Raw genomic sequence first — 57,023 nt, 5'->3', positions numbered from 1 at the left:
TGGTGCTGTTCTTCTTCATCCTGCTGCTGGAAGATTCCGGCTACCTGCCGCGCGCCGCCTTCCTGCTGGACCGGCTGATGGGCAGCGTCGGCCTGTCGGGGCGCGCCTTCATTCCGCTGCTGTCGAGTTTCGCCTGCGCCATTCCCGGCGTGATGGCCACGCGTACCATCCAGAATCCGCGCGACCGCCTCGCCACCATCATGATCGCGCCACTGATGACCTGCTCAGCGCGATTGCCGGTGTATGCGCTGATCATCGGTGCGTTCATTCCTGATCGCGCCGTCGGCATCTTCAACTTGCAGGGACTGGTGCTGTTCGGCCTGTACGTGCTCGGCATCGTCTCGGCGATGGCGGTGGCTTACGTGTTCAAGCGCGTGATCGCCAAAGGCCGGCTGCAGCCGCTGCTGCTGGAACTGCCCAACTATCACGTGCCGCATCTGCGCAACCTAGCGCTGGGGCTGTGGGAACGTGCGCGCATCTTCATCACGCGCGTGGGCACCATCATCCTGGCGCTGATGGTGATCCTGTGGTTCCTGTCGACGTTCCCGGGTGCGCCGGACGGCGCCACCGGGCCGGCGATCCAGTACAGCCTGGCGGGACGCATCGGCAGCTTCCTCGAGCCGCTGTTCGCGCCGATCGGCTTCAACTGGCAGATTGCCATCGCGCTGATCCCCGGCCTGGCCGCGCGCGAAGTCGCCGTCGGCGCGCTCGGCACCGTCTATGCGCTGTCGGCCAGCGGCGACCAGCTGGCGTCGGCGCTGGAGCCGATGCTGACGCAGACCTGGAGCCTGCCGACGGCGCTGTCGCTGCTGATCTGGTATGTGTTCGCGCCGCAGTGCATCTCGACGCTGTCGATCGTCAAGCGCGAAACCAATTCGTGGAAACCGGCGCTGGCGATGGCCGCCTACATGTTCGCGCTGGCCTATCTGGCCTCGCTGGCGACATTCCGGTTGGCCACGGCTTTCCTGTAGAAACGAGGACCGTCATGCAAAATCTCATCGTCGCCGCCATCGTGCTGTATGCCTGCGGGTACGTGCTGCGCCGCTATCTGCCGAAGCCGCTGAAGCACCGCATGGGCGCTGCCGTCGCTGCATGGTGCCGGCAGCGCGGCTGGCATGGCATGGCCGTGCGGATGCAAGCGGCCGAGCAAGTCCCCGCAACCGGCTGCGACAGTTGCAGCGCTTGCGCGGGGGTGGAAAAGAAGGGAAAAGACGGAGGGAGAAATCCAACCGTCCAGAAGATCTCAGTGGACAGCCTGAAGCGCAGTCTGCACCGTTAGACTCTTACAGCAGCACATAGGCAGCGACGGCAGCCGCAACAACATCAATCGCCACCATCGCAACGATGCCGACGCGATGCTGCATGAAAGCGCCCAGCGCCCAGAATGCCGCCAGCAAGGCGCAGCACAGCTCCACCAGGCGCGCGTAGGAAAGATCGTCCGCCACCCACATGCACGCTGCACTGGCCGCCAGCAAGACGCTGAATTGCAGCACCGCCGCGACACTGGCGCTGCGCGACAGCTTCGGATCGTAACGCCGGCGCGCCGCTTCCAGACTGAACGCCGGTCCGTCCGCCGCCACGCCGGCCGGCAGCCAGCCGGGCGGCTTGAACCACAGCTTGAGCTTGTCCTGCCAGCGCGGCAGACGCGCTGCGGTCTGCGCCAGTTGCCAGTAACCGCTGGTCACGGCCCACAGCGGATCCCAACTCTTGAGCGGCGTGCGCGTGCCGTAGACGCAGGCTTCTTTCTCTTCCGCGAAGGTGCCGAACATCCGGTCCCAGATCACCAGCATGCCGCCGTAGTTCTTGTCGAGGTACTGGTCGTTGACCGCGTGATGCACGCGATGATTCGACGGCGAGGAAAAAACCTTGTCGAACCAGCCGAGCTTGCCCACATGTTCGGTGTGGATCCAGAACTGATACACCAGCACGATCAGGCCGGCAATGGCGAACTGTTCAGGCGGCACTCCCAGCACCGCCATCGGCAGGTAGAACAGCCAGCCGATCAGGATAACGGTGCTTTCCTGGCGCAGCGCCGTTGACAGGTTGAAATCCTGGCTCTGGTGATGCACTGCGTGCGCGGCCCACATCACGGCGTTTTCGTGGCCCATGCGGTGCAGCCAGTAGTCGAAGAAATCGAACAGCAGGATCGCCGCAATCCATCCGGCCGCGCCGTGCCAGAAACGGGCATGCGGCACGATCGCGACGAAGCGATAGGCGAAGGTATAAAAACCGATCTGGAACAATTGCGTCACCAGCCCCACCAGTTGCCCGATCAGGCCCTGGCTCAGGCTGCTGATGGCGTCGTTGAGGCGATAGGTATTGCGGCCACGGAAATAGCCGTAGGCGAGCTCCGCGCAGATCAGCACGAGGAACAGCGGGATGATGTAGACGACAAGTTGTTCCATGGGATATTTCTGGTAATTTCAGGCTGCAGCGCCACATCGAATTGCATGTCTATGCGCGTGGGTGCTGGCGTTGAGCGCATCTTGCAGCGCACAACGAATTGTACGGCAGATAGCAAAAGCGCGTCGGAGATGCCTTGCGGAAACCAGAGGCAAGGACGGGAGGAAGAAGTGAAATCGGGCACGGCAACCTTGATTGCCATGCCCGCAATGCCGATGAAATTTCCGACGGGAAATTTTTTAATCAAGCCGGCTGCAGCGCGTCGCGATACGCGTACAGCGCCGGCGTGCCGCCGGTCATCACAAACAGGATATTGGCGCCCGACTGGTAGCGCCCTGCCCTGATCGCCGCCAACATGCCGGCAAAGGCCTTGCCCGAATACACCGGGTCGAGCAGGATGCCTTCGGTGCGCGCGAGAGCCAGCAAGGCTTCCCGCATTGCCTCGGTGGCGACGCCGTAAGCCGGCCCGCGCTGGCTGCCATCCATCAGGATGTCGGCGTCGGCCACCACGGCCTGGTCTCCCAGCAGCGCCAGCGTCTCGCGCACCAGCGTCAGCGTGGTCGCCTGCGCCGTCGCCGCCTCCGCCAGCGTGCTGTAGGCCTGCACCAGCGCCGCCGATTTGCCGGCGTGCACCAGCCCCGCGGCCAGACCGGCGTGCGTGGCCGAACTGCCGTTGGGAACCACGATGCCGTCGAACTGCACGCCCAGCGCTTCGCCCTGCAGCAGCAGTTCTTCCGCGCCGGCGACGTAGCCCAGGCTGCCCACCGCGGTCGAGCCGCCGGTCGGGATCAGGTAAGGCTTGCGTCCGGCCGCGATCAGCTCGGCGACACGTTCGCGCGCACGCACGATGGGCGCAGCGCCGTCAGGCGCGATCTCGACGCGTGCGCCGAAGATGTCATTGAGCAGGACGTTGCCGCCCAGCGCATATTCTTCGTTGGTGCGCGGCACCAGCCGGCCGAGGACGATCTCGCAATGCAGGCCAGCCTTCGCCGCCGCGGCTGCCGTCAGGCGGGCGTGATTCGATTGCAGGCCGCCGACGGTCACCAGCGTGTCGGCGCCTTCGGCCAGCGCGGCGCCGATCAGGAACTCCAGCTTGCGCAGCTTGTTGCCGCCGCCGCCGAGCGACATCAGGTCGTCGCGCTTGACGAAGATGTTGACCGCCGCCGTCTCCGGCAACAGGCGGTGCAGGTTCGCGAGTTTCTGCACCGGCGTGGCCTGGTCGAGCAGGCGGTAGCGCGAAAAGCGGTCGAGTGACGAAAAGCGATTCAGGGACATGGATTCCTCATTGGTCTGGTTCATTCTGTTCAGCACGATCGGCGTGGGCCGATGATACGACGCCCGCCATGTTCATGCTGCCGGCCTGCGGTGGCCGGACGGCAATTGGTTTACCATCCGGACTACGCCATCATAAAAATATCTCTACACAGGACACCGCATGAAAACCGGCACAAGGCGCCCCTTCGACGATCTCCAGGTCGGCAGCATCGAGTTGTTTTGCCTGGCTGCAGAACTGAGCAGCTTCAGCGCCGCCGCCGTGGCCGCCAGCGTGACGCCGGCAGCGGTCAGCCGCTCGGTATCGCGCCTGGAAGAACGCCTCGGCGTGCGGCTGTTTGTACGCACCACGCGCCAGATCCGCCTGACCGAAGAAGGCCAGCTGTACTTCGAGCAATGCCGCGAAGCGCTGTCCACGCTGATCGAAGCAGAACGCCGCGTCAGCGGGCTGCATGGAAAGCCGGCCGGCACGCTGCGCATCAGCCTGCCGACCCCGTATGCCCATTACCGCGTGCTGCCGATCCTGCCGGAATTTCGTGCGCGCTATCCCGAGGTTGCCGTCGAGACCCACATCAGCAACCGCAACGTCGACTTTGCCGATGACGCCTATGACCTGTCGGTGCGCGGCAAGGCGCCGGACGATTCGAGCCTGATCGCACGCACGCTGGAAGACGCCGAGCTGGTGATCGTCGCCAGCCCGGACTACCTGCGCCGGGCCGGCACGCCGCGCACCATCGACGAACTGCAGGCGCACGACTGCATCCAGTTCGACCTCCCCAGCAACGGCCGTCGCCTGCCGTGGACCTTGCGCCACGAAGGCGCCGACCTCGACGTGCCGACCAGCGGCAACTACGGCTGCGCCGAAGACGTGCTCGGCGGCGTCACGCTGGCGCGCGCCGGCGCCGGGCTGTTCCAGACCTATCGCTTCGTGGTCGCCGAAGACCTGCGCTCAGGCAGCCTGGTCGAAGTGCTGCCCGAACACGGCGGCGTCACCCGCCCCTTCGTGATGCTGTATCCGCATGCCCGCCACATGTCGTCGCGCGTACGCGCCTTCGTCGACTTCATGATGGAGAAGCTGCAGCGTTAGCATCCAGGCGTTAGCATCCAGGCATTACCAGCGACCGGAACTGGCGCCGCCGTCCACCGGCAAGATCGCGCCGGTGGTGAAGCTGGAATCGGTCAGGTATTGCACCGCGCCGACGATATCTTCCACTTGGCCGATCTGGCCGGTAGGCTGCAGGGCCTTGAGGAAATCATGGCTGCCGGGCGCATGCAGCGGCGTCTCGATGATGCCGGGGGCGACCGCGTTGACCTTGACGTTGTGCGCCGCCAGTTCCAGCGCGAGTGCGCGCGTGGCCTGGTTGAGTCCGCCCTTGATCAGCACCGGCAACAGCGCAGGGACGGTCGTCGTCGGCTGCATTGCGATGCTGGCGGTGATGTTGACGATATGGCCGCTGCGATGTTCGACCATGTGGCGCACCGCTTGCTGGGTGATGTAGAAGAAGCCCTTCAGGTTGGTGCTGACGATGCTGTCGACATCTTGCTCGGTATAGTCGGCGGTGGGCTTGGCGATGAAGATGCCGGCGTTGTTGATCAGCACGTCGACCTTGCCGAAACGATCCGCTGCTTCCGCGAAGATTTTTGCCGCAGTTGCAGGCAGCGCGATGTCGCCTGCGACGCCAAAGAAGTTGGCGGCATTTTCGAACCGGGCGGCTGCAGCCTGGAGGCGTTCTTCGGTGCGAGCATTGCCGATGACGTAGTCGCCGCGCTTCAGATAGGCTTGCGCCAGAGCAAAGCCGATGCCGCTGGAGGCGCCGGTGATGACGATGGTTTTTGGTTGATAAGACATGATGGTTTCCTTCAAGAGTGATTGACCGCGAGGCATGGTTTCGGCGTGCGGATCGGGGTGATCTCGCGTTGCCTTGGAATGCACTATAGGGATTCACGCTCTGGGGAAAAAGCGGCCGGGCCGCATTTGACTTGATACACGGTGGAACAGATCAACAGATCAACGGGTCAACGGGTCAACAGATCGGCGCTCGCCGGCCGCATTGCACGGCCGGCAAACCCGCAGCGCCGTTTTCCGGTCAGCGCGGCTGACGTGGAATCGTCACCGTGAAGACGGTCTTGTCGCCCGAACCGGATTGCACGTCGATCTCGCCCTGGTGCGCGTGCACGATCTGCTGGACGATGTACAGGCCGAGTCCGAGCCCCTCATTGTGGCCGTTGTACGGTGCGCCGCTGCGGAACGGATCGAAAATGCCGGGCAGCACCTCGGGCGCAATACTGCCGGCGTTCACCACCGAGAATGTCGCCTGCTCCGGCGCGTTGCCATCCAGCAGAACCAGCACCGTTTCGCCGGGCTTGCCATGCCGGATGGCGTTGCCCAGCAGATTGGCCGCCACCTGGCTGAGGCGATCGGGATCCCAGTGACCGGCCGGATTGCCGTCGATCTGCAACTCGATGCGGCTCTCCGGGAAGGCTGCTTGGTGCTCCTGCACCACACGCTGCATGACCTCATCCAGGCTGACCGGCTGGCGCGTCAACGGAATGCCGCCCGCCAGGCGCGCCCGCGCCAGGTCGAGCATGCCGTCGATCAGTCGTCCCATGCGCTTGCCGCTGTTGATGATCTGCATGCTGGCCTTCTGCGCGACGTCTTCCTTGTACGCGCGCTGGATCAGCGTGGCCGCCGTCAGTACCGCGCCGAGCGGATTGCGCAAGTCATGCCCCAGGATGGCGACGAACATTTCATTGAGGCGCAAGGTCTCGGTACGCTCGCGCAGCTCCAGCGCCAGCTGCTGTTTCTGGCGATACAGCTGGAAGAACACCTCGGCCTTGTTCTGCAGGATATGCGGCTCGATCGGCTTGTAGAGAAAGTCAACCGCACCGCTTTCATACCCCTTGAACATGCGGCGTTCATCGCGCGCGCCGGCGGTGACGAAGATCAGCGGCACATTGCGCGTGCGCTCGCTGCCGCGGATCAGTTCGGCCAGCTCGAAACCATCCATGTCCGGCATCTGCACATCGATGAAGGCCAGCGCAACGTCGTGCACCAGCAGGTATTCCAGCGCTTCAAAGCCGGACCGCGCCTGCAGCAGTTCGACGTCGTCGCGTTTGAGCAGCGCGGACAAGGCAAGCAGGTTTTCGTCGAGATCGTCGACGAGGAGAAACTTCACGCGGGGCAATATGGTTTTCTTGTTGTGATCGTTCATTTTTTTATCTTCCCTTGCAGCGTTCCCAGTAACGCGGCAATCTGTTCCAACGTCAATACGTAATCCACTTCGCCTTGCTGCAAGGCCAGTTCGGGCATGTAGCGCACATGGGCGGTTTCCGGCTCCTGCACCACGGTCATGCCGCCGGCCGCGCGGATCGCCTGCAGCCCGGCCGCGCCGTCCTGGTTGCCGCCGGTCAGCACGATGCCGAGCAGGCGTTCGCCGTATTCGTCGGCGGCGGACTCGAACAGCACGTCGATTGCCGGCCGCGAAAAATTGACCGGCTCGTCCGACGACAGCGCCAGCTGCGGACCTGCATCAATCAGCAGATGATAGTCGGGCGGAGCGAAGTATATCGTGCCGGCCTCGACCGGCTCCTTGTCGGATGCCTCGCGCACGGCCATGCGGCACTTGGGCGCGAAGATGTCGACCAGCAGGCTGGGCCGGTCGCGCGGCAGATGCAGCACCACGAACACCGCCGCCTTGCTGCTTCCCGGCAGGGCAGGCAGCAAGACCGACAAGGCGTCGACGCCGCCGGCCGAGGTGCCGATCACGACCGCATCGATACGGCCGTCAAGAGAGGCGATGGCGTTCATAGCGTGTTCTTTTTCTGGAAGATGCGATCCTCGCGCACCACGTCGTCGAAGGCCGCCGCATGCTCGGAAAAACGCAGCGACTCCTTCGAACCGAGTCCGAGGAAGCCCTTGCGGCACAGCGACTCGCGGAACAAGCCGAGCGCGCGCTCCTGCAGCTGGCGGTTGAAATAGATCAGCACGTTGCGGCACGATACCAGGTGCATCTCGGCGAACACGCTGTCGGTCGCCAGGCTATGGTCGGAAAACACGATGTACTGGCGCAGCGACTTGTCGAACACGGCGCGATCGTATGCCGCCGTGTAGTAGTCCGACAGCGAGGTGCGCGCACCCGACTTCTGGTGATTGCTGGTGAAGCCGGCAATCCGGTCGAGTTCGTAGACACCGGCTTCGGCCTTTTGCAGCGCGGTCTGATTGATGTCGGTGGCGTAGATCAGCGAACGTTCCAGCAAGCCCTCTTCGCGCAGCAGGATCGCCAGTGAATAAACTTCTTCGCCGGCGCTGCAGCCGGCCACCCAGATTTTCAGCGACGGATAGGTGCGCAGCAGCGGCACCACCTTTTCGCGCAGCGAACGGAAATAGCCCGGATCGCGGAACATCTCGCTGACCTGCACCGTCAGGTATTCCATCAGCGCCGGAAATACTTCCGGATCGTTCAGCACCTTGTCCTGCAACTGCGACAGGGTCGCGCAACGGAAGTGACCCATCGCCGTCACCAGGCGGCGCTTGATCGACGCTGCGGCGTAACCGCGAAAGTCGCAGTGATACTTGAGATAAATGGCGTCCAGCAGCAACTGCATCTCGATATCGAAGTGGCGTGTCGGTGTCGGCATCCTGTGCTCAGCAATCCATGTTCATGACGGTCCCAGGGGCGCTCATTTCGGCATCCAGACGCGCACCAGCGACAGCAGTTTTTCGACGTCGAGCGGCTTGGCGATGTAGTCGTTGGCGCCGGCGGCCAGGCATTTTTCCTGGTCGTCCTTCATGGCCTTGGCGGTCAGGGCGATGATCGGCAGTTTCTTCCATTCTGGCTGGCGGCGGATCTCGCGCATTGCGGTCATGCCGTCCATCTCCGGCATCATGATGTCCATCAGCACCAGGTCGATACGTTGCGCACCCGATGCCTGGCTGCGCTTGAGCGCTTCCAGCGCCTCGATGCCGTTGCGCGCGATCTCGACCTTCATGCCTTTGGGCTCGAGCACGCTGGACAGCGCGAAGATGTTGCGCACATCGTCTTCGACCACCAGTACGCGCCGCCCCTGGAACACCGCTTCACGGTCGCGCGCCACCTTCAGCAGGCGCTGGCTTTCGGCCGGCAATGTGGTTTCGACCTGATGCAGGAACAGCGTCACTTCGTCGAGCAGGCGCTCGGGCGAACGCGCGTCCTTGATGATGATGGAGCGCGAGAAACGGCGCAGGCCCTGCTCTTCTTCGCCGGTCAGCGAACGGCCGGTATAGACGATCACGGGCGGGAAAGCGACGTCCTCCTGTTGCGCCATCTTTTCCAGCAGCTCGTAGCCGCTCAGGTCGGGCAGGTTGAGGTCCATCACCATGCAGTCAAAGGTGGTGGTACGCAATTGTTCGAGCGCCTTCGCCGCCGTCTCGACGCCGACGATGTTCACGTCGTCGTTGCCCAGCAACTGGCGGATGCTGTCGCGCTGGCGCGCATCGTCCTCGACCACCAGCACGTGATGCAGGCTTTGCGAGAATTTGGCCTCCAGCTTGCGGAAGGCGTCGATCAGCTGTTCGCGCTGGACCGGTTTCAGGGCGTAGCCGACGGCGCCGCGCTCCATGGCTTCCTGGATGTAGTCGGCAACCGACACCACATGCACCGGAATATGGCGCGTGTGCGGATTGCGCTTGATCTGGTCGAGCACGCCGAGGCCGGAGAAGTCGGGCAGGTTCATGTCGAGCAGGATCGCGCTCGGATGATACAGATCGGCGGCAGCCACGCCTTCGTTGGCGGAGTGCGTGATGATGCATTGGAAGCCCATCTCATGCGCCAGGTCGCGCAGAATCAGCGCAAACGCGGTGTCATCCTCGATCACCAGGATCAGGCGGGAAGCCGGTTTGATGCGATTGCGATCGTCATCGATGGCGATCGGCTGCAGGCCAGTCGCCGTGCGGGAAGGTACGCTCACATCGGGTGCAGCGGTCGCGGCCAGCGAAGCGCGTGCGGCCGAAATCACCGATGACGCCGGCGCAGGCGGTGGCATCGCCGCGACGCCGGCGTCGCCGGTCATCGGCAGCGTCAGGTTGGAAGCTTCCGGCGAATATGCCAGCGGCAAGGTCAGCGTGAAGATACTGCCTTCGCCCAAGCGGCTCTGCACCTGGATGTCGCCGCCGAGGATGCGTGCGAGGTCGCGCGAGATCGACAGGCCGAGGCCGGTGCCGCCGTATTTGCGATGCGTGCTGCCGTCGGCCTGGCGGAATGCCTCGAAGATGAACTGCTGCTGATCGTCGGCGATGCCGATGCCGGTGTCGCGCACCGAGAATGCCACACGGCCTTCGGCGTTCGGATAAATCGTCAGCGTGACCTCGCCCTTGTCGGTGAACTTGACCGCGTTGGACAACAGGTTCTTGAGGATCTGGCCGAGGCGCTGGGCGTCGGTGACGATGTGCTCCGGCGTTCCGGCTTCGACGATGGTGCGCAGCGACAGGTTCTTTTGCTGCGCGGTCGGCTGGAAGGTCGCGGTCAGTTCGTCGGTCAGCTTCTGCATCCGCACCTGCTCGGCGACGATCTCGATCTTGCCGGCCTCCATCTTCGACAAGTCGAGGATGTCGTTGATCAGCGCCAGCAGGTCGTTGCCGGCCGAGGAAATGGTCTGGGCAAAACGCACCTGCTCGTCGGTCAGGTTGCCGCCCTTGTTGTCGGCCAGCAGCTTGGCCAGGATCAATGTCGAATTGAGCGGCGTGCGCAACTCGTGGCTCATGTTGGCGAGGAATTCGCTTTTATACTGATTGGACCGCTCCAGTTCGGACGCCTTCTCCACCAGGACGGTCTGCGCCTTGGACAGGTCATCCTTCTGCGCTTCCAGCTGCTGCGCCTGCTCTTCCAGCTGGGCGTTGGTTTCCTCCAGTTCGCTTTGCTGGGTTTCCAGGCGCGCCTGCGAGGCCTTGAGCGCCTGGCTTTGTTCTTCCAGCTCTTCGTTATTGACGCGCAGTTCTTCTTCCTGCGCCTGCAATTCCTCCGCCTGGCGCTGGGTTTCTTCCAGCAGTTCTTCCAGCCGCGTGCGGTCCTTGGCGGAACGCACGGAGACGGCGATCAGTTCCGCCGTACGTTCCAGCAACTCCACTTCGGCCGCATGCAGCGGACGGAAGAAGCCCAACTCGATCACCGCCTGCACCGCGCCGTCGACACTGGCCGGTGCAATCAGCAGCTCGCGCGACTTGCTGGCGCCGAGGCTGGAGGTGACCGGCAGGTAACCATCCGGCACCTCGCGTACATGTACCACACGATTGCTTTTTGCGGCTTGGCCCAGCAGGCCGTCGCCGGGCTGCAGCACAGCGTGGCCGGAGCCCGCGCCGATGGCGTAAGAACCGAAACGGCGGAACGCGTCGGCGTCGTTATGGATGTAGATCGCCCCGACCTGCGCGCCCAGATAGTCGGCCAGGAAAGCCAGCGCGTTGTCGCCCAGCACGTCAAGCCGCTGCTCGCCCTGCAGTCGTCTGGCCAGCCCGATCTGGCCGGCGCGGATCCACACCTGGCGCTCGCGCGCACGGTAGTCGCGCGACGTCATGACGGCGGCCGCCACGATCAATACCAGCAGCACGCCCGAGCCGATCCAGGTGACCATGGAAGCAAGCACCACCGCATCGCGCCACTCTTCCTGGCGATTGACGAGCAGGTTGCGCTCATGCAGCTCCATCTCGTCGGTGATGGCGCGCAGGCGGTCCATCGCCATCTTGCCGCGGTTGGTGCGCACCACTGCCAGCGCCGCTTCCGCGCCGAGCGTGCGCTGCAGCTCGATGCTCTCGGCCAGCTCGTCCATCTTGTCCTGCGCCATCAAGGCGGCGGAATCAAGACGCTGGACCTGTTCCGGATTGTCGCTGATGAGGCTGCGCAAACGCTTCAGCTGACCCGGCAACGCCGCCTTGGCATTGGTGTACGGCAGCAGGTAATTTTCGCTGCTGGTCAGCAGGAAGCCGCGCTGGCCGGTTTCCGCATCCTTGAGTATGGACACCAGCGACTGCAGCTGCTCACGCACTTCGATGGTGTGCGACACCAGTTCGGCGGTGCGGGCGCGCACTTCCTGCGCGCGATAGGAAAAAAAGGAGATCAGGATCACCGCGAGGATCGCGACACCGAAACCGATCAGCGGTCCCGGCGGCAGCGGCAGTCCGGAAATGGCGCCGGCGGCGCGTGTGGGTTTTGCATCGATGCGTTGTCCAGCTGGCAAGGGAAAACGTGGCACGTTGTGCTCCGTCGGTGATGTTGGGGGACAAGGAATAACAAGACGATGGTCGTGACCGGTCAGACCGGGTCACCGCGATACAGGTTCTTTTTCTTATAGAGAAATCGCGCGAAAATTATACTTGAATCCTCCTGTCCGGAGGAGGCGCCCGAGGGTCTGTGAAACCCTCTTTTCCATTGTCATTAATGCATCATCAAAAATGAATCAGCCTACCGCCTCAAGTACGAAGTCGATGAAGGCGCGCACTTTGGCGGGTGGCCTGTGCCGCGAAGGATGCAGCGCGTAAAGCGGAAAGCGTTCGTCCGGCCAGTCCGGGAAAATCTCCACCAGCTGCCCCTGCTTCAATACGTTCTGCGTACCCAGCGCCAGGATCTGGGCGATGCCGGCGCCGGAACTGCAGGCCAGCAGCATGGTGCCGGAGTCGTTGAGAATGAGCCGCCCCGGCGGAGCCACTTCGACCACCTTGCGTCCCTTCTGAAACACCCATTCGTACGGCCGACCCGTGATCGGATCGCGGAAATGGATGCACTGATGGTTGACCAGCTCGGACGGATGCGACGGCCTGCCGTGTTTGGCGAGGTAGGCCGGCGAGGCCACCGTGAGGATGCGCGTCTCCAGCAGCTTGCGCGCCACCGTGGTCGAGGTGGGCGGCTTGCCGAAGCGGATGGCGACGTCAATGCCGTCAGCCACCAGGTCGCCGAAATGCTCGCGCGTGGTCAGTTCCAGCGTCAGGTCGGGATATTTTTCGAGGAAAGCGCCGAGATGCGAAGCCAGCAGCAGACGCGAGAAGAACGGATCGAGATCGACGCGCAGGCGGCCGCGCACGGCGCTGGCCGAACCGGAGGCGTCGATGGCGGCTTCTTCGATGCCCGCCAGCAGCGGCGCCACTTGTTCGTAGAAACGCCGGCCTTCGTCGGTCAGGCTCATCGAACGCGTGGTGCGGTCCAGCAAGCGAACGCCGACGCGCGCCTCCAGCCGGGCGATAGCGCGGCTGACGCCGGAGTCCGACATGTTGAGCGCCTCGGCTGCGCGCGCAAAGGTGCCGCGCTCGATCACCGCCGCCAACACGCTGACGCCGGCCAGCAGGCGTCCGTCAAAGGACATGGTTCACTTCCTGAAGCATGCTGCGGCGATCTTCTTGCCGCGCTCAGCCGCGCGCCGGAATCGTCAGGCCCTTGATCACCGCCGGACGTGCGACGAAGGCATCGAGCGTGCGCCGGATGTTCTTGAAGTCCTGAAAACCGACCAGCTCACCCGCTTCGTAGAAGCCGACCAGGTTGCGCACCCACGGGAAGATCGCGATGTCGGCGATGCCGTACTCGCCCATCACCCATTCGCGATCCGTCAGGCGCTGGTCGAGCACGCCAAGCAGGCGGCGTGATTCGGCGACGTAGCGGTCGCGCGGACGCTTGTCTTCGTATTCCTTGCCGGCGAAGCGATGGAAGAAGCCGAGCTGGCCGAACATCGGACCGATGCCGCCCATCTGGAACATCACCCACTGGATGGCCTGGTAGCGCGCGGCCGGATCCTGCGGCAGGAACTTGCCGGTTTTCTCGGCCAGGTAGATCAGGATCGCGCCCGATTCGAACAGCGCGAGCGGCTTGCCGCCCGGACCGTCGGGATCGATGATCGCCGGGATCTTGTTGTTCGGATTGAGCGACAGGAATTCCGGCGAGAACTGGTCGTTGCTGTCGAAGCTGACCAGGTGCGGCTCGTAGGCCAGGCCGGTTTCTTCCAGCATGATCGAGACCTTGACGCCGTTGGGCGTCGGTAGCGAATACAACTGGATGCGTTCGGGATGCTGCGCCGCCCACTTGGCGTTGATGGGGAAATCGGCAATCTTGGAAGCAGCGGACATGTGGTTACTCCATATCGAGAATCGGATCGAAGGCCTGGACGAATTGCTCGAACCCGTCCAGCGGCAGCGGCCGGCAGAAGAAGTAGCCCTGGTAGGCGTGGCATCCTGCATCGGCCAGGAAATCGCGCTGCGCGTCGGTCTCGACACCCTCGGCGATGACACCCAGGCCGAGACTTTGCGCGAGTGCGACGATGGTCTTGGCGATGGAGGCATCGTTGGGGTCGATCAGGACATCGCGCACAAACGACTGGTCGATTTTAAGCTGATTCAGCGGCAAGCGTTTGAGATAGGACAAAGACGAATAGCCGATGCCGAAGTCATCGAGCGAGAACTCGACGCCCTTGGCCTTGAGCGCATACATCTTCTGGATGATGTCTTCGACGTTGTCGACCAGCAGGCTCTCGGTCAACTCGAGCTTGAGGCGTTTCGGATTGGCGCCGGTACGTTCGATGATGCCGCATACGGTCGCGACGAAATCGGCTTCGCGGAATTGCTGCGCACTGACGTTGACGGCGATGCTCAGGTGCGAGGTATCGGCGCGCTGGGCCCAGCGCGCCAGCTGCGTGCAGGCGGTTTCCATGACCCAGTTGCCGAGCGAAAGGATCAGGCCGGTCTCTTCGGCCAGCGGAATGAATTCCGACGGCGGCACCGTGCCGCGCTGCGGATGCTGCCAGCGCACCAGCACTTCGGCGCCGGTCACGCGGCCGCCGTCGACCACCTGCGCCTGGTAGTGCAACACCAGCTGGCCGCCGTCGATGGCCTTGCGCAGGCCGGCTTCGAGCGCGGCGCGTTCCAGCACCACGGTCTGCATCGCAGGATCGAAGAAGCTCATGGCGTTGCGGCCGGTTTCCTTGGACTTGTACATCGCCAGGTCGGCCTGCTTGAGCAGTTCGTCGATCGAGGCCTGGCGACCGCGGAATACTGTGGCGCCGACGCTGGCGGTAGTGCGGTATTCGACCTCGCCCAGTTCATAGGGAGAGTCGAGCACGCTGAGGATCTTCTCGCCGATGGACTTGGTCTGGCTGGCGGCTTCCTGCGGATTGCGATGCAGGCTTTCCAGCACCACCACGAACTCATCCCCACCAACGCGCGCCACCGTGTCGTTGGCGCGCACGCTCGCCGCCAGCCGCTGTGCGACCTGCTTGAGCAACAGGTCTCCCTTGTCATGGCCGAGCGTGTCGTTGAGCGTCTTGAAATGATCGAGATCGATGAACAGCAAGGCGCTGCTGGTCTTGTTGCGCGTGCTGGCCGCGATCGCCTGCTTGAGGCGGTCGAGCAGCAGTGTGCGATTGGGCAGGCGCGTGAGAGCGTCGAAGAAGGCCAGCTCCTTGATGCGCTCTTCGGCGATCTTGCGTTCGGTGATGTCGTGATGGGTGCCGACGTAATGTGTGACGACACCGTCGTCGCTCTTCACCGCCGAGATGGTCAGCCATTCGGGATAAACCTGGCCGTTCTTGCGGCGGTTCCATATTTCCCCCTGCCAGCCGCCGGAGTGGCGCACGCTTTCCCAGATGGCCCGATGGAAGGCCGGGCTGTGACGGTCCGAGCGCAGCAGGCGCGGCGTCTTGCCGATGACGTCCTCAACGTCGTAACCGGTAATCTTGGTGAAGGCCTGGTTCACGCGCAGGATCTTGCCGTCGGCGTCGGTGACCATCATGCCTTCGAGCGAATCAAAAGCCACCGCAGCGATGCGCAGTTCGGCTTCGGCTTGTTTGCGTTCGGTGATGTCGCGACCGCTGGTGCGGAAACCCGTGAAGACGCCATTGGCGTCGGTGATCGGCAGCCACGATACCGACAGCCAGAACAGTGAACCGTCCTTGCGAATGCAGCGGAATTCCAGATCGTCGCCGCGTTCGCCGAGCAAGCCCTTGTCGAGTTCGGGCGCCACACGCGGCAGGTCTTCCGGATAAATGAACTGCGTCCTGAAGTTCCGCATCGCCATGCACTCTTCAACCGTATAGCCGGTGTAATGGAACACCGACGGATTGATCCAGCGCGGCTTGCCGTCCAGGCCCCACCATACTTCCCAGTTGACGGTGCAGTCGGCGATGGCGCGGAACTGTTCTTCGCTGGCGCGCAGTTCGCTGGTCATCTTGTTGGCCAGGCGAAGTGCGCGGCGCCGGCTCGACATCAGCAGCCAGGCCAGCAATGCCAGCAACATGCTCAGGCCGACGCCGGTCAGGGCGGTCTGCACTTCGGCGTTGCGGCCGAAACGGGTGGTGAAGTCGTCGAGCGTGTTCATGGACAGCGTCCAGTTGTGGCCGGCCACCACGAGGTACTCGGTCGCGCTGATCAGTGTCGGTTTCTTGTTGTCGAGGCCGACTGCCGATTGATAGAGCAAGGCCTCGGTCGACGGTTCGACGCCATCATAGATCGCGAACGCGACACCCATCGGCTGCTCGCCGTACAGGCTGGCGACTACGTCGCTCATGCGGAACGAGGCGTGCACCCAGCCGATCAGGTTGGCGCGGCGCTCGGCGATGGTCGATTGCGGCATGCCGCGCGCGTAGATCGGCAAATACATGACAAAGCTCGGCTGACCCTGGCCGTCGGCGTCGAGATCCAGCTTGACCTTGCCGGAAATTGCCGCCATGCCTGAGTCGCGCGCTTTTTCCATGGCTAGGCGGCGATTGGCTTCGGCCCAGGGATCGAAGCCGAAGGCCACGCGATTGCGGCCGACGTAGGGTTCGCGCATCACGATCGGCGCATAGTCGGGACGCTCGCCAGCGGGACGGATGGCGTAGTCGGTGAAACCCAGTTCGTGCATGCGCGCAATGTGCGCGGTCTTGTCGGCGCTGGTAATCCACTCTTCCGCACCGATGGCCTGGATGCCGGAAAAATTGGCATCGAGGTTCAACGACGCGACATAGTCGTGCAGCGCCACCCGATCGAATTTCCCGCTGGCGGTGAACAGGCCTTGCACGCCGTGCAGCATCTGTTCATAGCTGGAGACGCGCTGCTCGACGCGGCTGACCGCCTCGCGCAGGGAAAAATCGAATTGCGCACGCAGCTCTTTCTGCGAGGCATCGCGCTCGTGGTCCCAGGCCAGCCAGGTCACGCACAGGCCGGCGACCAGGATCGTCAAGGGCAGCAGGATCTGCCGTATCCAGTTCACGGCTCCGCCTTGAAATCGACCATCGATGCCGCCAGCGCGGGCGGGAAATATTTTTCGAAAATGCGGCGGATGGTGCCGTCGGCGCGCATCTCGTCAACCAGTGTACGCCACTTGTCGCGCTCACCGGGAGGCAAGGCCTTGTTCGACATGATCAAGCCGTGCGGGACCGAAGGGTCGTTGAATTCGATGATCGCAGTAACGTCGCGAATGTGCTTCTCTTCCACCACCGGATAGTCGAACGGCTCCATGATCATGCCCTGGATACGATTGGCCATCAGCGCCTTGTACAGCGGATCGAGACCGCCGGCCTGGGTCACACGGTTGGCGGCCGTCAGCTTGTCGACCAGGCGATTAGCCGAGGCGCTATAGCGGAAACTGCGGATCACGCCGAGCCGGAAGGTCTCGCTGCGTTCGAACTCGACCAGTTGACGCATGCCGGCATCCTTGCGCACTAGCAAGTAATACTTGTTGCTGAAGTACCAGGCAAAAGAGGCGAAGCCGCGACGCTCCGAGCTGGCGATGCCGGACAGGCTGAAGTCGAGCGCGCCCGATTCGATCAGTTGCCAGATACGTGCGCGCGACATCAGGCTGACGCCGACTTTGCAGCCGCTGCGGCGGATCAGCTCATCGGCGAAGTCCTTGTCGATGCCGGTATCGGTATCGGCGGAGTACAACAGGCCGTGGTCGTGCAGAGCAAGCGTATAAGGGCGGGAGCAATCGGGACCGGCTGCCTGGGCCGTGTCTGTGGCGCATGTGATGAACAACATGCTGCATGCACAGACGATGCTGGCGAAGCGTCGGCGGATCACCGTTCCCCCGGCGGTAAGAATGACTGAAATACGGCCCCCTTCATGTGCACCGTGTACTGATTACGTATTCTTTTGTGCGGCTTGCGGGCGTTTATTTTTTATTGCCACAGACCAACAACGCGATGTCGTGCAAATGCGATGCCGCCGCCGGTTATTTCTTTGATTCTTCCGGCATGACGGACGAATGATGTTACCCGACGCCTATTGAAACTGCAACCAGGAACACAGCCCGGAAAGGGGCGCTGAAGCACGCTTGGAGCATGCTGGAAGTGGGCCGAATGCCGGCCCGATGTCAGCTCGATGTCAGTTTGATGTCGGCGTACAATTTGCGTTATTCACCTTCATCATCGAAAAGAGGTTGCCATGCACTACGCCTTGTTTTATCGCTTCGTCAAAGACAGCAAGACCGCCAAACAACCGTTCCGCAGCGAGCACCTCGGCTATGCCTGGGAAGCCAGCGCGCGCGGTGAACTGATCCTCGGCGGTGCGCTGGCCGATCCGGAAGACGAAGCCCTGTTGTTGTTCACCGGCGACTCCCCGGAAGTTGCCGAGAATTTCGCCAGGAAGGATCCCTACGTCCTCAACGGCGTGGTGACGCAATGGCAGGTGCGGCCATGGACGACGGTGGTCGGGAAAACTGCGGCGACGCCGGTGCAACCGGATTGAGGCAAAAAAAAGAGGACCGCGCGGTCCTCTTTTTTTGCTCTTCACCGAAGAGAAATTGCCTTACCTGCCGATCTGATGGCCGATGACGCCGCCGACTGCAGCGCCGCCTGCGGTGCCGATGCCGCTGCCGCCGGTCAGGACCGCACCGGCTACCGCACCGATACCGGCGCCCACCGCCGTGTTCTTGTCGCGTCGCGACATGTTGCTGCAACCGCTCATCGCCGCCAGCGCGCAGACCGTGATGGAAATGACTGTGATTTTTTGGATTGTTTTCATGATGAGGTCCCTGTTTGAAATATAAGGTCGCTGCTTTCGCAGCAATGGAATATGGACGTCTGTTCGAGCCGCATTCTCTCCCAATAGTTTCGGTCCCCGGACGCTTGTAAACATTCCCTTACAGTTGTTACACCGCTCGCCATGAAACGTTGCCTCTCCGTCAACTCTCTGCAGCGACGGGGATCAGCCGCGCACCGCTGCTTCAATCGCGGCCACGTCGATTTTTCGCATTTCCATCATGGCTTCGAACGCACGTTTGGCCGCAGCCTTGTCGGCTCCCATGACCGCATCCGTGAGCACCCGCGGCGTGATCTGCCACGACAAACCCCACTTGTCCTTGCACCAGCCGCAGGCGCTTTCCTGGCCGCCGTTGCCCACGATCGCATTCCACAGGCGGTCGGTTTCTTCCTGATCGTCGGTGGCGACCTGGAACGAGAACGCCTCGCTGTGCCGGAACGCCGCACCGCCGTTGAGGCCGATGCAGGGAATGCCGAGTACCGTGAACTCGACCGTGAGGACATCGCCTTCCTTGCCGGAAGGATAGTCGCCGGGTGCGCGATGCACCGCGCCGACGGCGCTGTCGGGAAATGTCGCGGCATAGAACTGCGCAGCCTCGAGCGCGGCGCCGTCATACCAGAGACAAAGTGTGTTTTTGCTGGTCATGCTGGTCTCCTGAATTGGGGAAGATGTGGGATGAATCGCTCTCGCGGGCGCTTCTCTCCGGTACCGTCCCGCCTGTTTTCGATTCTGTCCGCCGAAAATAGTGCCGGAAATAATACCGGGGAATTTGCCCATCTCCCCGATTCAACGGGAGCGGCTCACATCAACGCCACCGCATCGGCGCCGGCCGCCAGCCGCATCGGTGTAGCCGGATCGGTGGCCGCGAGCCACACTGCTTCCGCCACATCGCCGGCTCCGGTCACCGGTGCAGGCTCTCCCCATTCGGCGAAGATGCGTTGCGCCAGGTCGGTGTAGCTTTCGTGGATACCGGCCTGCATGCGCGGCCGCGCGTTCTCGCCGAAGCGGGTGGACGGCGCCCGTCCCGGCAACACCAGGCTCACGCGCACATTGAATTGCTTCAGCTCCAGCGCCAGCGATTCGGTGAAGGCATTGACCGCCGCCTTGCTCGCCGTGTACACCGACAACAGCGGCAGCGGCTTGAGCGTGACGCTCGATGTGACGTTGACGATCACGCCTGCCATGCGCCGGCGGAATTGCGGCAGCACCGCCTGGATCATTGCCATGGTGCCGAAAGTGTTGGTGTCGAAAATCTCGCGCACGCTATCCATCGGCAGGCCTTCCAGCGCGCCCAACAAACCGATGCCGGCATTGTTGACCAGCACGTCGATCGTCCCGGCGGCCTCGACGGCGCGCCGTATGCTGTCCGCATCGGTGACGTCGAGCGCGAGAATGCGCAGGCGCTCCGAACGCGGCAGCAGATCTTCGCGCGGGGTGCGCATGGTGGCGATGATGTTCCAGTCGCGGTCGAGAAAATATTGGGCCGTCTCCAGCCCGAAGCCGGAAGAACAGCCTGTGATCAATACGGTTTTCATGGGAATCCTTGAGAGATGGGTGAACACGGACTTTAGCGCGCCGCCTCCGGACTCGCTACAATAAGAAGTCCACTTTTCATTCGTAATCGTCCATCAACACATCCACCCATGACCGACCCACTCACCCAGATTGTTGCGTTGCTGCAGCCCCAGGCCTCGCTGTCGAAAGTCGTCAGCGCCGCCGGACGCTGGCGCGTGCAGCGCTCGGAAGCGGGCCGGCCGTTTTATTGCGTGGTCCTGGAAGGCGCCTGCCGCCTGGATGCAGAGGGCCACGATCCCCTGCTTCTTGAGGCGGGCGATTTCGTGCTGATTCCGGCCATCCATGAATTCATGACGTCCAGCCTGGCGCCCAGCACGCCGGATGATCTGGTGACGATGCCGGTCAAGCTGCCCAACGGCGAGTTCCGGCTCGGCCTTGCCGACGCGCCGGCTGAGGTGCGCATGCTGCTGGGCCATTGCACCTTCGGTTCACCGGACGCGGCGTTGCTGGTGTCGCTACTGCCGCGGCTGGTGCACATCCGCGGCGACCGCCGCTTGGCGACCCTGGTGCAACTGGTTGCGGAAGAATCGCTGGGCGCGCGACCGGCGCGTGAAGTCGTCCTGAGCCGCTTGCTGGAAGTTTTGCTGATCGAAGCCTTGCGCTCGACCGCAGGAACCGATGCCCCGCCCGGCCTGTTGCGCGGCCTGTCCGACGAACGCCTGGCGGTCGCGATCCGATGCATGCACGACAATCCGACCCGGCCCTGGACGGTGGCGCAACTGGCGAAGGAAGCGGCCCTGTCGCGCTCTGCGTTTTTTGAACGCTTCAGCAACGCGGTCGGCGCCGCACCGATGGAATACTTGCTGGCATGGCGCATGGCGCTGGCCAAGAACCTGCTGCGCACTAGCAAAAACGGCGTCGCCGAAGTCGCGGAACTGGTCGGCTACAGTTCCGCCAGCGCATTCAGCGTCGCTTTCAGCCGCCACGTCGGATTGTCGCCCACGCGCTATGCGCGGGAGCATGAGGAACTGGAAAATACCTGATGCCGCTAACGTCCGCCATTGACCAATTTCTGCCGGCCGGCGACGTGACTTTCCTGGCCTTGCTTCGGCAGCACGTTGTGCTACCGTTATTGCATTGATGAACAAAACGGCCGGTCTGTGAGGCGCAGAGCTTCACTCCTTGATCTTCCGATCAGATATCAATTCAAATGGAGAGAATCAACATGACACGAGTGAGAGTTGACAGCTTCACGATCTCGATAGATGGATATGCAGCGGGGCCGAATCAGGATATCGACCATCCGCTCGGTGTTGGCGGAGAGCTCTTGCATCAGTGGCTCATCCCGACACGGACCTTCCAGCAGATCCGCGGTGCAGGGGATGGCACGACCGGTGTCGACGATGAGTTTGCCGCACGCGGATTCAGGAACGTCGGCGCATGGATTCTGGGAAGGAACATGTTCGGACCGGTTCGAGGCCCTTGGCCGAATGGGGACTGGAAAGGCTGGTGGGGCGACAACCCGCCGTATCACGTTCCGGTCTTCGTATTGACCCATCACGCGCGCCCGTCCATCGAAATGGAAGGCGGCACGACGTTTCACTTCGTCACGGGTGGCATTCACGAAGCGCTGAGCCGGGCGCGTGAAGCCGCGAACGGCATGGACGTGCGCATTGGCGGAGGAGCCGGGGTGATCCGGCAGTACCTTCAAGAGGCTCTTATTGATGAACTCCATATCGCGATCTCGCCGATCCTGTTGGGCCAGGGCGAGCGGTTGTTCGAGGGGACGGATCTGCGCGCTGCGGGATATGAATGCATCGAATTCGTCGGATCGGAAAAGGCGACGCATGTCGTGCTCCGGCGCAGCCCGGCAAAGGACATCTGAGAAATCAATGCACTACGCTCCAATGACAAAGCCTGCATGCGCAGGCTTTGTCGGATCTTTTTGATCTCCAGTCAATATTGCCGGCCGGCCATGCCGCGCACTTACGCCATGGAGTCGTCGTAGCTGCCGCTGTCACTGCTGTCGTCAAGATCAATGTTGCTCAGATCTGCAAGATCACTGCTGGACGCAGCTTCACTGCCGCTATCGTCGCGGTCCTGAGCACGCCCCTTGTCGGTGTTGTCGCCGTAGTAGTTGTTGACGGTGGTGTTCTCGACGTTTTCCACCGGCGCGCTCAATCCATTCTGATGCGCCAGCCCGGCTCCGTTGCCGCCATTCATCAGATGCTCGATTCCCTGATACAGGAAAGCGCCCCCCGCCACGCCGGCGGCGGTGGCAGCGACGGTACCCAGCATGCTGCCCATGCCGCCGCCAAAGAATCCCGAGGACGGCGCCGGAGCCGGCTGCGCCTGGTATTGCGGAGGTGCCTGAACGGGCGCAGGTGGAGCTGCATTACCTGCCGCATACGCAGGAGCTGGGTCCGCACGCCAGGCGCCCGCCGGCGCATTGCCCCAGGCATTGCCGTCGAGAAAACTGCGCGCCGGAGCCGCGCTGGATTGCAAGGCCTGCACTTGACTTTGTAACGACGCGATCTGCACCTTGGACGTGGCGAGTGCCTGATCCATCAACAGCGCGCGTTGTACCAGCAAATAAGCGGCATCCGGCTGCCGGGCGACGGCAGTGGCGATCATCGCGTCAGCTTGGGCATCCTTGGCGATGCCGCGCACCTGCGTCAGTTGATCGAGAAAATCTTGAAGCGTTTGCGTTTCTTGAGGACTCATGATGCCTGGACTCCCGATCTGTGTAATGCACAACAATAGATGACAATATTGACCGTCTTCCGACGTTCGGGTGCCAATTATGCGCGGGATATCGTCCTGCATATGTGACCGCAATTGCAAAGTCGGAAACAGCTTGTAACTTGATGATAGCCATGGTCGGAAGCGACCACCCTGCGATGCCCTCCCCGGATGACATTCACGCATCCGATTACAATATCTTCATCTATCAACGCCACCTGACGACAGGTGCATGCCATGAGGTATTGCCATGAGGTATTTCCATGAATAATGCTCTGAAAATTGATTTCGTCTCCGACGTTGTCTGCCCCTGGTGCGCGATCGGGCTGGCGGGTCTCAATACCGCACTCGAACGCCTCGGCCCGGAGACGCACGTCGACTTCACCGTCCATCCGTTCGAGCTCAACCCCGGCATGCCCGCCGCCGGGCAAGCGCAACTGGAGCACATCACTGAAAAATACGGCATCAGCGCCGACCAGGCGCGCGCCAACCGGGAACAGATCCGGACCAGGGCGGCTTCTGTCGGTTTCACGATGAACCGCGGTGACGACAGCCGCGTCTACAACACCTTCGACGCGCATCGTCTGCTTGCCTGGGCGAAGGAAAAAAACAGGCAAGCAGAGCTCAAGCTGGTGCTGCTCAAGGCTTATTTCACCGATGGGAAAAACATCGCAGACAGGAAAGTGCTGGCGGAACTTGCCACGCAAGCCGGCCTGGATGGCGTCGAAGCAAGCGAAGTACTGGGATCGGATCGGTTTGCCCGGGAAGTGAAGGAAGAAGAAGCGCTGTGGGCCCAGCGCGGCATCAACAGCGTACCGGCTGTCATCGTGAATGATCGCTATCTGATCTCGGGTGGCCAGCCACCGGAAGTATTTGAAGAACAGCTTCGGGCGATCCTGGCGAACGGCGAGCGAGAGTGACGGTTGCAGGAAGTGTGCTGAATGCGACACACAACAGCCGGATGCATGTGCAAGAAAAACAGAACTGATATATGATGATCATCATGCATTCGAAATCAGCCAAAACTGCAAGCAGGAAGCGCAAGGAGATCTCACACGATCGCATCGTGGAGGTGGCCGCGCGCGCTATCCGTCGGAGCGGCTATGCGGGCACTGGCCTGGCTGACATCATGAAGGAAGCCGGTTTGACGCACGGCGGGTTCTACGCGCACTTCAAGTCGCGCGACGCCTTGCTGGCCGAGGCCTGGAATCGCGCCGGGGCCGAATCAGCTGCTCTGGCGGCTCGGGTGACCTCCGCTGCGCCGCCTGGGCAGGCGATCCAGGCAATAATGCAGGCGTATTTGTCGCCCGAGCATATCAGCGCCATTGAGACCGGCTGTCCGGTGTCGGCGCTGGCCTCGGAAATGCCGCGCCAGTCTCCCGAAGTACGACGCGCCGCGACCGCCCATATCAAGGAGATGATCGATTTGATCGCCCGCCAGCTACCGGACTGGGGGCAGCCGCAGGTGCACCAGCAGGCAATGGCTCTGCTATCAGCCTTGATCGGCACCACAGTGATCGCGCGGGCAGTCGATGACCCGGCGCTCTCCGAGGCGCTACGCGCAGCCACGATGAAACAATTTACTCCCGCTACCGATTGAGTTTTCGGTCATTTTTTTAATCTAAAATATGATGATCATCATATTTAAATCTCTGTTCACTGGTTAACAGGGTCAGCAGTCCCACTTCTCTTTTTAAGGATCTACGATGTCCACATCTACTCGCAAAATTGCCGTGATCACCGGCGCCTCCTCGGGAATCGGCGCAGTCTACGCCGACCGCTTCGCCAGACGCGGCTATGACCTGGTATTGGTGGCCCGGCGCGCCGATAGGCTGCAGTCTCTGGCGGCGACGATTTCTGCGGCGCACGGCGTCAGCGTCGAGACGCTGGTAGCCGATCTGGCCACGGATGACGGCCAAGCCAGTGTGGCGCAAGTCCTGGCGACGAATCCGGCAGTAAGTGTCTTGGTGAACAACGCCGGCATCGCGCGGCTCGCGCCCATCGGCGGCAGCGCCTTGCAAGATTCTCTGTCGCAGATCGCGCTGAACATCACCGCGATGACGCGCTTGACGCACGCAGTTTTGCCGGGGCTGAAAGCGCGCAACGAAGGCTTGATTATTAATATCTCCTCCGCGCTGGCACTGCATTCTTTACCCATCAGCGCGGTGTACAGCGGCACAAAAGCATTTGTCCTGAGCTTCAGCCGCGGTCTGCAGCAAGAGCTGGCCGACTCAGCGGTCAAGGTCCAGGTCGTCCTCCCGGCAGCGACAGCTACCGAGGTCTGGGACCAATCCGGCGTACCACTCTCCGCGCTGAATCCCGATACCGTGATGCCGACAGAAGCGATGGTCGATGCCGCCATGACGGCGCTGGACCAGGGCGAAAGCATCACGTTGCCCGCCGTGGCTGACGCAGGTGCAATCGAGCGTTTCGAGTCGGCGCGCGCTGCGCTCTTTGCGGATACGCAAACCGGCAAGGTCGCACCGCGACTGCTACCCGCCTGATCTGCAGTCATATCGAAGACCCAGAGCCGGCAAGGACCGCTCTAATCACGCGCGGCGCGTGGATATGAAGCCCGCCTGCGCACATACAAAGAAAAAGAGAAACGATGAAAGCACTCGTCCTGAAAAGCTACGGTGGACTCGACAAGGTCGAGTTCGCCGACATTTCGCGGCCGGCAATCAATCCAGACGAAATCCTCGTCCAGGTACTCGCCGCCGGGCTGAATCCGATCGATTACATGATTCCGAAGGGCATGTTCAAGCCCATCATGCCGTTGCAACTGCCACATACAGTGGGTAGCGATCTGGCTGGCATCGTAGTGGAAACGGGCAGCCGTGTGACCCGCTTCAAGGTGGGCGACGCGGTATTCGCCAGCATCTTTGACCTTCCGGGCGGCAGCCTCGCCGAATTCGCATCCGTGCCTGAATACGCAGCCGCGCTCAAGCCTGCCAACCTGGACTTCGTACAGGCGGCCTCGATCCCGATGGTCGGCCTCACCTCGTGGCAGGCGTTGCATGAGCGCATGCAACTCAGGCCTGGACAAAAGGTGTTCATCCCGGCAGGTTCTGGTGGCATCGGCACTTTCGCAATCCAACTGGCAAAGCATTTGGGCGCGACGGTGGGAACCACGACCAGCAGCGTCAATGTGGACCTGGTGCGCAGCCTCGGTGCGGACGTGGTGGTGGACTACAAAAAGCAGCACGTGGAACAAGTGCTGCAAGGCTACGATGCCGTGTTGGGCACAATCAGGGGCGATGCGCTGGAAAAGTCGCTGGCGATTCTACAACCCGGCAGCAAGGTAGTGTCGCTGATTGGGCCTCCGGACGCCGCCTTCGCCCGTGCGCGCGGGATGAATTTCTTCATGAAAATCGTGTTCGGTCTGCTGAGCGCCAAGATCATTCGCCGCGCGAAAAAGCACGACGCCAGCTATTCCTTCCTGTTTCTCCGCCCCGATGGCCGCCAGCTTGCCCAGATCGGCGACTTGCTCGCGACCGGAGGAATCCGGCCAGTGATCGACAAGGTGTTTGCGTTTGATCAAGCCAAGGATGGCCTTGCGTATCTTGAACAGGGGCGTGCCAAGGGCAAGGTGGTAGTGCAGATGAAGCAATAGCGCAGCATACGATTCAAGCATCCTCGTGATTGCGTACAACGCCACGGTGTTTCGGTGTTTCGGTGTTTCAGATGAATGTAAAAGGAAAAATAATGACAGCATCAAAAGTTGTATTGGTGACCGGCGTCTCATCCGGTATCGGCCGGGTGACCGCCGAGCAATTCGCGCGACGGGGAAACTAGGTATTCGGCACCGTCCGCAATCTGTCCACGGCGGCGCCGTTGCCTGGCGTTACCCTGGTCGAAATGGATGTCCGCGACAACGACTCGGTGCGCCATGCCATTGCCGGGATCGTCGGCCGCACCGGACGCATCGATGTACTCGTCAACAATGCCGGAGTGAATATGCTCGGCGCAGTGGAAGAGACGAACGTTGTCGAAGCGATGACTCTGTTCGAGACCAATGTCTTCGGCATCATGCGCACCGCACAGGTATTGCCGCATATGCGGGAACAGCGCTCGGGAAGAATCGTGAACGTGAGTTCAGTGCTTGGTTTCCTTCCCGCTCCCTACATGGGCCTCTATTCGGCGTCGAAACACGCGATCGAAGGGTTGTCGGAAACACTGGATCATGAAGTACGGCAGTTTGGCGTTCGCGTCACGCTGGTGGAACCGGCATACACGAGAACCAGTCTGGATAGCAATTCGCCACAAGCCAAGTCCACTCTTGCCGCCTACGACCGTGAGCGCGGCGCTGTTGCCGCTGCGGTCGCTCGAGCTACCAATGAAGCTCCCGAGCCCGATGCGGTTGCTACGACAATCGTTGATGCCGCGCTGGGCAATTGGCGCATGCGCGTCACGCCGGCAGGCCAGGCATCTTTATTGAGCATATTGCGCAGATTCATGCCCGCAGGTCTCGTGGACGCCAGCCTGAGAAAACAATTCGGGCTCGGCTGAGAGCTTGGCTGAGAGCGTGGCTGAAAATCAGGACAACTTTGTGAAATTCGGAAACTGGGTCGGTGTGGCCAAACACCTGTCACCTGCACGCCAAAGAAATGTGGCGACGTCATCCGTAAAAACGCCGGGCGGTTCCTCCGAGCACACCCTGACTTGGCAAAAGGCAGAGCTTTTCAGTGCATGCTCGGACTACCTTCAGAAGCCCCCGGTTCAACGCGCTTCGATTAAACGCTGCAAGGCAGAATCCTGCACCGAAAGAACGTCAAACAACCCCAGCGCTCTCAATGCCGGCAAAGCCTCGACGATGTCATGTTCGGCGGCCAGGCGCTGCGCAGATCCGGTTGCCGGGTCGCTCCAGACTTTGGCGTTAGCAAGAAAAGCTCCCACGGTGCCTTTGCGGATGGTGGCGCCATTGGAGAATTGAAGATGATTCTGATCATCAGGCAATAGGTCTTCGGCTCGCATGGAAATTCCTTTGAAGTGATGGAGATCCCATTGTAGGATCGACAAATTGACTCATGTGCCTCATTGAGGCCTAAAAATACTCAATTGGAGCCACGAAATTCCCTCCCCCCTCATCACGCCGGCGCGCGCGTCGTCAGACTCCCCTCTATTGGTGGCGGTCGCTGAACAGTCGGGAGCCCAACGAATAACTGCCCCGCACTATCACTCGCGCGGACAGTTGCTCGGCGCCACCCGAGGATTGCTGTCGGTGGACACGAACTCCAGCCGATGGGTGGTGCCGGCGACACAGGCCGTGTGGATACCTCCGGGCGTTATCCATGGACTCCGTTCACACGGGCCTTTTGAAGGTTGGAGCGTCTATGTTTCCGCTGCGTCTTGCACCGATTTGCCTGACAGACCGCGCATGATGACGACCTCCGGCCTTCTCCGCGAGGCGGTTGCTCGGGCCGCCTCCTGGGAAGGCGATACTCTGAACGAGGCACAGTCCAGATTGGCTGGCGTAATTCTTGATGAAATCCGCACCCTGCCCGAGGAATTTCTTGGCCTGCCGATGCCGCAAGACGCCCGCCTGCTGAAAATCGCTCGTGCGCTGTCAGACAGGCCTGATGATGAACGCCGAATGGAGGAATGGGCGATGTGGGCAGGCATTGCCCCTCGTACCCTGACGCGGCGCTTCGTGGCAGAGACCGGCTTCAGCTTTACCGAATGGCGCCAGCGCGTGCGCTTGTTAAAATCGCTGGAGATGCTCGCTGCCGGGAAATCCGTAACGACAATCGCCCTCGATCTGGGTTACGGCAACGTAAGCGCCTTCATCGCCTTGTTTCGCCGCACCTTCGGAGCGACTCCTGGGCGCTATGAATCCTTGCTGCATTAGGTTTCAATGTTCATGTGGGGGTCCGCAATCGGCCAAAAGCGGATGTGCGAAAATTGCCCAAATTAATCGGGCTGTTGACAGACTTATTACCCCCTGTGATCATGTTCTCTACAACAATATTAAAAGGAACAATTTGATGCGCAAACTTTTTCTCTTCTCTTTTATTCTTTGCCTGTCATTCTCAAACTTGGCAAAGGCGGAGCAAAATCTAGGTTCTCGTTTTTTCTCTCAAAATATAAACACCGGAACGGTGCAAGTGGTATTTACACAAGCAGCTAATGTGAATGGAGCAACGATTCGCACCGCAGCGCTTTACTCGACAAACAATGCCGAAGTCGCGTTACAGGCAAACTATCCAGATGGAACAAATCGAGTGATATTCCGCATCCTCGCCGGCCCAGGGGCTCAGAATACATTCGGGAATATCCCGGATTCCATCCACATTCCTACGGGTGTAGGTCTCTCTGTGATCGGAAATTTCGGCGGCGGGACAGTCGCCGGTGCGGCATCAATCACATATGATTTGTTCTCAAACTAATTCCAGTCCGACGTGGCGGTTCATAGCCAAGAAGTTCGTTCGCTGATTGAACCGTTGCCCGTTTTCGGACAGTAATGGACATTCGATTCAAACAAAAAACCCCGCAATTGCGGGGCTTTTTATTGGGTTCTTCTACTCTGATATTTTCTCACTCGTCGTCTCATCATTCTGACTGTCGAAGCATGATTACGAATCAGATGGACGGGCTCTTTGGGGGATAGCCACGACCTCAATGTCTTATCCGCACTGGATATGTCCGTTGCTATTGGATTGGCTGTCATCATCGTGATTTCGCTGGGGGCGTTACTTGTAAATGACTTCATTTATGCTCGTCAAAAGAAAGATTGGCGAGATTTTTGGTCGAAAGACATGCTTGAATATTTTTATCAACCCACCGTTACAGAGACGTGGCGAATTGCACGTGGAAGGATGATGTTGTTTCTCGTCACTTTTTTCGCCACATGGTTGATAGGAATATTTTGTGTATTTTTGCGGACCAATTAGTGGAGGTCCGCAACCGGCCAGCGGCGGTCATGCGGCTAATCATCATTCGTAAGGAGATGCAGTGGCAACCAGTAATAAGCACCAGCCAGCTCCGGGCCATAAGGCGGTGTATCTTAACGGCCGTCTTGTTGGAGAGGTACGAGAAGGACATGACCATACAGAGGATGCGGAGCTTGCCCGGCAATTGATGATAGAAAAGGGGCTTTATAAGAAAGTCTCTGTCGAACAGGCGATGTTCAATCAGGCTATGGCATTTGCTGCCACCTCTTCCATGCTGTACTACCAGAAGCTTGCGCACCTACCCAGAGATGGGCAGGCAATCACCCCATGGGTAGTTAATACAGCCTTTTCCATTGAGGTATATTTAAAAACGGTAGGACGCTTGTTTGGGGTGAATACCCGTGGGCATAAATTGCTTCGAATCTTTGAGCAGCTTCCTGACGAGGCCAAGAGTCTGATTCTGAAAGCAGTAGGACCAGCCGCTACCTTCTGGAAGGTTGAAGAAACGGTCGACGTAGTCCGAACATTGAGCGTCCTCAATGATGCTTTTGTTCAATGGCGCTACCACTATGAAGTCGGTGACTTGAATGAGATTTTTATAATGCCTGCCATTGTGGTGGCCACAGCGTTGCACGAAGTCTGCCGGGAAGAGCTAAAGGGGCGAGAGTGAGGATGACCGCTTCCGGCCAGAAACGGACGTTCCGACTAGGCGGTCTTCACATGGGAACAGCAAATATTTCCCGGAGAAAAATGTGATTTTTGGGGAGGTTAGATGGATATCTCAAGAACGATAATCGTCGGAAACTCGGGCTCCGGAAAGAGTTGGCTGGCAGAGCACTTGGCGAAAAAATATGGTGGCGCCTACGTAGATTTGGATTCGATTCATTGGCTGGGAAGCGGATATAACCAAGCGAGAGAACGAAGCCAGGCAGTTGAACTGGCTAAAGCAGCTGCTTCACAAGAGAGATGGGTCATTGAGGGTATCTATGGATGGCTGGTTCGTGAAATCGTGACGAGCGCTACGGCGTTAATATGGCTGCGCTTGAGCGAGAAGGAATGTCTGGACAATATCCAGTGCCGAGGTCGACGTGGAAATGCCAGCGAACAGTCATTCGCCGACTTGCTTGAATGGGCGAACACTTATCGCGTTCGGACAGGTTCAAGTTCCTTCAATGCTCATCAGCGTATTTTTGATGACTTTTCCGGCTCCAAGCTGAGTCTTCAAACCAGGGGCGAAATAGTTGCGCTGGTCAATTCTTAGTGCTGGTCCGCCGTCCACAAGCAGATATTTCACGCATAGATAAAACCAGGAAAAGACCTGCGAGGACGAGATACCAAAAACCTGCCGAGCGGTTCTACTAGCAAGATGAGCAAAGACCCTATCATCCAGAGTCCTGAATTGTTGCGCCGACTCCTTCGCGCAAAGGATTGCATGGATGCCGCATCCCACGAAGACTGGCCCGTCACGCGACTGGCAAGTGTGAGCCACGTCTCCGAGGCGCATTTCGCGCGGTCATTCAAAGACGCATTTGGCACGCCGCCGCACCGTTATTTGCTCACCCGGCGCATTGAACGGGCGGCGGCATTGCTATGCGATAGTGAGCTCCCGATTACGGAAATCGCCTTTCAGACCGGTTGGCGGAGCCTTGGCACGTTCGGGCGAATTTTCCGGGAAATCACCGGTGAAAAACCCGGCACGGTACGCAGGCAGGCCCGGGCGGCGCTGCAGGGACTCGGCAGCATTCCCGCATGTATTGTCAGCGCGGCTCACCGTCCTGATCTCAAAACCTCAGTTTTGGAGAAGCGGCGTCTTTCGGCCGACGGTATAAAGGAGACCCAACCTAAAGGAGGCAAGACATGAGTGATGGTGTTCAGGTAGCAGGCGTGTACGTGCGAGATCAGGATGAGGCGCTCGCGTTTTATGTCGATAAGCTCGGTTTTCGCGTTCATACCGATGTAAAAAACGGCAACTATCGGTGGCTGACCGTGCAACATCCGGATCAACCGGCTTTTCAACTGGGACTGTTCACTCCCGGTCCGCCGATGCATGATGCCGCAACCGAGCAGACCTTGAAAGCGATGGTGGCCAAAGGGGCAATGCCTCCGCTGGTGCTGATCGTGCGGGATTGTCACGAGACCTGCGCAAAGATGAAAGAACGGGGCGTGGAGTTCACCCAAGAACCCATTGAGCGTTATGGGACAGTTGACGCCGGCTTTCGCGATCCGTCTGGAAACGGATGGAAGATGATTCAGGAGCGGCGCTGAGACGCTTGCATCCAATGAATCGTGTCCCGCAATCGATGGCGGCAAATTCATCCCCAGCATAAATTTGCAATTGGCATTGAACATTTTCCGGTGCAGCGCATTCATACCTGCTTTGCCCGGAACCCTTGGATGCCATTTATTGCTACGACAACAAATCTCTCAGTCCGAAGACGCATGCAGTCGCTGGTAGCGCTGATGCTGCTGTCCACTTCCGGCGCCGCGTCGCTGGCTCAGGCAGCCGATGCCGCCGGCTTGTGCGCCCCTGATCTGAAAGTTGACAAAGAAACGCTGGCCGCCCGTCTGCTTGCCGCCTATCCGGTCAGCACCGCTTACCTGGCTGTTGGAGAACATCCTGCACCGCTGTCGTCGTATCGGGCGTTGACGTCATGGCTGTTCAAGAAACGCGCCGCCGAGAAAACCGAAGGAGGCGCATGCAAAGGCGACGGTTGCAACGTCGATCACATCGCCGGCGATCTGCAGCAACTGCTCGACGGCAAGGACGCGCAATTCCGGCCGACGGGCGGCGCTGTTGCGGCTACGTTCTTCGATGCCGACAACCGGAGCAGCCTGGCCTGTGTACGAAGCGATGCGCAGCTCAGCCTGCCGTATGCGGCAGAAGCTGCCACCACGAACGCGGTGCCGGCTACCGTAGCTGCTGCCGGCGCGGCAGGACCTGCGACGGCGAGTACAGCAGCACAGCCTGAACCGGGCTGGATGGATCCGGTGCGTGTGCGCGGCAATCCAGATCAGTTGTCCATCGATCGCAGCAATCAGGCCGCGTATGCTTCCGTCGAGCGTGCGCACCTGACGCTGGCAAATGACGATGTGGCGCAGTCGCGCACGAATGACATCGTGGTCTTCGCCGGCTACTCCTTCGACAAGCGTCCGATGAACGGCAACGGCAGTACCTACGAGGCGGTGCCTTACGTCGGCTTCAAGCAGAACCGCGTGACCAATTACAACGGCGGCGCCATCACCGTGGACACCACCCGCACCGGCCAGGCCGGTGTGCTCTCGTCATTCCACTTCGCCCATCCGGGGTCGGCCAATACCGAAGACTTGACGGCGCGACCGGACTATCTTGTCAACAGCTCCGACGGCAGCCGCCTGCTCACCGTCAACTTTACCTACACGATGGTGCGGCCCGGCATCCTCAACGATTTCATCCGCTGGAACAATGGCCTTGCCTTCAAGCCCATTCTGATCGGCCAGAGCCGCAACGGCACGTATCTCAATCGCGGCGAAGCGGCGGTCTACGAACAGCACCAGGACTTCATCCGCCTGGGTGCACAGGCAGGCTTCACGCTGGCCTCGACCAATCCGAGGCTGCCATTCGACTTCACCACCACCTATACCGGTCTCAAGGCCCTGCAGGGCTCGCGCAGCATCCACTACTGGAAGGGCGCTCTGACTTATAACTTCAACCAGAACGTGGGATTGAGCCTGGATTATTCGGATGGATTGCTGCCGGACACGGGTGACGCCGAGCGTAAGTGGGGCTTGGGTATTGCGACCAAGTTCTGAGACGATGCCTCTGCGACGCCGGGGACTCTGATCCTCGCTGACGCAATATTCGTCGACGTGGGTACGCTGTTTATCGTTGCGCCGAATGCCGGCTTCATGTTCGAAGATGGCGGCGTTGAAATGAAAATGGAGCGGATCGATTGAGCGCCGGTCAGGGCGAAGGCGCCCCCAGTTCAAGTTTGCCTAGGATCAGCTTGAGCACTTTCAGCAACGCGGTCAGAAACGGTCATCGGCAGTGCAAGAAAGGCCCGAAAATAACCCGGATGTCCCCTAGGGCCCGAATAAGCCGCCCCCCTTGTAAACTGGTGCTGATGAGAGGAATCGAACCTCCGACCTACTGATTACGAATCAGTTGCTCTACCAACTGAGCTACATCAGCCCAGCGATATTTTAGCAAGATTCCGCTTTTGCCAGATGCGCCCGTGCACTGTCCCCGTCTCGCCAGGCATCGAGACTTCATGCTTTCTTTACATAAGCCCAAGCAGCATTGGTGTGCCGACGTTACAATCGCCATCGCACCATGTTGGTGCCTTGTTCGATTACTACTCTTCCCTCATGAATCATTCCGAAACGGCGCGCGGCATCGCTTTGTCGGTGACGGCGTCGCTGCTGTTCGCCCTTCTTTCCGCCTACACCAGCTGGTTGACGCCGCTGGATGGGCTCGACATCTTTGCCTGGCGCATCTTGTGGACGCTGCCACCGGCGCTGTTGCTGATCGTCTGGCGCAAGCACGGTGCGCAGTTGCGCGATGCCGTTCTTGCATTGCTGCGCAGTCCGCTGCAGGCGCTGCTGTTCGTGGCGATGACGGCGATGCTGGGCGTGCAGTTGTGGCTGTTCCTTTGGGCGCCGGTCAATGGCCGTGCGCTGGAGGTGTCGCTCGGCTATTTCCTGCTGCCGCTGGCGATGGTGCTGATCGGGCGCTTCTATTACCACGAGCGGCTCGACGGATGGCAGCGCATCGCCGTGGTGTGCGCGGTCATCGGCGTGCTGCACGAGCTGTGGATGACGCAGGCCTTCTCGTGGCCGACACTGCTCGTGGCGCTGGGTTATCCGCCCTACTTCATGATGCGGCGGCGCCTCAAGCTGGATTCGATGGTGATCTTCATCATGGAGATTTTCCTGCTGACGCCGGTGGCGCTGTACACGCTGGCGATCAGCCCGAATTTTGCGGGCGTATGGCAGCGGCCGGACATGTACCTGATGCTGCTGCCGGGCCTCGGCTTGCTCAGCACGGTGGCGCTGGACTGCTATCTGCGCGCCAGCCGGCTGCTGCCGATGGGCCTGTTCGGCATCCTCGGTTACGTCGAACCGGTATTGCTGGTGGTGGTGGCGATCATCCTGCTCGATGAGACGCTGAGCGCGGCGCAGTTGTGGACGTATATCCCGATCTGGATGTCGGTGGGGTTCACCGCCATCCACAGCGTGCGGCTGATGCAGCGCCGCTGATCCGGCCCGGCTCCGTCGTCGCTATTCTGACGCCGCCTTCAGCGCTACGCTGATAGGCGGCGTTGTCATATGGGCGCAGGATGATCGTTCTGCCGGTAGCGGTACGCACGCTGCCGGGACGATCATTCCACATGGAGAAATCATCATGGCCAATCCATCCTCATCCTCTTCCCCCCTATGCGTCGCCATCCTCGCCACCGATGGCTTTGAACAAGCCGAGCTGCTGGAACCGAAGAAGGCGCTCGAAGCCGCCGGCGTGCACGTCGACGTGATCTCCGCCAAGGACGGCATGCTGGAGGGTTTCAAGCACGTCGACAAGGGCGAACAGGTCAAGGTCGACAAGACCTTCGAGCAGGCACGCCAGGAAGACTACGCCGCCGTGCTGCTGCCGGGCGGCGTGGTCAATGGCGACGCCATGCGGCTGGTGCCGGAAGCGCGCAGGTTCGTGCAGCAAGCCGACGCCGCGCACAAACCCATCGCGGCGATCTGCCACGGCGGCTGGCTGCTGATCTCGGCCGGGCTGGCGAAGGATCGCACCGTGACCAGCTGGCCGAGTCTGCAGGACGACTTCAGGAACGCCGGCGGCAAATGGGTCGATCGCGAAGTGGTGCAGGATGACAACTTCATCACCTCGCGCAAGCCGGATGATATCCCGGCGTTCAACAAGACCTTGCTGGCGGCGTTGAAGAAGGCTGCGTAAGCCGTCCGAACTTGTGCGCAATGAAAAAGGGACTTGCCAGGCAAGTCCCTTTTCATTTCGTCGACCAGGAAAACCTGTTCCCCGTAAAACTTATTCCTTGTGATAGCTGGTGACGCGCTCGACTTCGTTCTTCGAACCGAGGAACACCGCGACGCGTTGATGCAGTTTCTCCGGCTGGATGTCGAGGATGCGCTGGTCGCCGTTGGTGGCGGCGCCGCCGGCCTGCTCGACAATGAAGGCCATCGGGTTGGCTTCGTACATCAGGCGCAGCTTGCCCGCCTTATCCGGTTCACGCGCATCGGCCGGGTACATGAACACGCCGCCGCGGTTGAGGATGCGATGCACATCGGCGACCATCGAGGCGATCCAGCGCATGTTGAAGTCCTTGCCGCGCGGACCGGTGGAGCCGGCCAGCACTTCGTCGACATAACGCTTGACCGGCGGATACCAGTGGCGCGCGTTGGAAGCGTTGATGGCGAATTCCTTGGTATCGGCGGGAATCTGCATGTCGCGCTGGGTCAGCACCCAGGCGCCCATTTCGCGGTCCAGCGTGAAGCAGTGCACACCGTCGCCGGTGGTCAACACCAGCACGGTTTGCGGGCCGTAGACGGCGTAACCGGCGGCGACTTGCTTGGTGCCCGGTTGCAGGAAGTCCTTTTCCGACGGGGTGGTCATGCCGTCCGGCGCTTTCAGCACCGAGAAGATGGTGCCGATGGAAACGTTGACGTCGATGTTGCTGGAACCGTCCAGCGGATCGAACATCAGCAGGTATTCGCCTTTTGGATAACGGTTGGGAATCGGATGGATGGTTTCCATTTCTTCCGACGCCATGCCGGCCAGGTGGCCGCCCCATTCATTGGCTTCGAGCAGGATCTCGTTGGAGATGACGTCCAGCTTCTTCTGTACTTCGCCCTGGACGTTTTCGCTGCCGGCGCTGCCCAGCACTTCACCAAGCGCGCCTTTGCCGACGGCGTGGCTGATGCTCTTGCAGGCGCGGCCGACGACTTCGATCAGCAGGCGCAGTTCGGACGGGATCTTGTTGTGCAGCCGCTGCTGCTCGATCAGGTGTTGGGTAAGGCTGATGCGTTTGGTCATGATGCTCTCTCTAAAAATGAATGCAGATTCATTGCGGCGCCGGTCGATGTCCTGACGGCGCCGCGTCCATTTATGTTTATTTATCGGCCAGCGACTTGGTGATCACCTCGGCGACGTCGCGCGACAGCTTGGGCGTGTCGGCGACCTGGCGCAAGGCGTTGCGCATTCTTTCCTGCAGTGCCGGCGAATATTTGCGCCAGCGGTCCAGGCTGCGCGCCAGGCGCGCGGCGACTTGCGGGTTGCTGCCATTGAGCGCGATGACTTGCTCGGCCCAGAAGGCGTAGCCGCTGCCGTCGAGTGCATGGAAGGCCGAAGGATTGCCGTTGCAGAAGCTGAAAATCAGGCTGCGCGCACGGTTCGGATTCTTCAGCGTGAAGGCGGGATGCCGAGCCAGCGTGCGCACGGTCTCGACGTCGGCAGTGCGCGCAGTCGCCTGCAGCGTGAACCACTTGTCGATGACCAGCGCTTCCTGTTCGAACTCGCTGTAGAAATCTTCCAGGGCCTTGCGCTTGCCGGTGGCACCGCTGTTGGCCAGGGCGGCGAGCGCAGCCAGGCGGTCGGTCATGTTGTTGGCGTTGTCGCATTGCTGCTGCGCCAGCGTGTGGGCCTGCTCGTCGTCGAGCTCGGCCAGGTAGGACAAGACCACGTTCTTGAGCGCGCGTTTGCCGGAGGAAGCTGCGTCGGGGCTGTAGGCGCCGCCGTGGTGATTGTCGCGATACGCCTTGAGCAGGTCGGCGCTAAGCTCTTTGGCCAGCGTGCGGCGCAGGAACTGGCGCGCGGCGTGGATGGCTTGCGGATCGATGACTTCCATCTGCTCCGCGATCATGGTTTCCGACGGCAGCGTCAGCACCAGTTCGCGGAACGCCGGGTCGAGCGAGGCGTCGTTGAGTGTGGCGCGCAAGGCGTCGGTCAGCGCACTGTCATGCTGCAAGCTGTTCAGCACGGAATCGACCGAGACCACGTGCCCCGACTGGCGCGCAGCCTGCACCGCGATGGTCAGGCTGAGCAGGCGGCGCGTGGCGAGGCGCTGGCCGGCTTCCCAGCGGTTGAACGGATCGCTGTCATGCGCCATCAGGAAGGCCAGTTCGGCGTCGCTGTAGTCATACTCCAGCGCCACCGGTGCGGAGAAGCCGCGCAGGATCGATGGCACCGGTTTCTCGGCGACGTTGGTGAAGGTGAAGCTTTGTTTTGCCTGGGTCAGTTCCAGCACGCGCGTGGTAGCTGCAGACTTGGCGGTCTTTTCGCCGGCCAGCGTCAGCGCCAGGTCGCGGCCCTTGCGGTCGAGCAGGCCGACGGCGACGGGGATGTGGAACGGCAGCTTTTTCTTTTGCCCGGGTGTCGGCGGGCAGGATTGTTCCAGCGTCAGTTCCAGCGTCTTCGCCTTGGCGTCGTAGCGCACCGAAGCGGCCACGCGCGGCGTGCCGGCCTGACTGTACCAGCGCTCGAACTGCTTGAGGTCGCGCTTGCCGGCATCGGCCATGGCGGCGCGGAAATCGTCGCAGGTCACGGCCTGGCCGTCGTGTCGCTGGAAGTACAGATCCATGCCCTTGCGGAAGCCGTCGCGGCCCAGCAGGGTCTGGTACATGCGCACGACTTCGGCGCCTTTTTCGTAGACGGTGACGGTGTAGAAATTGTTGATCTCGACGAAGGAGTCAGGACGCACCGGATGCGCCATCGGGCCGGCGTCTTCCGGGAACTGCGCCTGGCGCAGCACGCGCACGTCGTCGATGCGCTTGACCGCACGGCCGCTGTCGCTGCCGATCATGTCGGCCGAGAATTCCTGGTCGCGGAACACGGTCAGGCCTTCCTTCAGCGACAGCTGGAACCAGTCGCGGCAGGTGACGCGGTTGCCGGTCCAGTTGTGGAAGTATTCATGGCCGACCACGGCTTCGATGTTGGCGTAGTCGACATCGGTGGCGATGCGCGGATTGGCCAGCACGAACTTGGTGTTGAAGATGTTGAGACCCTTGTTCTCCATCGCGCCCATGTTGAAGTCGCCGACCGCGACGATCATGAAACGGTCCAGGTCGAGCTCCAGGCCGAAACGCTCTTCATCCCAACGGATGCTGTTCTTGAGCGAATCCATGGCGTGCTGGGTCTTGTCGAGGTTGCCTTCCTCCACCCACACCTGCAGCAGCACTTCGCGGCCGGATTGCAGCTTGTACTTTTCTTCCTGGCAGACCAGATTCCCGGCCACCAGCGCGAACAGGTAGGACGGTTTCTTGAACGGATCTTCCCACTTGGCGTAGTGCCGGCCGCCGGGCAAATCGCCCTCTTCGATCAGGTTGCCGTTGGACAGCAGCACCGGATATAGCTTCTTGTCGGCGCGCAGCATCACGGTGTACTTGCCCATGACGTCGGGACGATCGGGGAAGTAGGTGATCTTGCGGAAACCTTCGGCTTCGCACTGCGTGAAAAAATTGCCGTTGGACACGTACAGGCCCATGAGCGAGGTATTGCGCTGCGGCTGCGTAGTGGTTTCGATTTCCAGCGTGACCTTGGCGGGTGCACCGGCGATGCGCAGGATGCCGCCCTGGATGCGATAGTCGCGCGCGGTCAGGGTTTTGCCATTCAGACGCAGCTGCACCAGTTCGAGTTCTTCGCCGTAAAGTTCGATGTCGCGGCCGGCGGCCGCCGGATTGCGCTGCATCACGATGCGCGTCGCAACGCGCGTCAGCTCTGGTTCGAGGTCGAAACCCATCTCGACAGTGTCGACAAAATAGGTCGGTGCGGCATAGTCTTTACGGTAAATCGTCGGAGGCGTATCGGTGCGCATGGAGGAGATCCCGGGAAAGGTGCAATAGAATGCATTAGGAACAAAACACGATTTTACCAATCAACCGATTGGATAGGCAGAAAAGGGACAGATTAGGGGCCCAAACAGTTCCACCAATCGTCGCCCTGCCTCGTCATCACCGGAGAACTACCATGAAACGCTTGTCTGGCATCCTCTTCGCCGCAAGCAGCATCCTGCTCGCAGGCTGCGCTAGCACCATCACCAGCGACGTCACCGCCTTCCACGCCTGGCCCGCCGATCTGGCCGACAAGTCCTATGTCTTCACACCGACCAAGGACCAGAAGAGCAGTCTCGAATATCGCAATTACGAGCAGCTGGTGCGCGCCGAGCTGCAGCGCCTGGGCTTCACCGACACACCCGGGACCAGGGCGGCGCTCAAGGTGGCGTTCAGCTATGGCATGCAGGCCGGCACCGTGGTGGTGACCCAGCCGGTCTACGATCCGTTCTGGTACGGCCCGGGCTATCCGGGATGGCGCGGACGTCCGTTCGGCCCCTGGGGGCCTGGACCGTTCTACGATCCGTTCTGGGGACCGCCGATGCAGACCACCGCTTTCCCGGTATTCCAGCGCCGCCTGTACCTGAGCATCACGCGCGCCGACAACGACCGCAAACTGTATGAAGTCACGGTCGACAGCGAAGGCCGTGAAGCGACGCTGCCGATGGCCATGCCGTACATGGTGTACAGCGCGTTTTCGGAATTCCCCGGCCCCAGCGGCGTCTCCCGCCATGTGGTGCTGAAGCTGGACAAGCATGCACCCGCAGCGCCGACAGCTGCCACCGACAAACCCGCCGCGCCGGCGCAATAGCCTGTGCAACAACTGGCATCGGCAATAAAAATCCCGGTCTGCCGCGCGAGCAGGACCGGGATTTTTTCCGTCATCTTCCGGATCAGGAATACAGCGCTTCGCTGCCGAAGGTGATCGCCACGATCAGCAGCACCGCCAGGATCAGCACGATCAGCAGCCGCCCGAATTTGGGCGAACCGTCGGTGCCGGAAGGCTGCTCATCGGGATGGTTCATCGGGCTTTTGCCAAGATTCTTGCCGGGGTCAGGGGTAGCCAAGGTCGGTCCTCAAGGAATCAGGATGGTGGAACCGGTGGTCTTGCGGCCTTCCAGATCCGCGTGCGCCTGGCCGACGTCTTTGAGCGCATAACGCTGGTTGATGTCGACGTTGACCTTCTTGGCTTCGACCATGGCGAACAGGTCGTCGGCGGTGGCGTTGAGCGCCTCGCGCGTGGCAATGTAGTTGCCCAGCGACGGACGCGTCAGGAACAGCGAACCGCGCGAAGCCAGTTCGCTCACGCCGAACGGCGACACCGGACCGGATGCGTTGCCGAAGCTGACCATCATGCCGCGCGGCGAGAGGCAGTCGAGCGAGCCGATGAACGTGTCTTTGCCGATCGAATCGTAGACCACCGGCACGCCTTTGCCGCTGGTCAGTTCCTTGACGCGTTCGACAAAATTTTCGGTCTTGTAATTGATCACGTGGGTGCAGCCTGCCGCCTTCGCCAGCGCGGCTTTCTCATCGGTGCTGACGGTGCCGATCACGGTCACGCCCAGCGCCCTGGCCCATTGGCAAGCGATCAAGCCGATGCCGCCGGCGGCGGCATGCAGCAGCATGGTCTCGCCGGCCTTGAGCGGATAGGTCTGGCGCAGCAGGTATTGCACCGTCATGCCTTGCAGCATCATCGCGGCGGCGGTGTCGAAGCTGATCGAATCGGGCAGCTTGACCAGGATATCGGCGGGCATCACGCGCGCCTCGGCGTAAGCGCCGTTGGGACGACCGGCATAAGCCACGCGGTCGCCCACCTTGAAGTCGGAAACGCCGGCGCCGACGGCTTCGATGGTGCCGGCGCCCTCCTGACCCAGGCCGCTCGGCAACGGCTGCGGATACAGGCCGGTACGGAAATAGACGTCGATAAAATTCAAACCGACCGCGGCGTGGCGAATGCGTACTTCGCCGGGGCCGGGATCGGCGACGTCGACGTCGACATATTCCATGACTTCGGGTCCGCCGGTCTTGAACATCCTGATTGCTTTTGTCATTTCGGTCTCCTTGGGGCGCCATTCACCATTGGCAATTGATAAATCAAGTCTTTTTCCGCGACAGCAAATAAATGCCCGACAGCACCAGCGCGGTGCCGGTCAGCTGGATCGCCGTGATCGGTTCGTCCAGCAGCATGGCGCCGAGGAACAGCGTCGACACCGGCCCGACCAGCCCGGCCTGCGCCGCGCTCGGTGCGCCGATGCGCGACACCGCAACCATCGTCAGGCACACCGGCAGCACGGTGCAGAACACCGCATTGATCAGCGACAGCTGATACACCTGCACCGGCTGCACCAGCGCCGACACCGGACGCAGGATGAAGAACTGGATGATACAAGCCACCGACGACACGCACATCGCATAGGCGACCAGGCGCATGGCGCCGACCCGGCGCACCAGCTCGCCGGAAAAGATCAGGTAGAGCGCATAGCTGATCGCCGCGCCAAGCACCAGCACGCTGCCCAGCACGACGTTGTTGCCGCCGGTGTTGATGTCATGCTGCAGCACCAGCGCGGTGCCGAGATAGGACACCAGCAGCGCGCCCCATTCGATCAGGCCGACCTTGCGCTTGTAGAACGTGAAGGAAATCAGCAGCACGAAAGACGGCGTCAGGAACAGGATCAGCCGCTCCAGTCCGGCCGAGATGTATTGCAGGCCGAGAAAATCGAGGAAGCTCGACAGGTAATAGCCGATCAGGCCGAGGAAGACGATTTTGGCATAGTCGCGCGTGGCCAGCGGCGGCGAATTGCGCGCCTGCCAGAACGCCAGCACCGCGAACATCGGCAGCGAAAACATCATGCGCAGGCTGATCACCATCACCGCGTCGACGTGATAGCGGTACATCAGCTTGGCGACGATGGCCTTGGCGGAAAAGAAAATGGCGCCGATGACGGCGAGCAGCAAGCCGGCAAGATAAGCGCGGCGCGGGGAAATGGAGGGAGAAAGCGTGGTGGAAGACATCCCCTGATTGTAAACGCTCCGGCCCTCTTCTGCCCGGGGCACTCACCCTGCGGCTTCAGGCCGGCCGCGCCAGCTGCAGCGGCGCAATCAGCGCATCCAGTTCCGCCTGGCCGAATTTGGGCGTCACCGCGCCGTCGCTGCCGAGCACGCCTTCGGCCAGCACCGACTTGCGCTCCTGCAACTCGAGGATCCGTTCTTCGATGCTGCCTTCGATGATGAGCTTGTAGACCAGCACCGCCTGGTCCTGGCCGATGCGATGGGCGCGGGCGATGGCCTGCTCTTCGACGGCGGGATTCCACCATGGATCGGCCAAGATCACGGTGTCGGCCGCGGTCAGATTGAGGCCGATGCCGCCGGCCTTGAGGCTGACCAGCATGATGGGCACCTCCTTGCGCTGGAATTGCGCCACCACCTCCCCGCGCGCCGCCGACGGCGTCTTGCCCGTCAGCGACAGCCAAGGGAGTTCCAGCGCATCGAGTTCGGTCTCGATCAGCTCCAGCATTTCGGTGAACTGTGAAAACACCAGCACGCGCCGGCCTTCCGCCGCCAGCGACGGCAGCATGTCGCGCAGCATCTCGATCTTGGCGCGCTCGATGGTTTTAGGGGTCTTGCCGCTCTTGAGCAGGAACGGATCGCAGCAAACCTGGCGCAGCTTGAGCAGCGCATCCATGATGGTCACGTGCGAACCGGTGAACCCACGCCGCTCCAGCGCACGCCGCACCTGCTGGTCGGCGGCCGCGCGCACGCTTTCGTAGAGATCGCGCTGGCGGCCCTGCAATTGCAGCAGTTTTATCGCAACGGTTTTGGGCGGCAGTTCGGCGGCGACGTTTTCCTTGCGGCGGCGCAGGATGAACGGCCGCACCCGTTGCGCCAGCAATTGCGCACGCAAGGTTTCGCCGTTTTCTTCAATCGGCTTGCGCCACAGCCGCGCGAAGGTGGCCGCCTCGCCGAGGAAACCCGGCATCAGGAAATTGAATTGCGCCCACAACTCGCCGAGATGATTTTCCAGCGGCGTGCCGGTCATGCAGACGCGATGGCGCGCACGCAGGCGGCGCACCGCGCTGGCGCTGCGGGCGGCGGCGTTCTTGACGGTCTGTGCCTCATCGAGGATCAGCAGGTGGAATTGCTGGCGGGCGAGCACGTCGAGGTCGCGCCACACCAGCGGATACGTGGTCAGCACGATGTCGAATCCGGCCATGCGCGCAAAGTCGTCCTCACGCTGCGGCCCCTGCAAGGCCAGTACGCGCAAGTCCGGCGCCATGCGCCTGGCTTCGGCCTGCCAGTTGAACACCAGCGAGGTCGGCAACACCACCAGCGCCGGGCAATCGAGCCGGCCGGATTGTTTTTCGATCAGGATGTGCGCCAGCATCTGCGCGGTCTTGCCCAGGCCCATGTCGTCGGCGAGGATGCCTGCCAGATGATGGGCGCGCAGGTATTGCAGCCACGCGACCCCGTGCAGCTGATACGGCCGCAAGGTCACGCCGAGACCGGCCGGCGCGGCCACCGGCGGCGGCTCGCCGGCGGCGCGCAGGCGCAGCGCCAGTTCGCGCAGGCCGGCGTCGCTTTGCAAGTGGAAGGCGCTGCCGTAGGAGGCGCCGTCTTCGCCGAGACGGCGGCACATCTCATCGAGGCGGCCGGCGTCCCAGGCCGAAATGCGCAGCACGCCTTCCTTGCGGCGCACGTCGGTCAGCAGGTCGAGCATCGCCGACACGATCACCTTGAGCGGCGCCGCCAAGGCATCGACGCGTTTGCCGCCGGGCGCGCGCAATGAAATCAGAGAAATATCGTCGATGGCGGCGATCTTCTGCACGTCGGTCCAGCGCGCATCGCGTCGCAGCAGGTCGGCCAGCATCGGCGCGAGGTCGAAGAACTGGCCCTCGATTTCGACGCCCATGGTCAGCAGCCACCACGCGGCGCGGCCGGGTTCGCCAAAATCGCCAATGATCTTGGTGCGACCTTGTTGCAGCGTGCTCGCGACTTCCTTCCCGAGCACGGCGCCCGATTCGGGGCTGACGATGACGCGCCAGGCCTCGACCGGGACGCTTTCGTGGGCGAAGCCGGGACGCACGACGATGCTCCAGCCTTGCTGCTGCAACTCCGGGACGCGGTCGGCCCAGAAATCGCCGAAATTGTTTTCCAGCAGCAGCGACCATAACTGTGTGTGCGGCGTCGCCATGTCGTCCGCGCGCCATTGCAAGGCGTCCGTCGGCAGCGGCAGCAAACCCGCGGCCTGGACGGCTTCGAGCGCGTCGGCTTCGGCGTGCAGGTTGCGTCGCATGACGACTTGCTTGCCTTGCGCATTGAAGAGGAGTTGGGTAGCGGCCGCGCTCTGGTCCATCAGGCTGGCCGGCGCCGGGGTTTCCCAATGCAGGCCGGCGCCGGCCTGGTAGGTCCAGTCGACCTGCGCCACGGTGACGTTGCCGCCGCGCGGGCCGAACAGGCCGCCCGGACGCAAGCCGAGCACACCGTCGCCACGCGTGAAAGTCTGCAGCGTCAGGCGCGGGCGAAAACGGCCGAGCACTTCGCTTGCTTCAGAAGTGCCGGCGGCGGACTGCGCCTGCGGAAGCGCCATCGGTCAGCGCTTCTTGAGCAGCGACCCGAGCACGCCGCGAATGATTTCGCGGCCGACCTGCGAACCGATGCTGCGCGCTGCGGATTTGACCATCGCTTCAACGGGAGACTCGCGACGGCTGCTGCTACCCTTGCCGCCGCTGTTGCCGAAGAAGCCGCCGGCGGCGTCCTTGAGCAGGTCGCCGAGGCCGCCTCCGCCGCCGGATGACTCCGGCTCGGCAGGGATCGTGGAAGGCGCGCCGGCCGGCGCATTGCCCGGTTGCTGTGCGGCGCGACCCTTGAGTTTTTCGTATGCGGACTCGCGGTCGACGGCCTTTTCGTAGATGCCGGCCACCACCGATGAGGCGATGAAGGCCTTGCGCTCGTCGTCGGTAATCGGGCCAATCTGCGAACCCGGCATCAGGATGTAGGCGCGCTCGACGATGTTGGGACGGCCCTTCTCGTCGAGAAAGGACACCAGCGCTTCGCCGACGCCCAGTTCGGTGATGGCGGTCTCAGTATTGAGTTGCGGATTGGCGCGGAAAGTCTCGGCGGCGGCCTGCACCGCCTTCTGGTCGCGCGGCGTGTAGGCGCGCAGGGCGTGCTGCACGCGGTTGCCAAGCTGGCCCAGCACGGTGTCGGGAATATCGAGCGGATTTTGCGTGACGAAGAACACGCCGACGCCCTTGGAGCGGATCAGGCGCACCACCTGCTCGATCTTTTGCAGCAGCGGCTTGGGCGCCTCGTCGAACAGCAAATGCGCCTCGTCGAAGAAGAACACCAGCTTGGGCTTGTCGAGGTCGCCGACTTCCGGCAGGTGCTCGAACAGTTCGGACAGCATCCACAGCAGGAAGGTCGAATACAGCCGCGGCGCGTTGAGCAGCTTGTCGGCTGCGAGGATGTTGATCACGCCCTTGCCTTTGGCGTCGGTCTGCATCCAGTCCTCGATGTTGAGCATCGGCTCGCCGAAGAACTTGTCACCGCCCTGCTCCTCGATGCCGATCAGGCCGCGCTGGATGGCGCCGATGCTGGCGGCGGAGATGTTGCCGTATTCGGTCTTGAAGGTGGCGGCGTTGTCGCCGACGTGCTGCAGCATGGCGCGCAGGTCCTTGGTGTCGAGCAGCAACAGGCCGTTGTCGTCGGCGATCTTGAAAACCAGTTGCAGCACGCCTTCCTGGGTGTCGTTCAGATTGAGCATGCGTGCAATCATCAGCGGCCCCATGTCGGAGATCGTCGCGCGCACCGGATGGCCTTTTTCGCCGAAGACGTCCCAGAAGGTCACCGGCAAGGCTTCCCAGGCCGGCTCATCCATGCCGAGCGAGCTCAGGCGTTCCTTGCCCTTGGCCGACAGCACGCCGGCCTTGGACAGGCCGGACAAGTCGCCCTTGACGTCGGCCATGAACACCGGCACGCCGATGTCCGAGAGTGCCTGCGCCACCACTTGCAGGGTCACCGTCTTGCCGGTACCGGTGGCGCCGGTGATGCAGCCGTGGCGATTGACCAGGCTCGGCAGCAGGGCCAGTTCCTGCGTCTGATTTTTGGCGATGAAAAGTGGCTTGATCATGATAGAAAATCAATAAAAGGGAGGGCCGGTGATGGGCTTTGAGGTCGGGCGATATGGTAAAATCCCCGGTCGATTATAACTAGAACCCCCTTCGTCAATCCGCGATATTCGCGCCAGGTTCACGCAAAAACGGCTGAACTTCGTGCCCATCGGACGGAGCGCGTTCCATCAAGGCAGGAAAGATTCATCATGGCTGGACACAGCAAATGGGCCAATATTCAGCATCGTAAAGGCCGTCAGGACGAAAAGCGCGGCAAGATCTGGACGCGCCTCATCAAGGAAATCACCGTGGCGGCCCGCATGGGCGGCGGCGACGTGGACGCCAACCCGCGCCTGCGCCTGGCCGTCGACAAGGCCGCCGACGCCAACATGCCCAAGGACAACGTCACCCGCGCCATCCAGCGCGGCAGCGGCACCCTGGACGGCGTCAACTACGAGGAAGTCCGCTACGAAGGCTACGGCATCAACGGCGCGGCCATCATCGTCGATTGCATGACCGACAACCGCATCCGCACCGTGGCCGATGTGCGCCACGCGTTTTCCAAATACGGCGGCAACATGGGCACCGAAGGTTCGGTGTCGTTCATGTTCAAGCACTGCGGCCAGTTGCTGTACGCGCCGGGCGTGAGCGAAGACGCCGTCATGGAAGCCGCGCTCGAGGCCGGCGCCGATGACGTGCTCACCGACGACGAAGGCGGCATCGAAGTGCTGACGCCGCCGCACGACTTTGCTGCCGTCAAGGCGGCGATGGAAAAGGCCGGCTTCAAGGCCGAGATGGCCGAAATCATCATGAAGCCCGCGACCGAGACCGTCTTCACCGGCGACGACGCCGTCAAGATGCAAAAACTGCTGGATGCTCTGGAAAACCTCGACGACGTGCAAGAGATCTACAGCAACGCCGTTATTGAAAATTAAGCCGACGGCCAACCATTCTTACCTAGTCCCTATCATGAAAATTCTCGTTGTTGGCTCCGGTGGTCGTGAACACGCTCTGGCCTGGAAAATCGCTCAGTCACCGCGCATCCAAACCGTCTACGTTGCCCCTGGCAACGGCGGCACCGCGCTCGACGAACGCCTTGAAAACGTGGCGATCACCGATCTGAACGAACTCGCCGATTTCGTTGAAAAAGAACATGTCGCGCTGACCGTGGTCGGTCCGGAAGTGCCACTGGCCGCCGGCATCGTCAACCTGTTCCGCGCCCGCGGCCTGAAGATCTTCGGCCCCACGAAAGAAGCCGCGCAGCTGGAAAGCTCGAAGGACTTCTCCAAGTCCTTCATGAAGCGCCACGCGATCCCGACCGCCGAATACCAGACCTTCTCCGACGTCAAGGCGGCCCACGACTACATCGACCAAAAGGGCGCACCGATCGTCATCAAGGCCGACGGCCTGGCCGCCGGCAAGGGCGTGGTGGTTGCGCTGACGCTGGAAGAAGCGCACGGCGCGGTCGACATGATGCTGTCCGACAACAAGCTCGGCGACGCCGGCGCGCGCGTCGTGATCGAAGAATTCCTGGCCGGCGAGGAAGCCAGCTTCATCGTCATGGTGGACGGCAAGAACATCCTGCCGCTGGCGACCAGCCAGGACCACAAGCGCCTGCAAGACAACGACCAGGGCCCGAACACCGGCGGCATGGGCGCTTATTCCCCTGCCCCGATCGTAACGCCGGCGCTGCACGCCCGCGTGATGCGCGAAATCATCGTGCCGACCGTGCAAGGCATGGCCAAGGACGGCATTCCGTTCTCCGGCTTCCTGTACGCCGGCCTGATGATCGACGACAAGGGCAATCCGAAGACGCTGGAATTCAACTGCCGCATGGGCGATCCCGAGACGCAGCCGATCATGGCGCGCCTCAAGACCGACCTGCTGGCCGTAATGGAACACGCCGTGGCCGGCACGCTCGACACCATCGAACTGGAATGGGATCGCCGCACCGCGCTGGGCGTGGTGATGGCTGCAGCCGGTTATCCCGATGCTCCGCGCAAGGGCGACCTGATCACCGACATTCCTGCGGAAACCGATGATTGCGTCACCTTCCATGCAGGCACCGTATTGACCGGCAACAAGCTGACCACGGCCGGCGGCCGCGTGCTCTGCGTGGTCGGCCTGGGCGACAGCGTCAAGGTCGCGCAGAAACAGGCATACGCCGCAGTCGACCTGATCCATTTCGAAGGCGCGCAACTGCGCCGCGATATCGGCTGGCGCGCGCTGAAGCGCTGATCACGGCGTCCGGCATCGCAAAGACCTCGCAAACCTTCGGTTTTGCGAGGTTTTTTGCTTTGGGGCCGCCGCTTTTCCAGAAAATGACTGGCAACCTGCAACGAAAATGGCCTGCCATCGCCTAAGAAGCTGTTTACATCGTCTTTAACCAAGGAAATTGCATGCAACAACACCTGCTCAACCTCGATACCCTGATCAATCTCTATCTGGTGCCGTTCGGCCTCAAGGTCCTGGCGGCGCTGGTCATCTGGTTCGTCGGCGGCATGCTGATCGGCACCTTCGCCAAGGTCGTGCGGCGCGTGCTGACCGTGCGCCAGCTCGAGCCGACGCTGGTGAATTACGCCATTTCGGCGATCCACGTGGTGTTGCGCGTGCTGCTGGTGATGGGCATCCTCGAAGTCTGCGGCGTGCCGACCACCTCGTTCGCGGCCATGATCGGCGCGGTCGGCGTGGCGCTGGGCGTGGCCTGGTCGGGCCTGCTGTCGAATTTCGCGGCCGGCATCTTCCTGGTGGTGCTGCGTCCGTTCAAGGTCGGCGACTACATCACGGCGGCGGCCCAGACCGGTACCGTCACCGACATCGGCCTGGTCACCACGACCATGCTCACCGACAACAACCTGCGCGTGATTATCGGCAACAACAAATTGTTTTCCGACATCATCACCAATTACAACGTCCATCCGACCCGCCGGATCGACCTGCGTTGCCAGATTGCCTACGGCGTGGATCCGGCCGATGCCATTGCGCGCCTGAGCGCAAAAGTGGCGCAAATCCAGAATGTACTGGTCGACCCGGCCCCGGCCGTGGTGATCCAGGAATTCAACGCCACCGGCACCCTGCTGGCGGTGCGCCTGTTTGCGCCGACGCCGAACTTCGGCCAGGTCTACAACGACACCAACCGCGCCATCGCGCAAACCTGCGCCGAAGCCGGCTGGCCGGCGCCGGCCACGTATCAGGTCAGCGTCGCCAATCCACAGCAGCCCGAGCCGGCGACCCCGGTGCCGCCAAGCGCGACGTAAATCCGCCAAAAGCCGTCCCGGGAGCCTTTCAAAAGGCCCCGGGCTATCCGCCGGCGGCCCTGTCGGGGTACAATCGCGGGGGTAATTTTTCCTGCGTGCACCAAAGAGCGCCTTTGCGGCTGCCCCCACGCTTCCTAGCGACGACACCCCCGTGACAGCAACCGCCACCGCATCAACCATTAAAGCCTATCTGCAAGACCTCCAGCAACGCATCGTCGCGGCGCTGGAAGGGATTGACGGCAAACCCTTCCTCACCGATTCCTGGGAACGCCCCGAAGGCGGCGGCGGGACTTCGCGCATCATCGAGGAAGGCAATGTATTCGAACGCGGCGGCGTCGGTTTCTCGCACGTGATGGGCAGGAACCTGCCGCCATCGGCCGCCGCCAACCGTCCGGAAATCGCCGGCCGCGAATGGGAAGCCATGGGCGTGTCGCTGGTGCTGCATCCGCGCAATCCTTACGCGCCGACGGTGCACATGAATGTGCGCTTCTTCGTCGCCAAGGCGGACGGCCAGGAGCCGGTCTGGTGGTTCGGTGGCGGCATGGATCTGACGCCTTATTACGGTTTCGAAGAAGACGCCGTGCATTTCCACCGCAGCTGCCGCGATACGCTGGCGCCGTTCGGCGACGAGCTGCATCCGCGCTTCAAGACATGGTGCGACGAGTATTTTTACCTGAAGCACCGCAAGGAAGCGCGCGGCGTGGGCGGGATTTTCTTCGATGATTTCAATGCGCTGCCGCTGGACGACAGTTTTGCGCTGATGCGCAGCGTCGGCGACGGCTTTATCGGCGCTTACCTGCCGATCCTGGAGCGGCGCAAGGACATGCCTTACGGCGAACGCGAACGCGATTTCCAGGCGTATCGGCGCGGACGCTATGTCGAGTTCAACCTGGTGTTCGACCGCGGCACGCTGTTCGGCCTGCAATCGGGCGGGCGCACCGAGTCGATCCTGATGTCGATGCCGCCGGTGGTGAAGTGGCGCTACAACTGGCAACCGCAAGACGGTAGCCCGGAAGCGCGCCTGTACACCGATTTCCTGCCGCACAAGGAATGGATCTAGTGGCGGCCAAGCCTGGGGCGCCGGGGTTGCCGGGGTCGCCCATCCCGGCCAAGCGCTGCATCGCCATTCTGGGAGGCAGCTTCGATCCTGTGCACAACGGCCATGTCGCGCTGGGCGATCATTTCGTCGAGCTGCTGCAGCCGGACGAATTGCGCGTGATTCCGGCCGGCAACCCGTGGCAAAAGCACGGATTGCAAGCGACACCGGCGCAACGCGTGGAAATGGTCGAACTGGCGTTCAGCCATGAACACGTGCCTGTGGTGATTGACCAACAGGAAATCCGCCGCGCGACGGCAACCTACACCATCGATACCTTGCAGGCCTTGCGCGCCGAGCTCGGTCCCGAGGTCTCCATCGTCTTCCTGATGGGCGCGGACCAATTGCAGCATCTGGACACCTGGCAAGGCTGGCAACAGCTGTTCGACTATGCCCACCTGTGCGCGGCTTCGCGTCCGGGTTTCGGCATCGACGCTGCGCAGGTCCCCGATATTATCATGCAGGAATTTACACGCCGTGCCGGCACTGAAAAGGAAATACGTACCACCTCGCACGGCAAAGCCTATCTGGCATCCAGTCTCGACGTCGACATTTCGTCGACCGAGATCCGTTCCTTGCTGCAACGCGGCGAAAGACCGGAGTCGCTGATCCCGGCGAGGGTGCTAGACTATATCGAACAACATCATCTCTATCAAAACTAATGGATATCAAAAAACTGCAAACCGCCGTCGTCGACGCGCTGGAAGACGTCAAAGCTCAGGACATCAAGATCTATGACACCACTCACCTGACCAGCCTGTTCGACCGCGTGGCGATCGCCTCCGGGACTTCGAACCGCCAGACCAAGGCGCTCGCCGCTTCGGTGCGCGACAAAGTCAAGGCCAAGGGCGGCAACGTCGTCAGCGTCGAAGGTGAAGACACCGGTGAATGGGTGCTGGTCGATCTGGGCGACATGATCGTCCACATCATGCAGCCGGCCATCCGCGCCTACTACCGCCTGGAAGAAATCTGGGGCGACAAGGAAGTGAAGATGGGCGCAGCCAAGCGCGTCGCCTCCAGCGCCGCCGCCAAGAAAGCCGCCGAAGACGAAAAGCCGGCCAAGATCCGCCGCACCCGCGAGCAAGCCGTGGCGGTCGAAGCCAGCCAGGCGCTCGACGACGACGAAACACCGAAGAAGCCGGCACGCAAGCCGCGCACCGCTTCGGTCGCCTCCGACGCCAAGCCGGCGCCGAAGACCACGCGTGCACCACGCGCTTCGACCACGCTCAGCGCGTCCAAGAACAAGGCTGCAGCCGGCACCGGTACCGCCGTCAAGCGCAAGGCGCCGGCCAAGAAAGCAGTCGGCACTACCGTCAAGGTCGCCATGCCGAAAAGCGCCGTGGCGTCGAAGAAAGCGGCCGCCGCCAAGCGTCCGGCACGTCCAAAAGCCAAGGCCTGACCCCGGTAGTGTGAGCCATGCAGCTCATCATTACCGCCGTCGGTCACAAAATGCCGGGCTGGATCGAATCGGGATTTAACGAATACGCCAAGAGGATGCCGGCCGAGTGCCGCGTCCTGTTGAAAGAAATCAAACCGATCGAACGCTCCGGCAGCAGGACCGCAGAAACCGTGATGTCGCAGGAACGCAGCAAGATCGAAGCGGCGCTGCCGAAAGGCGCGCGCATCGTGGGGCTGGACGAGCACGGCAAGGATATTACTTCGATGCAGTTGTCGCAGCTGCTGACGCAATGGCAGCAGGATGGCCGCGACGTCGCCTTCGTGATCGGCGGCGCCGACGGCCTTGATCCCGGCCTCAAGGCCAGCGCCGACATGCTGGTGCGCATCTCCAGTCTGACGCTGCCGCACGGCATGGTGCGCGTGCTGCTGGCCGAACAGTTGTACCGCGCCTGGTCGATTACGCAGAATCATCCGTATCACCGCGTATAACACGTAGGGCAGGCATAGCACGCGCAGCCCGTGCAGCGATAAAGCAAAGCAAGCACACCGGCAACAATGCCGGTGTACAGATAAATACTGAGAAGTGTTGCTTCATGAAACTTGCTGACAAAAAAATCTACCTCGCCTCCAAGAGTCCCCGCCGGCGCGAACTGCTGCGCCAGATCGGCATCGATTTCGAATTGCTGCTCAACGACAAGGAAGTCGACGAGCAAGTCCTGCCGAATGAAAAGCCGGCCGACTACGTTGCCCGCGTCACCCGCGACAAACTGCTCAGCGCGCGCCAGACCATGCTCTACCGGCAATTGCCGATGCGCCCCATCCTCTCGGCCGACACCACCGTAGTAGTGGACGACCTGATCCTCGGCAAACCGGCCGACATCAGGGAGGCCGTCGACATGATCACGCGCCTGTCCGGCCGCACGCACCAGGTGCTGACCAGCGTTGCGGTGGCCTTCCAGGAACAGATGTGGCAAATCACGCAGTACTCGGACGTCGCCTTCGAAGCCCTGACCGACGACATGATCCGCGCCTATTGCTCGACCCAAGAGCCGTTCGACAAGGCCGGCGGTTACGGCATCCAGGGCCTGGCATCGATTTTCATCAAGGACATCGCCGGCAGCCATTCCGGCATCATGGGCCTGCCGCTGTTCGAGACCGCGCAACTGCTGCAGAAGACCGGCATGCGCATCTTGCCGCAAGCCACATTGTGAGCGGCGCCGGCCGGCTTCCCTGCCTGTCCGCGCCAGCCCTTTCCAGCATTCACCATTTTTAAGGTCATCGGACCATGAACGAAGACATCCTGATCAACATCACGCCGCAGGAGACGCGCGTCGCGCTGATCCTGCAAGGCGCGGTGCAAGAGCTGCACATCGAGCGCACCCTGTCGCGCGGCCTGGCCGGCAACGTCTATCTCGGCAAAGTCGTGCGCGTGCTGCCCGGCATGCAATCGGCCTTCATCGACATCGGCCTGGAACGCGCCGCCTTCCTGCACGTGGCCGACATCTGGGAAGCCAAGCCGCATGACGGCCCTAGCAACCAGAGCGTGCCGCACATTCCCATCGAAAAGCTGCTGTTCGACGGCCAGACCATCACCGTGCAGGTGATCAAGGATCCGATCGGCACCAAGGGCGCGCGCCTGTCGACGCAGATATCCATCGCCGGCCGCATGCTGGTGTATCTGCCGCAGGACAAGCATATCGGCATTTCGCAGCGCATCGAGAACGAAGCCGAACGCGAACAGCTGCGCAGCAAGGTGCAGAGCCTGCTGCCGCCGGAAGAAAAAGGCGGCTTCATCATCCGTACCATGGCCGAAGATGCGTCCGACGCCGACTTGCAGATGGATGTCGAGTACCTGCGCAAGACCTGGGCCAGCATCATCGCCCAGACCAAGACCAAACCCGCGCCGACGCTGATGTACCAGGATCTGAGCCTGGCCCAGCGCGTGCTGCGCGACTTCGTCAGCGACGACACCTCGAACATCCAGGTCGACTCGCGCGAGAACTTCCAGATGCTGCAGGAGTTCGGCTCGCTCTATACGCCGTCGGTGCTGCCCAAGCTGATGCACTATCGCGGCGAACGGCCGCTGTTCGACCTGTACGGCGTGGAAGAAGAAATCGAACGCGCACTCGGCCGCCGCGTCGATCTCAAGTCGGGCGGTTACCTGATCGTCGACCAGACCGAAGCGATGACCACCATCGACGTCAACACCGGCAGCTTCGTCAACGGCCGCAACTTCGACGACACCATCTTCAAGACGAACCTGGAAGCCGCACACGCCATCGCGCGCCAGCTGCGCCTGCGCAATCTGGGCGGCATCATCATCCTCGACTTCATCGACATGGAAAACCCCGAGCACCGCAGCGCCGTGCTCTCGGAACTGAACAAGGCCCTGCAGCGCGACCGCACCAAGATTTCGGTATCTGGTTTCTCGGCGCTGGGCCTGGTGGAAATGACGCGGAAGCGCACCCGCGAGTCGCTCGCGCACATCCTGTGCGAAACCTGCCCTGCCTGCAAGGGCAAGGGCCAGGTCAAGACCTCGCGTACGGTCTGCTACGAAATCCTGCGCGAAGTGCTGCGCGAGGCGAAGCAATTCAACCCGCGCGAATTCCGCATCCTGGCGGCGCAGGTGGTGGTCGACATGTTCCTCGAAGAAGAGTCGCAACATCTCGCCATGCTCGGCGACTTCATCAAGAAGCCGATCTCATTGCAGGTGCAGACGGATTACCAGCAGGAACAGTACGACATCATTCTGATGTAGATTTTCAGATCGCATCGATATTGTGTCAGTGGTGTCAGTTGTGTCAGCCGCGCAGCAGGCTACGAACTGCGCGTTATCGTGCGAAATCAAAGAGCGTCGTTTCGCAAATGCCTGAGCAGTCGCATGGCTGCCGGGGACTGTGGCAGCTGGTCGTTCCAGAGGATCTTGAATTTCCGCAAACACCATTTGTCGGTGAGCCGGACGACGCTGTAACGGGTTGCGTCCACACCTTTGAGCGCAAGCTCCGGAATGACGGCAATGCCCAATCCTTCCGACACCATGTTGCGTATGGCGTCGAAGCTGGTGACGAGTACCGAGAGATGGATTTTTCGCTTGAGCGCCCGGGCCGCCATCTGTGACATGGTGTGAATGGAGGCGCCGCTCTGCATCATGATGTGTTTTTCGTCGAGCGTATCCTCAAACCGGATGCGCTTGCGCGATGCGAACTTGTGATCGCGCGGCACGATCAGCACCAGTGGATCGGTGACGTAGATTGCTTCGGACACGCCTGCCACGCTATCGGTCGGTGCGCATATCCCCAGGTCCGCCTCTCCCGCCTTCACGGCGTGCGGAATGGCATCACTCAGTTTTTCCACCAGTTCGATGCTCACATCCGGGTATTCGGCCATGAAGGCATGAAGCTGGGCCGGAAGGTAATAGCACAGTGCGGTCATGTTGACCCAGATGCGGACGTTGCCTTTGATCCCGGAGCGATGCTCGCTGATGTCGCAGTCTATCTGGCGCAGCTGGCCGAGTATGCTTTTGGCGTGCTGGTAAATGGAAAGGCCGGCTGCGGTCGGCTCCACGCCTCTGCTGCGGCGGCGCAGCAGCGGTACGCCGGCCTCCTCCTCCAGATCGGAAAGCCGGCGACTGATGGCAGAAGTGACGATGTGGCCTGGTTCGGAGGCAGCGGAAATACTGCCGTGCTCCACCACCAGCACAAACAACTTCAATGTATCCAGATCGAAACGCATAGAGGGGCCTGACTGATTTTCCGGTTTGCGATAGCTCCCCTAGCGAATGATCACGGCTGGATCATGCCCGTCCTGTTAACCTGCACGGTCAAAACAGGAGACTGCAGGCATGCCGGACAGCAAAACACTATTCGAGAAACTTTGGGAGCGCCATGTCGTCGCAGACTACAAGTCGTCTGTGCTGCTCTATATCGACAAACATCTGGTCAATGAAGTCACCAGTCCGCAGGCATTCGACGGCATTCGTGCTGCCGGCAGGAAACTATGGCGGGCAAGCTCCGTCGTCGCGACCGCCGATCATAACATTCCCACCCTGAACCGGCGGCAGGGCATGCACGATCGTGCGGCGCAGGAACAATTGCAGGCCCTGGAAGAAAACTGCAGCCAGTTCGATCTGACCTACTTCTCGCTCAACGATCCCCGCCAGGGAATTCTGCACGTGGTCGCGCCCGAACTGGGCGATACGCTGCCCGGCACCACGATTGCCTGCGGAGACTCTCATACCACCACGCACGGGGCCTTTGCGGCGCTTGCATTTGGCGTCGGCACCTCGGATATCGAGCAGGTCCTGGCAACCCAGACACTCACCGTACCCAAGCTGAAATCCTTGCGCGTCGACATCGAGGGAACGCTTCCGGCCGGGGTCTACGCCAAGGACGTCGCGCTTGGATTCATCCGCGAATTCGGCACGGACTGCGCCGTCGGCCACGTGCTGGAATTTGCCGGAAGCGTGGTTTCCGGTCTGAGCATGGAAGCGCGGATGACACTCTGCAACATGGCCACGGAAGCCGGCGCCAGGGCCGGGCTGATCGCGGTGGACGACACCAC

General features: G+C 61.6%; 54 protein-coding genes, 1 tRNA gene and 2 pseudogenes (2 of these 57 only partly in view). 31 read left to right on the top strand and 26 right to left on the bottom strand.

Translation table 11 applies throughout. The features are described from left to right. A protein-coding gene (gene feoB, locus F506_RS07720) for a ferrous iron transport protein B (protein WP_053196338.1) crosses the window boundary here: on the top strand, positions 1-971 show its 3' portion. 922 nt of this gene lie to the left of the window's left edge; 971 of the gene's 1,893 nt are visible here — the last part of the coding sequence; its start codon lies beyond the left edge, outside the window; it ends in the stop codon at positions 969-971. Positions 972-985: 14 nt separating this feature from the next. Beyond that, positions 986-1,279, top strand: coding sequence for a DUF6587 family protein (locus tag F506_RS07715; protein WP_053196336.1), 294 nt, complete (start codon positions 986-988; stop codon positions 1,277-1,279). 4 nt (positions 1,280-1,283) lie between these two features. Here F506_RS07715 and F506_RS07710 read toward each other — a convergent pair whose 3' ends face one another. Next, positions 1,284-2,405 (bottom strand): sterol desaturase family protein, encoded by a 1,122-nt coding sequence (locus tag F506_RS07710; protein ID WP_053196334.1) that lies wholly within the window; start codon positions 2,403-2,405, stop codon positions 1,284-1,286. A gap of 241 nt (positions 2,406-2,646) precedes the next feature. Further along, positions 2,647-3,678, bottom strand: coding sequence for a D-cysteine desulfhydrase family protein (locus F506_RS07705; RefSeq protein ID WP_053201364.1), 1,032 nt, complete (start codon positions 3,676-3,678; stop codon positions 2,647-2,649). Between the two features lie 160 nt (positions 3,679-3,838). Here F506_RS07705 and F506_RS07700 point away from each other — a divergent pair, with 160 nt between their 5' ends. After that, positions 3,839-4,762 (top strand): LysR family transcriptional regulator, encoded by a 924-nt coding sequence (locus tag F506_RS07700; protein WP_053196332.1) that lies wholly within the window; start codon positions 3,839-3,841, stop codon positions 4,760-4,762. A gap of 24 nt (positions 4,763-4,786) precedes the next feature. Here F506_RS07700 and F506_RS07695 read toward each other — a convergent pair whose 3' ends face one another. The 9 genes from F506_RS07695 to F506_RS07655 all read right to left on the bottom strand — a co-directional run bounded on the left by F506_RS07695 (position 4,787) and on the right by F506_RS07655 (position 17,635). Further along, positions 4,787-5,524 (bottom strand): SDR family NAD(P)-dependent oxidoreductase, encoded by a 738-nt coding sequence (locus tag F506_RS07695; RefSeq protein ID WP_053196330.1) that lies wholly within the window; start codon positions 5,522-5,524, stop codon positions 4,787-4,789. 238 nt (positions 5,525-5,762) lie between these two features. After that, a complete protein-coding gene (locus F506_RS07690; protein WP_053196328.1) occupies positions 5,763-6,887 on the bottom strand; it encodes a hybrid sensor histidine kinase/response regulator in 1,125 nt (374 codons plus the stop codon). After that, positions 6,884-7,483: a chemotaxis protein CheB gene (locus F506_RS07685; protein WP_053196326.1), complete on the bottom strand. Its 600-nt coding sequence runs from the start codon at positions 7,481-7,483 to the stop codon at positions 6,884-6,886. The genes F506_RS07690 and F506_RS07685 overlap by 4 nt, the downstream gene beginning before the upstream one ends. Beyond that, a complete protein-coding gene (locus F506_RS07680; protein ID WP_053196324.1) occupies positions 7,480-8,313 on the bottom strand; it encodes a CheR family methyltransferase in 834 nt (277 codons plus the stop codon). The genes F506_RS07685 and F506_RS07680 overlap by 4 nt, the downstream gene beginning before the upstream one ends. Positions 8,314-8,355: 42 nt before the next feature. Next, positions 8,356-11,895 carry a response regulator gene (locus F506_RS07675; protein ID WP_053196322.1) on the bottom strand — a complete coding sequence of 1,180 codons (3,540 nt, stop codon included), beginning with the start codon at positions 11,893-11,895 and terminating at the stop codon, positions 8,356-8,358. Positions 11,896-12,099: 204 nt separating this feature from the next. Then, positions 12,100-12,999 (bottom strand): LysR family transcriptional regulator, encoded by a 900-nt coding sequence (locus F506_RS07670; protein WP_053196320.1) that lies wholly within the window; start codon positions 12,997-12,999, stop codon positions 12,100-12,102. Between the two features lie 43 nt (positions 13,000-13,042). Next, the gene (locus F506_RS07665; protein WP_053196318.1) at positions 13,043-13,753 is read right to left on the bottom strand and encodes a glutathione S-transferase N-terminal domain-containing protein; all 711 of its coding nucleotides are present in this window, start codon (positions 13,751-13,753) and stop codon (positions 13,043-13,045) included. A gap of 4 nt (positions 13,754-13,757) precedes the next feature. Continuing rightward, positions 13,758-16,868: a bifunctional diguanylate cyclase/phosphodiesterase gene (locus tag F506_RS07660; protein WP_053196316.1), complete on the bottom strand. Its 3,111-nt coding sequence runs from the start codon at positions 16,866-16,868 to the stop codon at positions 13,758-13,760. After that, complete coding sequence (locus F506_RS07655) at positions 16,865-17,635, bottom strand: substrate-binding periplasmic protein (RefSeq protein ID WP_053196314.1); 771 nt, start codon at positions 17,633-17,635, stop codon at positions 16,865-16,867. The genes F506_RS07660 and F506_RS07655 overlap by 4 nt, the downstream gene beginning before the upstream one ends. A 405-nt stretch (positions 17,636-18,040) precedes the next feature. Here F506_RS07655 and F506_RS07650 point away from each other — a divergent pair, with 405 nt between their 5' ends. After that, the gene (locus F506_RS07650) at positions 18,041-18,343 is read left to right on the top strand and encodes a YciI-like protein (RefSeq protein WP_053196312.1); all 303 of its coding nucleotides are present in this window, start codon (positions 18,041-18,043) and stop codon (positions 18,341-18,343) included. Positions 18,344-18,403: 60 nt separating this feature from the next. Here F506_RS07650 and F506_RS07645 read toward each other — a convergent pair whose 3' ends face one another. From F506_RS07645 to F506_RS07635, 3 genes are all read right to left on the bottom strand, one after another. Continuing rightward, entirely contained in the window at positions 18,404-18,619 is a 216-nt protein-coding gene (locus tag F506_RS07645) for a glycine zipper 2TM domain-containing protein (protein ID WP_053196311.1), read from the bottom strand. A gap of 183 nt (positions 18,620-18,802) precedes the next feature. Beyond that, on the bottom strand, positions 18,803-19,282 hold the full coding sequence (locus tag F506_RS07640) for a VOC family protein (protein ID WP_053196309.1): 480 nt from the start codon (positions 19,280-19,282) through the stop codon (positions 18,803-18,805). A 155-nt stretch (positions 19,283-19,437) separates the two neighbouring features. Then, entirely contained in the window at positions 19,438-20,172 is a 735-nt protein-coding gene (locus F506_RS07635; protein ID WP_053196307.1) for an SDR family oxidoreductase, read from the bottom strand. 108 nt (positions 20,173-20,280) lie between these two features. On the opposite strand from F506_RS07635, the gene F506_RS07630 reads away from it, so the two are divergent. Continuing rightward, positions 20,281-21,195, top strand: a complete 915-nt coding sequence (locus tag F506_RS07630; protein WP_053196305.1) for an AraC family transcriptional regulator — start codon at positions 20,281-20,283, stop codon at positions 21,193-21,195. Between the two features lie 182 nt (positions 21,196-21,377). After that, on the top strand, positions 21,378-22,037 hold the full coding sequence (locus F506_RS07625; RefSeq protein ID WP_053201362.1) for a dihydrofolate reductase family protein: 660 nt from the start codon (positions 21,378-21,380) through the stop codon (positions 22,035-22,037). Positions 22,038-22,138: 101 nt separating this feature from the next. Here F506_RS07625 and F506_RS07620 read toward each other — a convergent pair whose 3' ends face one another. After that, positions 22,139-22,876 carry a DUF2076 domain-containing protein gene (locus tag F506_RS07620; RefSeq protein WP_053196303.1) on the bottom strand — a complete coding sequence of 246 codons (738 nt, stop codon included), beginning with the start codon at positions 22,874-22,876 and terminating at the stop codon, positions 22,139-22,141. Positions 22,877-23,157: 281 nt separating this feature from the next. Here F506_RS07620 and F506_RS07615 point away from each other — a divergent pair, with 281 nt between their 5' ends. The 5 genes and pseudogenes from F506_RS07615 to F506_RS07595 all read left to right on the top strand — a co-directional run bounded on the left by F506_RS07615 (position 23,158) and on the right by F506_RS07595 (position 27,403). After that, on the top strand, positions 23,158-23,814 hold the full coding sequence (locus tag F506_RS07615) for a DsbA family oxidoreductase (RefSeq protein WP_053196300.1): 657 nt from the start codon (positions 23,158-23,160) through the stop codon (positions 23,812-23,814). Between the two features lie 71 nt (positions 23,815-23,885). Beyond that, positions 23,886-24,494 (top strand): TetR/AcrR family transcriptional regulator, encoded by a 609-nt coding sequence (locus F506_RS07610; protein ID WP_053196298.1) that lies wholly within the window; start codon positions 23,886-23,888, stop codon positions 24,492-24,494. Between the two features lie 106 nt (positions 24,495-24,600). Next, the gene (locus F506_RS07605) at positions 24,601-25,398 is read left to right on the top strand and encodes an SDR family NAD(P)-dependent oxidoreductase (protein WP_053196296.1); all 798 of its coding nucleotides are present in this window, start codon (positions 24,601-24,603) and stop codon (positions 25,396-25,398) included. Between the two features lie 104 nt (positions 25,399-25,502). Further along, positions 25,503-26,507: an NADP-dependent oxidoreductase gene (locus tag F506_RS07600; protein ID WP_053196294.1), complete on the top strand. Its 1,005-nt coding sequence runs from the start codon at positions 25,503-25,505 to the stop codon at positions 26,505-26,507. 92 nt (positions 26,508-26,599) lie between these two features. Then, positions 26,600-27,403: pseudogene (locus F506_RS07595) on the top strand (oxidoreductase). A gap of 210 nt (positions 27,404-27,613) precedes the next feature. On the opposite strand, the gene F506_RS07590 reads toward F506_RS07595, so the two are convergent. Further along, entirely contained in the window at positions 27,614-27,868 is a 255-nt protein-coding gene (locus tag F506_RS07590) for a hypothetical protein (protein ID WP_053196292.1), read from the bottom strand. A gap of 97 nt (positions 27,869-27,965) precedes the next feature. Here F506_RS07590 and F506_RS23840 point away from each other — a divergent pair, with 97 nt between their 5' ends. From F506_RS23840 to F506_RS07555, 7 genes are all read left to right on the top strand, one after another. Further along, positions 27,966-28,742 carry an AraC family transcriptional regulator gene (locus tag F506_RS23840; RefSeq protein WP_083457657.1) on the top strand — a complete coding sequence of 259 codons (777 nt, stop codon included), beginning with the start codon at positions 27,966-27,968 and terminating at the stop codon, positions 28,740-28,742. Between the two features lie 136 nt (positions 28,743-28,878). Next, positions 28,879-29,280, top strand: coding sequence for a hypothetical protein (locus F506_RS23040; RefSeq protein ID WP_144424011.1), 402 nt, complete (start codon positions 28,879-28,881; stop codon positions 29,278-29,280). 565 nt (positions 29,281-29,845) lie between these two features. Beyond that, positions 29,846-30,454, top strand: a complete 609-nt coding sequence (locus F506_RS07570) for a hypothetical protein (RefSeq protein WP_144424010.1) — start codon at positions 29,846-29,848, stop codon at positions 30,452-30,454. 102 nt (positions 30,455-30,556) lie between these two features. Beyond that, entirely contained in the window at positions 30,557-31,045 is a 489-nt protein-coding gene (locus F506_RS22605) for a P-loop NTPase family protein (RefSeq protein ID WP_083457654.1), read from the top strand. A 105-nt stretch (positions 31,046-31,150) separates the two neighbouring features. Further along, positions 31,151-31,645: a helix-turn-helix transcriptional regulator gene (locus F506_RS07565; protein ID WP_053196284.1), complete on the top strand. Its 495-nt coding sequence runs from the start codon at positions 31,151-31,153 to the stop codon at positions 31,643-31,645. After that, complete coding sequence (locus F506_RS07560; RefSeq protein ID WP_053196281.1) at positions 31,642-32,049, top strand: VOC family protein; 408 nt, start codon at positions 31,642-31,644, stop codon at positions 32,047-32,049. Before F506_RS07565 ends, F506_RS07560 begins: the two co-directional genes overlap by 4 nt. Positions 32,050-32,223: 174 nt before the next feature. Next, positions 32,224-33,573 (top strand): hypothetical protein, encoded by a 1,350-nt coding sequence (locus tag F506_RS07555; protein ID WP_200907718.1) that lies wholly within the window; start codon positions 32,224-32,226, stop codon positions 33,571-33,573. A 42-nt stretch (positions 33,574-33,615) separates the two neighbouring features. Here F506_RS07555 and F506_RS23035 read toward each other — a convergent pair. After that, positions 33,616-33,750 (bottom strand): annotated as a pseudogene (locus F506_RS23035) (DUF3297 family protein); the annotation flags it as partial. A 126-nt stretch (positions 33,751-33,876) separates the two neighbouring features. Then, a tRNA-Thr gene (locus F506_RS07550) sits at positions 33,877-33,952 on the bottom strand. 176 nt (positions 33,953-34,128) lie between these two features. Between F506_RS07550 and rarD the strand changes: the two genes are divergently transcribed. Next, positions 34,129-35,019 carry an EamA family transporter RarD gene (gene rarD, locus F506_RS07545; RefSeq protein ID WP_053201356.1) on the top strand — a complete coding sequence of 297 codons (891 nt, stop codon included), beginning with the start codon at positions 34,129-34,131 and terminating at the stop codon, positions 35,017-35,019. Positions 35,020-35,164: 145 nt separating this feature from the next. Beyond that, positions 35,165-35,719, top strand: coding sequence for a type 1 glutamine amidotransferase domain-containing protein (locus tag F506_RS07540; RefSeq protein ID WP_053196279.1), 555 nt, complete (start codon positions 35,165-35,167; stop codon positions 35,717-35,719). Between the two features lie 90 nt (positions 35,720-35,809). On the opposite strand, the gene F506_RS07535 is transcribed toward F506_RS07540, so the two are convergent. Together F506_RS07535 and pepN are read right to left on the bottom strand one after the other, a co-directional pair. After that, positions 35,810-36,814, bottom strand: a complete 1,005-nt coding sequence (locus F506_RS07535; RefSeq protein ID WP_053196277.1) for a class 1 fructose-bisphosphatase — start codon at positions 36,812-36,814, stop codon at positions 35,810-35,812. 76 nt (positions 36,815-36,890) lie between these two features. Further along, on the bottom strand, positions 36,891-39,590 hold the full coding sequence (gene pepN, locus F506_RS07530; RefSeq protein WP_053196273.1) for an aminopeptidase N: 2,700 nt from the start codon (positions 39,588-39,590) through the stop codon (positions 36,891-36,893). A gap of 152 nt (positions 39,591-39,742) precedes the next feature. Between pepN and F506_RS07525 the strand changes: the two genes are divergently transcribed. Beyond that, complete coding sequence (locus tag F506_RS07525) at positions 39,743-40,417, top strand: DUF4136 domain-containing protein (protein WP_053196271.1); 675 nt, start codon at positions 39,743-39,745, stop codon at positions 40,415-40,417. Between the two features lie 82 nt (positions 40,418-40,499). Here F506_RS07525 and F506_RS23390 read toward each other — a convergent pair whose 3' ends face one another. The 5 genes from F506_RS23390 to F506_RS07505 are packed head-to-tail and all read right to left on the bottom strand — an operon-like array spanning position 40,500 to position 46,732. After that, positions 40,500-40,673: a hypothetical protein gene (locus F506_RS23390; protein ID WP_158443119.1), complete on the bottom strand. Its 174-nt coding sequence runs from the start codon at positions 40,671-40,673 to the stop codon at positions 40,500-40,502. A gap of 9 nt (positions 40,674-40,682) precedes the next feature. Next, positions 40,683-41,657 carry a quinone oxidoreductase family protein gene (locus tag F506_RS07520; protein WP_053196269.1) on the bottom strand — a complete coding sequence of 325 codons (975 nt, stop codon included), beginning with the start codon at positions 41,655-41,657 and terminating at the stop codon, positions 40,683-40,685. A gap of 43 nt (positions 41,658-41,700) precedes the next feature. Then, the gene (locus F506_RS07515; RefSeq protein ID WP_053196267.1) at positions 41,701-42,618 is read right to left on the bottom strand and encodes a DMT family transporter; all 918 of its coding nucleotides are present in this window, start codon (positions 42,616-42,618) and stop codon (positions 41,701-41,703) included. Positions 42,619-42,673: 55 nt separating this feature from the next. Then, positions 42,674-45,190 (bottom strand): DEAD/DEAH box helicase, encoded by a 2,517-nt coding sequence (locus tag F506_RS07510; RefSeq protein WP_053196264.1) that lies wholly within the window; start codon positions 45,188-45,190, stop codon positions 42,674-42,676. 3 nt (positions 45,191-45,193) lie between these two features. Continuing rightward, positions 45,194-46,732 (bottom strand): helicase HerA-like C-terminal domain-containing protein, encoded by a 1,539-nt coding sequence (locus tag F506_RS07505; protein ID WP_053196262.1) that lies wholly within the window; start codon positions 46,730-46,732, stop codon positions 45,194-45,196. Between the two features lie 189 nt (positions 46,733-46,921). On the opposite strand from F506_RS07505, the gene F506_RS07500 reads away from it, so the two are divergent. From F506_RS07500 to rng, 9 genes are all read left to right on the top strand, one after another. Next, positions 46,922-47,647 carry a YebC/PmpR family DNA-binding transcriptional regulator gene (locus F506_RS07500; RefSeq protein ID WP_053196259.1) on the top strand — a complete coding sequence of 242 codons (726 nt, stop codon included), beginning with the start codon at positions 46,922-46,924 and terminating at the stop codon, positions 47,645-47,647. Between the two features lie 34 nt (positions 47,648-47,681). Continuing rightward, positions 47,682-48,950 (top strand): phosphoribosylamine--glycine ligase, encoded by a 1,269-nt coding sequence (gene purD, locus F506_RS07495; protein WP_053196257.1) that lies wholly within the window; start codon positions 47,682-47,684, stop codon positions 48,948-48,950. Positions 48,951-49,111: 161 nt separating this feature from the next. Further along, positions 49,112-49,969, top strand: coding sequence for a mechanosensitive ion channel family protein (locus F506_RS07490; RefSeq protein ID WP_053196255.1), 858 nt, complete (start codon positions 49,112-49,114; stop codon positions 49,967-49,969). A gap of 151 nt (positions 49,970-50,120) precedes the next feature. Next, positions 50,121-51,029 (top strand): oxygen-dependent coproporphyrinogen oxidase, encoded by a 909-nt coding sequence (gene hemF / locus F506_RS07485; RefSeq protein WP_053196254.1) that lies wholly within the window; start codon positions 50,121-50,123, stop codon positions 51,027-51,029. Next, positions 51,020-51,727, top strand: a complete 708-nt coding sequence (locus F506_RS07480) for a nicotinate-nucleotide adenylyltransferase (RefSeq protein WP_053196252.1) — start codon at positions 51,020-51,022, stop codon at positions 51,725-51,727. Before hemF ends, F506_RS07480 begins: the two co-directional genes overlap by 10 nt. Further along, complete coding sequence (rsfS, locus tag F506_RS07475) at positions 51,727-52,464, top strand: ribosome silencing factor (RefSeq protein ID WP_053196250.1); 738 nt, start codon at positions 51,727-51,729, stop codon at positions 52,462-52,464. The genes F506_RS07480 and rsfS overlap by 1 nt, the downstream gene beginning before the upstream one ends. 17 nt (positions 52,465-52,481) lie before the next feature. Beyond that, positions 52,482-52,952: a 23S rRNA (pseudouridine(1915)-N(3))-methyltransferase RlmH gene (gene rlmH / locus F506_RS07470; RefSeq protein ID WP_053196248.1), complete on the top strand. Its 471-nt coding sequence runs from the start codon at positions 52,482-52,484 to the stop codon at positions 52,950-52,952. Between the two features lie 104 nt (positions 52,953-53,056). Continuing rightward, a complete protein-coding gene (locus F506_RS07465) occupies positions 53,057-53,674 on the top strand; it encodes a Maf family protein (RefSeq protein ID WP_053196246.1) in 618 nt (205 codons plus the stop codon). A 74-nt stretch (positions 53,675-53,748) separates the two neighbouring features. Beyond that, positions 53,749-55,221: a ribonuclease G gene (gene rng / locus F506_RS07460; RefSeq protein WP_053196245.1), complete on the top strand. Its 1,473-nt coding sequence runs from the start codon at positions 53,749-53,751 to the stop codon at positions 55,219-55,221. Between the two features lie 86 nt (positions 55,222-55,307). Here rng and F506_RS07455 read toward each other — a convergent pair whose 3' ends face one another. Continuing rightward, positions 55,308-56,195, bottom strand: coding sequence for a LysR family transcriptional regulator (locus F506_RS07455; protein ID WP_053196243.1), 888 nt, complete (start codon positions 56,193-56,195; stop codon positions 55,308-55,310). A gap of 109 nt (positions 56,196-56,304) precedes the next feature. On the opposite strand from F506_RS07455, the gene leuC reads away from it, so the two are divergent. Then, on the top strand, positions 56,305-57,023 hold the 5' portion of the coding sequence (leuC, locus tag F506_RS07450; RefSeq protein WP_053196242.1) for a 3-isopropylmalate dehydratase large subunit. The gene runs 685 nt beyond the window's last position; only the first 719 of its 1,404 coding nucleotides appear in the window; its start codon is at positions 56,305-56,307; the stop codon falls past the right edge of the window.

The sequence above is a fragment of the Herbaspirillum hiltneri N3 genome (assembly GCF_001267925.1).
GTDB classification, from domain to species: domain Bacteria; phylum Pseudomonadota; class Gammaproteobacteria; order Burkholderiales; family Burkholderiaceae_D; genus Herbaspirillum; species Herbaspirillum hiltneri.
The sequence above is the reverse complement of the archived record's forward strand: the minus strand, read 5'-3'. Positions and strand labels throughout refer to the sequence as shown.

Excerpts from the sequence above, each read along its gene's own strand:
- F506_RS07555 (WP_200907718.1), top strand. The coding sequence starts at position 32,224 with ATGCAGTCGCTGGTAGCGCTGATGCTGCTGTCCACTTCCGGCGCCGCG.
- F506_RS07515 (WP_053196267.1), bottom strand. The coding sequence starts at position 42,618 with ATGTCTTCCACCACGCTTTCTCCCTCCATTTCCCCGCGCCGCGCTTAT.
- F506_RS07635 (WP_053196307.1), bottom strand. The coding sequence starts at position 20,172 with ATGAAAACCGTATTGATCACAGGCTGTTCTTCCGGCTTCGGGCTGGAG.
- F506_RS07525 (WP_053196271.1), top strand. The coding sequence starts at position 39,743 with ATGAAACGCTTGTCTGGCATCCTCTTCGCCGCAAGCAGCATCCTGCTC.
- F506_RS07605 (WP_053196296.1), top strand. The coding sequence starts at position 24,601 with ATGTCCACATCTACTCGCAAAATTGCCGTGATCACCGGCGCCTCCTCG.
- F506_RS07615 (WP_053196300.1), top strand. The coding sequence starts at position 23,158 with ATGAATAATGCTCTGAAAATTGATTTCGTCTCCGACGTTGTCTGCCCC.
- F506_RS07455 (WP_053196243.1), bottom strand. The coding sequence starts at position 56,195 with ATGCGTTTCGATCTGGATACATTGAAGTTGTTTGTGCTGGTGGTGGAG.
- rlmH (WP_053196248.1), top strand. The coding sequence starts at position 52,482 with ATGCAGCTCATCATTACCGCCGTCGGTCACAAAATGCCGGGCTGGATC.
- F506_RS07700 (WP_053196332.1), top strand. The coding sequence starts at position 3,839 with ATGAAAACCGGCACAAGGCGCCCCTTCGACGATCTCCAGGTCGGCAGC.
- F506_RS07655 (WP_053196314.1), bottom strand. The coding sequence starts at position 17,635 with ATGTTGTTCATCACATGCGCCACAGACACGGCCCAGGCAGCCGGTCCC.
- F506_RS07510 (WP_053196264.1), bottom strand. The coding sequence starts at position 45,190 with ATGGCGCTTCCGCAGGCGCAGTCCGCCGCCGGCACTTCTGAAGCAAGC.
- F506_RS07520 (WP_053196269.1), bottom strand. The coding sequence starts at position 41,657 with ATGACAAAAGCAATCAGGATGTTCAAGACCGGCGGACCCGAAGTCATG.
- F506_RS07625 (WP_053201362.1), top strand. The coding sequence starts at position 21,378 with ATGACACGAGTGAGAGTTGACAGCTTCACGATCTCGATAGATGGATAT.
- F506_RS07630 (WP_053196305.1), top strand. The coding sequence starts at position 20,281 with ATGACCGACCCACTCACCCAGATTGTTGCGTTGCTGCAGCCCCAGGCC.
- F506_RS07690 (WP_053196328.1), bottom strand. The coding sequence starts at position 6,887 with ATGAACGATCACAACAAGAAAACCATATTGCCCCGCGTGAAGTTTCTC.
- F506_RS07505 (WP_053196262.1), bottom strand. The coding sequence starts at position 46,732 with ATGATCAAGCCACTTTTCATCGCCAAAAATCAGACGCAGGAACTGGCC.
- F506_RS07480 (WP_053196252.1), top strand. The coding sequence starts at position 51,020 with ATGGATCTAGTGGCGGCCAAGCCTGGGGCGCCGGGGTTGCCGGGGTCG.
- F506_RS07685 (WP_053196326.1), bottom strand. The coding sequence starts at position 7,483 with ATGAACGCCATCGCCTCTCTTGACGGCCGTATCGATGCGGTCGTGATC.
- rarD (WP_053201356.1), top strand. The coding sequence starts at position 34,129 with ATGAATCATTCCGAAACGGCGCGCGGCATCGCTTTGTCGGTGACGGCG.
- F506_RS07535 (WP_053196277.1), bottom strand. The coding sequence starts at position 36,814 with ATGACCAAACGCATCAGCCTTACCCAACACCTGATCGAGCAGCAGCGG.
- F506_RS07650 (WP_053196312.1), top strand. The coding sequence starts at position 18,041 with ATGCACTACGCCTTGTTTTATCGCTTCGTCAAAGACAGCAAGACCGCC.
- F506_RS07465 (WP_053196246.1), top strand. The coding sequence starts at position 53,057 with ATGAAACTTGCTGACAAAAAAATCTACCTCGCCTCCAAGAGTCCCCGC.
- pepN (WP_053196273.1), bottom strand. The coding sequence starts at position 39,590 with ATGCGCACCGATACGCCTCCGACGATTTACCGTAAAGACTATGCCGCA.
- F506_RS07590 (WP_053196292.1), bottom strand. The coding sequence starts at position 27,868 with ATGCGAGCCGAAGACCTATTGCCTGATGATCAGAATCATCTTCAATTC.
- F506_RS23040 (WP_144424011.1), top strand. The coding sequence starts at position 28,879 with ATGCGCAAACTTTTTCTCTTCTCTTTTATTCTTTGCCTGTCATTCTCA.
- F506_RS07610 (WP_053196298.1), top strand. The coding sequence starts at position 23,886 with ATGATGATCATCATGCATTCGAAATCAGCCAAAACTGCAAGCAGGAAG.
- rng (WP_053196245.1), top strand. The coding sequence starts at position 53,749 with ATGAACGAAGACATCCTGATCAACATCACGCCGCAGGAGACGCGCGTC.
- F506_RS07665 (WP_053196318.1), bottom strand. The coding sequence starts at position 13,753 with ATGTCCGCTGCTTCCAAGATTGCCGATTTCCCCATCAACGCCAAGTGG.
- F506_RS07715 (WP_053196336.1), top strand. The coding sequence starts at position 986 with ATGCAAAATCTCATCGTCGCCGCCATCGTGCTGTATGCCTGCGGGTAC.
- F506_RS07710 (WP_053196334.1), bottom strand. The coding sequence starts at position 2,405 with ATGGAACAACTTGTCGTCTACATCATCCCGCTGTTCCTCGTGCTGATC.
- F506_RS07600 (WP_053196294.1), top strand. The coding sequence starts at position 25,503 with ATGAAAGCACTCGTCCTGAAAAGCTACGGTGGACTCGACAAGGTCGAG.
- F506_RS07670 (WP_053196320.1), bottom strand. The coding sequence starts at position 12,999 with ATGTCCTTTGACGGACGCCTGCTGGCCGGCGTCAGCGTGTTGGCGGCG.
- rsfS (WP_053196250.1), top strand. The coding sequence starts at position 51,727 with ATGGATATCAAAAAACTGCAAACCGCCGTCGTCGACGCGCTGGAAGAC.
- F506_RS07560 (WP_053196281.1), top strand. The coding sequence starts at position 31,642 with ATGAGTGATGGTGTTCAGGTAGCAGGCGTGTACGTGCGAGATCAGGAT.
- F506_RS07645 (WP_053196311.1), bottom strand. The coding sequence starts at position 18,619 with ATGAAAACAATCCAAAAAATCACAGTCATTTCCATCACGGTCTGCGCG.
- F506_RS07500 (WP_053196259.1), top strand. The coding sequence starts at position 46,922 with ATGGCTGGACACAGCAAATGGGCCAATATTCAGCATCGTAAAGGCCGT.
- F506_RS07565 (WP_053196284.1), top strand. The coding sequence starts at position 31,151 with ATGAGCAAAGACCCTATCATCCAGAGTCCTGAATTGTTGCGCCGACTC.
- F506_RS07540 (WP_053196279.1), top strand. The coding sequence starts at position 35,165 with ATGGCCAATCCATCCTCATCCTCTTCCCCCCTATGCGTCGCCATCCTC.
- F506_RS22605 (WP_083457654.1), top strand. The coding sequence starts at position 30,557 with ATGGATATCTCAAGAACGATAATCGTCGGAAACTCGGGCTCCGGAAAG.
- F506_RS07620 (WP_053196303.1), bottom strand. The coding sequence starts at position 22,876 with ATGAGTCCTCAAGAAACGCAAACGCTTCAAGATTTTCTCGATCAACTG.
- F506_RS07490 (WP_053196255.1), top strand. The coding sequence starts at position 49,112 with ATGCAACAACACCTGCTCAACCTCGATACCCTGATCAATCTCTATCTG.
- F506_RS07695 (WP_053196330.1), bottom strand. The coding sequence starts at position 5,524 with ATGTCTTATCAACCAAAAACCATCGTCATCACCGGCGCCTCCAGCGGC.
- F506_RS07705 (WP_053201364.1), bottom strand. The coding sequence starts at position 3,678 with ATGTCCCTGAATCGCTTTTCGTCACTCGACCGCTTTTCGCGCTACCGC.
- purD (WP_053196257.1), top strand. The coding sequence starts at position 47,682 with ATGAAAATTCTCGTTGTTGGCTCCGGTGGTCGTGAACACGCTCTGGCC.
- F506_RS07680 (WP_053196324.1), bottom strand. The coding sequence starts at position 8,313 with ATGCCGACACCGACACGCCACTTCGATATCGAGATGCAGTTGCTGCTG.
- F506_RS07640 (WP_053196309.1), bottom strand. The coding sequence starts at position 19,282 with ATGACCAGCAAAAACACACTTTGTCTCTGGTATGACGGCGCCGCGCTC.